General features: G+C 49.0%; 50 protein-coding genes and 1 tRNA gene (1 of these 51 cut by a window edge). 30 read left to right on the forward strand and 21 right to left on the reverse strand.

Annotation, left to right across the window (positions count from 1 at the left end):
• Positions 1–106: 106 nt before the first annotated feature.
• Both P3T48_RS05580 and P3T48_RS05585 read left to right on the forward strand, forming a co-directional pair.
• Positions 107–562, forward strand: a complete 456-nt coding sequence (locus P3T48_RS05580) for a cupin domain-containing protein (RefSeq protein WP_276505946.1) — start codon at positions 107–109, stop codon at positions 560–562.
• A gap of 298 nt (positions 563–860) precedes the next feature.
• Positions 861–1439, forward strand: coding sequence for a hypothetical protein (locus tag P3T48_RS05585; RefSeq protein WP_276505947.1), 579 nt, complete (start codon positions 861–863; stop codon positions 1437–1439).
• 120 nt (positions 1440–1559) lie between these two features.
• Here the strand turns inward: P3T48_RS05585 and P3T48_RS05590 are convergent, their stop codons facing one another.
• Positions 1560–3350 (reverse strand): 1-deoxy-D-xylulose-5-phosphate synthase, encoded by a 1791-nt coding sequence (locus P3T48_RS05590; protein ID WP_276505948.1) that lies wholly within the window; start codon positions 3348–3350, stop codon positions 1560–1562.
• A gap of 113 nt (positions 3351–3463) precedes the next feature.
• Here P3T48_RS05590 and P3T48_RS05595 point away from each other — a divergent pair, with 113 nt between their 5' ends.
• Entirely contained in the window at positions 3464–3820 is a 357-nt protein-coding gene (locus P3T48_RS05595) for a PD-(D/E)XK nuclease domain-containing protein (protein WP_276505949.1), read from the forward strand.
• Positions 3821–4063: 243 nt separating this feature from the next.
• Here the strand turns inward: P3T48_RS05595 and P3T48_RS05600 are convergent, their stop codons facing one another.
• The 6 genes from P3T48_RS05600 to P3T48_RS05625 form a co-directional block, all read right to left on the reverse strand.
• The gene (locus tag P3T48_RS05600; protein WP_217757940.1) at positions 4064–4432 is read right to left on the reverse strand and encodes an MmcQ/YjbR family DNA-binding protein; all 369 of its coding nucleotides are present in this window, start codon (positions 4430–4432) and stop codon (positions 4064–4066) included.
• A 323-nt stretch (positions 4433–4755) separates the two neighbouring features.
• A complete protein-coding gene (locus tag P3T48_RS05605; RefSeq protein ID WP_276505950.1) occupies positions 4756–5349 on the reverse strand; it encodes an AbgT family transporter in 594 nt (197 codons plus the stop codon).
• Entirely contained in the window at positions 5339–6064 is a 726-nt protein-coding gene (locus P3T48_RS05610; RefSeq protein ID WP_158462802.1) for a DUF5932 domain-containing protein, read from the reverse strand. The genes P3T48_RS05605 and P3T48_RS05610 overlap by 11 nt, the downstream gene beginning before the upstream one ends.
• 56 nt (positions 6065–6120) lie before the next feature.
• Entirely contained in the window at positions 6121–9606 is a 3486-nt protein-coding gene (locus P3T48_RS05615) for a sensor histidine kinase (protein ID WP_276505951.1), read from the reverse strand.
• A 72-nt stretch (positions 9607–9678) separates the two neighbouring features.
• Entirely contained in the window at positions 9679–10350 is a 672-nt protein-coding gene (locus P3T48_RS05620; protein ID WP_022253012.1) for a bifunctional 4-hydroxy-2-oxoglutarate aldolase/2-dehydro-3-deoxy-phosphogluconate aldolase, read from the reverse strand.
• A gap of 62 nt (positions 10351–10412) precedes the next feature.
• The gene (locus P3T48_RS05625; protein WP_022253011.1) at positions 10413–11435 is read right to left on the reverse strand and encodes a sugar kinase; all 1023 of its coding nucleotides are present in this window, start codon (positions 11433–11435) and stop codon (positions 10413–10415) included.
• A 354-nt stretch (positions 11436–11789) separates the two neighbouring features.
• Here P3T48_RS05625 and P3T48_RS05630 point away from each other — a divergent pair, with 354 nt between their 5' ends.
• The 6 genes from P3T48_RS05630 to P3T48_RS05655 all read left to right on the forward strand — a co-directional run bounded on the left by P3T48_RS05630 (position 11790) and on the right by P3T48_RS05655 (position 18676).
• Entirely contained in the window at positions 11790–12854 is a 1065-nt protein-coding gene (locus tag P3T48_RS05630; RefSeq protein WP_276505952.1) for a LacI family DNA-binding transcriptional regulator, read from the forward strand.
• A 52-nt stretch (positions 12855–12906) separates the two neighbouring features.
• Positions 12907–14403 (forward strand): UxaA family hydrolase, encoded by a 1497-nt coding sequence (locus P3T48_RS05635; RefSeq protein WP_276505953.1) that lies wholly within the window; start codon positions 12907–12909, stop codon positions 14401–14403.
• A gap of 25 nt (positions 14404–14428) precedes the next feature.
• Positions 14429–15739: a Na+/H+ antiporter NhaC family protein gene (locus tag P3T48_RS05640; protein WP_276505954.1), complete on the forward strand. Its 1311-nt coding sequence runs from the start codon at positions 14429–14431 to the stop codon at positions 15737–15739.
• A 90-nt stretch (positions 15740–15829) separates the two neighbouring features.
• Positions 15830–16525, forward strand: coding sequence for a hypothetical protein (locus P3T48_RS05645; protein ID WP_276505955.1), 696 nt, complete (start codon positions 15830–15832; stop codon positions 16523–16525).
• A gap of 63 nt (positions 16526–16588) precedes the next feature.
• A complete protein-coding gene (locus P3T48_RS05650; protein ID WP_276505956.1) occupies positions 16589–17287 on the forward strand; it encodes a glycoside hydrolase family 25 protein in 699 nt (232 codons plus the stop codon).
• 219 nt (positions 17288–17506) lie between these two features.
• A complete protein-coding gene (locus P3T48_RS05655; RefSeq protein ID WP_276505958.1) occupies positions 17507–18676 on the forward strand; it encodes a double zinc ribbon domain-containing protein in 1170 nt (389 codons plus the stop codon).
• 347 nt (positions 18677–19023) lie between these two features.
• Here P3T48_RS05655 and P3T48_RS05660 read toward each other — a convergent pair whose 3' ends face one another.
• The 7 genes from P3T48_RS05660 to P3T48_RS05690 form a co-directional block, all read right to left on the reverse strand.
• Positions 19024–20019 (reverse strand): rhamnogalacturonan acetylesterase, encoded by a 996-nt coding sequence (locus P3T48_RS05660; protein WP_276505959.1) that lies wholly within the window; start codon positions 20017–20019, stop codon positions 19024–19026.
• 153 nt (positions 20020–20172) lie between these two features.
• Complete coding sequence (gene hisS / locus P3T48_RS05665; protein WP_276505960.1) at positions 20173–21534, reverse strand: histidine--tRNA ligase; 1362 nt, start codon at positions 21532–21534, stop codon at positions 20173–20175.
• 109 nt (positions 21535–21643) lie between these two features.
• Complete coding sequence (locus tag P3T48_RS05670) at positions 21644–22918, reverse strand: adenylosuccinate synthase (RefSeq protein WP_276505961.1); 1275 nt, start codon at positions 22916–22918, stop codon at positions 21644–21646.
• Between the two features lie 38 nt (positions 22919–22956).
• The gene (locus P3T48_RS05675; RefSeq protein WP_158462790.1) at positions 22957–23421 is read right to left on the reverse strand and encodes a Fur family transcriptional regulator; all 465 of its coding nucleotides are present in this window, start codon (positions 23419–23421) and stop codon (positions 22957–22959) included.
• 132 nt (positions 23422–23553) lie between these two features.
• Positions 23554–24177: a Maf-like protein gene (locus tag P3T48_RS05680; protein WP_276505962.1), complete on the reverse strand. Its 624-nt coding sequence runs from the start codon at positions 24175–24177 to the stop codon at positions 23554–23556.
• Between the two features lie 65 nt (positions 24178–24242).
• Complete coding sequence (locus P3T48_RS05685) at positions 24243–24761, reverse strand: KdsC family phosphatase (protein WP_022251429.1); 519 nt, start codon at positions 24759–24761, stop codon at positions 24243–24245.
• A gap of 13 nt (positions 24762–24774) precedes the next feature.
• Positions 24775–25551 carry a Rossmann-like and DUF2520 domain-containing protein gene (locus P3T48_RS05690; protein ID WP_022251430.1) on the reverse strand — a complete coding sequence of 259 codons (777 nt, stop codon included), beginning with the start codon at positions 25549–25551 and terminating at the stop codon, positions 24775–24777.
• 123 nt (positions 25552–25674) lie between these two features.
• Here P3T48_RS05690 and P3T48_RS05695 point away from each other — a divergent pair, with 123 nt between their 5' ends.
• Positions 25675–26613, forward strand: coding sequence for a GNAT family N-acetyltransferase (locus P3T48_RS05695; RefSeq protein WP_276505963.1), 939 nt, complete (start codon positions 25675–25677; stop codon positions 26611–26613).
• 109 nt (positions 26614–26722) lie between these two features.
• Here P3T48_RS05695 and P3T48_RS05700 read toward each other — a convergent pair whose 3' ends face one another.
• Positions 26723–27343 (reverse strand): TetR/AcrR family transcriptional regulator, encoded by a 621-nt coding sequence (locus tag P3T48_RS05700; protein ID WP_276505964.1) that lies wholly within the window; start codon positions 27341–27343, stop codon positions 26723–26725.
• A gap of 180 nt (positions 27344–27523) precedes the next feature.
• Here P3T48_RS05700 and P3T48_RS05705 point away from each other — a divergent pair, with 180 nt between their 5' ends.
• The 4 genes from P3T48_RS05705 (at position 27524) to P3T48_RS05720 (ending at position 33481) form a co-directional block, all read left to right on the forward strand.
• On the forward strand, positions 27524–29815 hold the full coding sequence (locus tag P3T48_RS05705; protein ID WP_276505965.1) for an NADP-dependent malic enzyme: 2292 nt from the start codon (positions 27524–27526) through the stop codon (positions 29813–29815).
• 650 nt (positions 29816–30465) lie between these two features.
• A complete protein-coding gene (locus tag P3T48_RS05710) occupies positions 30466–31572 on the forward strand; it encodes an aminodeoxychorismate synthase component I (RefSeq protein WP_276505966.1) in 1107 nt (368 codons plus the stop codon).
• 55 nt (positions 31573–31627) lie between these two features.
• The gene (locus tag P3T48_RS05715; protein ID WP_276505967.1) at positions 31628–32242 is read left to right on the forward strand and encodes an aminotransferase class IV family protein; all 615 of its coding nucleotides are present in this window, start codon (positions 31628–31630) and stop codon (positions 32240–32242) included.
• Positions 32243–32365: 123 nt separating this feature from the next.
• Positions 32366–33481 carry a carbohydrate porin gene (locus P3T48_RS05720; protein ID WP_276505968.1) on the forward strand — a complete coding sequence of 372 codons (1116 nt, stop codon included), beginning with the start codon at positions 32366–32368 and terminating at the stop codon, positions 33479–33481.
• On the opposite strand, the gene P3T48_RS05725 is transcribed toward P3T48_RS05720, so the two are convergent.
• From P3T48_RS05725 to P3T48_RS05740, 4 genes are all read right to left on the reverse strand, one after another.
• On the reverse strand, positions 33466–34512 hold the full coding sequence (locus P3T48_RS05725) for a lysylphosphatidylglycerol synthase transmembrane domain-containing protein (protein WP_276505969.1): 1047 nt from the start codon (positions 34510–34512) through the stop codon (positions 33466–33468). The genes P3T48_RS05720 and P3T48_RS05725 overlap by 16 nt on opposite strands.
• A gap of 474 nt (positions 34513–34986) precedes the next feature.
• Positions 34987–35196, reverse strand: a complete 210-nt coding sequence (locus P3T48_RS05730) for a hypothetical protein (protein ID WP_276505970.1) — start codon at positions 35194–35196, stop codon at positions 34987–34989.
• Positions 35197–35204: 8 nt separating this feature from the next.
• Positions 35205–36203 (reverse strand): alkaline phosphatase family protein, encoded by a 999-nt coding sequence (locus P3T48_RS05735; protein WP_276505971.1) that lies wholly within the window; start codon positions 36201–36203, stop codon positions 35205–35207.
• A complete protein-coding gene (locus tag P3T48_RS05740; protein WP_276505972.1) occupies positions 36127–37308 on the reverse strand; it encodes a glycosyltransferase family protein in 1182 nt (393 codons plus the stop codon). The genes P3T48_RS05735 and P3T48_RS05740 overlap by 77 nt, the downstream gene beginning before the upstream one ends.
• Positions 37309–37572: 264 nt before the next feature.
• Here P3T48_RS05740 and pafA point away from each other — a divergent pair, with 264 nt between their 5' ends.
• From pafA to P3T48_RS05815, 15 genes are all read left to right on the forward strand, one after another.
• Complete coding sequence (gene pafA / locus P3T48_RS05745) at positions 37573–39219, forward strand: alkaline phosphatase PafA (RefSeq protein ID WP_346429596.1); 1647 nt, start codon at positions 37573–37575, stop codon at positions 39217–39219.
• Positions 39220–39659: 440 nt separating this feature from the next.
• A complete protein-coding gene (locus P3T48_RS05750; RefSeq protein ID WP_276505973.1) occupies positions 39660–39821 on the forward strand; it encodes a hypothetical protein in 162 nt (53 codons plus the stop codon).
• A 513-nt stretch (positions 39822–40334) separates the two neighbouring features.
• Positions 40335–40423: transfer RNA gene (locus P3T48_RS05755), tRNA-Ser, on the forward strand.
• Positions 40424–40444: 21 nt separating this feature from the next.
• Complete coding sequence (locus P3T48_RS05760) at positions 40445–41443, forward strand: DUF4468 domain-containing protein (RefSeq protein WP_276505974.1); 999 nt, start codon at positions 40445–40447, stop codon at positions 41441–41443.
• Positions 41444–41476: 33 nt separating this feature from the next.
• Positions 41477–41773 (forward strand): mechanosensitive ion channel protein MscS, encoded by a 297-nt coding sequence (locus P3T48_RS05765; RefSeq protein WP_276505975.1) that lies wholly within the window; start codon positions 41477–41479, stop codon positions 41771–41773.
• The gene (locus P3T48_RS05770) at positions 41773–44115 is read left to right on the forward strand and encodes a putative porin (protein WP_276505976.1); all 2343 of its coding nucleotides are present in this window, start codon (positions 41773–41775) and stop codon (positions 44113–44115) included. Before P3T48_RS05765 ends, P3T48_RS05770 begins: the two co-directional genes overlap by 1 nt.
• Positions 44115–45086: a 1,4-dihydroxy-2-naphthoate octaprenyltransferase gene (gene menA, locus P3T48_RS05775; protein ID WP_276505977.1), complete on the forward strand. Its 972-nt coding sequence runs from the start codon at positions 44115–44117 to the stop codon at positions 45084–45086. The genes P3T48_RS05770 and menA overlap by 1 nt, the downstream gene beginning before the upstream one ends.
• A gap of 15 nt (positions 45087–45101) precedes the next feature.
• Positions 45102–45731: an HD domain-containing protein gene (locus tag P3T48_RS05780; protein ID WP_158462782.1), complete on the forward strand. Its 630-nt coding sequence runs from the start codon at positions 45102–45104 to the stop codon at positions 45729–45731.
• 244 nt (positions 45732–45975) lie between these two features.
• On the forward strand, positions 45976–48051 hold the full coding sequence (locus P3T48_RS05785) for a protein-disulfide reductase DsbD family protein (protein WP_276505978.1): 2076 nt from the start codon (positions 45976–45978) through the stop codon (positions 48049–48051).
• Between the two features lie 24 nt (positions 48052–48075).
• Entirely contained in the window at positions 48076–49341 is a 1266-nt protein-coding gene (locus tag P3T48_RS05790; RefSeq protein WP_276505979.1) for a CobW family GTP-binding protein, read from the forward strand.
• 95 nt (positions 49342–49436) lie between these two features.
• The gene (locus P3T48_RS05795; protein WP_158462779.1) at positions 49437–49958 is read left to right on the forward strand and encodes a GNAT family N-acetyltransferase; all 522 of its coding nucleotides are present in this window, start codon (positions 49437–49439) and stop codon (positions 49956–49958) included.
• 42 nt (positions 49959–50000) lie between these two features.
• Positions 50001–50765, forward strand: a complete 765-nt coding sequence (locus P3T48_RS05800; RefSeq protein WP_158462778.1) for an RNA methyltransferase — start codon at positions 50001–50003, stop codon at positions 50763–50765.
• Between the two features lie 93 nt (positions 50766–50858).
• Positions 50859–51785, forward strand: coding sequence for a hypothetical protein (locus P3T48_RS05805; protein ID WP_276505980.1), 927 nt, complete (start codon positions 50859–50861; stop codon positions 51783–51785).
• Positions 51786–51814: 29 nt separating this feature from the next.
• The gene (hisB, locus tag P3T48_RS05810; RefSeq protein WP_276505981.1) at positions 51815–52891 is read left to right on the forward strand and encodes a bifunctional histidinol-phosphatase/imidazoleglycerol-phosphate dehydratase HisB; all 1077 of its coding nucleotides are present in this window, start codon (positions 51815–51817) and stop codon (positions 52889–52891) included.
• Between the two features lie 395 nt (positions 52892–53286).
• Positions 53287–53895 (forward strand): riboflavin synthase, encoded by a 609-nt coding sequence (locus P3T48_RS05815; RefSeq protein WP_158462775.1) that lies wholly within the window; start codon positions 53287–53289, stop codon positions 53893–53895.
• Positions 53896–54016: 121 nt separating this feature from the next.
• On the opposite strand, the gene queC is transcribed toward P3T48_RS05815, so the two are convergent.
• On the reverse strand, positions 54017–54670 hold the full coding sequence (gene queC / locus P3T48_RS05820; RefSeq protein WP_276505982.1) for a 7-cyano-7-deazaguanine synthase QueC: 654 nt from the start codon (positions 54668–54670) through the stop codon (positions 54017–54019).
• 85 nt (positions 54671–54755) lie between these two features.
• Entirely contained in the window at positions 54756–56207 is a 1452-nt protein-coding gene (radA, locus tag P3T48_RS05825; RefSeq protein WP_158462773.1) for a DNA repair protein RadA, read from the reverse strand.
• 401 nt (positions 56208–56608) lie between these two features.
• Between radA and P3T48_RS05830 the strand changes: the two genes are divergently transcribed.
• Positions 56609–57671 carry the 5' portion of a phosphoglycerate kinase gene (locus P3T48_RS05830; protein WP_022252952.1) on the forward strand. The gene runs 185 nt beyond the window's last position, so 1063 of the gene's 1248 nt are visible here — the first part of the coding sequence; the start codon lies at positions 56609–56611; the stop codon falls past the right edge of the window.

Genomic DNA, 57671 nt, shown 5'->3' on the forward strand with positions numbered 1-57671 from the left:
CTCCGGGTAACTATCCCACCCCAAAGTGCCTTCTTGCGGGAACGTTTTTTTTGTAGTACCTTTGCACCGCAATCCAAAAGTATGAACATTTAAATAATTGAACAAGATGAAAGAAACAAAGACTATTGCAAAGGCTGCCAACTTTACAGCCGTTGATTTTGGTAAAATGAGTGATATCAAGGATTACACCTTGCAGTTGGGTCCTGAGATTAAGATTCCCGGAAAGATATTCGGAGGTCAGAGCGTGAACGCTACTGGTGGCGAGTTCTCATTCCAAAGTTTTGCTCCTGGCACAGAGACTGGCTTCCTTCATACTCACAAGAACCACGAGGAACTGTATTTCTTCCTGAGTGGCAAGGGCGAGTTCCAGGTTGATGGCGAGGTATTCCCCATTCAGGAGGGAAGCGTGGTAAGAGTGGCTCCTGCCGGCAAGCGCTCTGTTCGCAACAATGACACAGAGCCGCTGCTGATGCTCTGCGTGCAGTATCGTGGCGAAACCTTTACTGCCGATGATACGATTGCTGCTGATGGCGTTATCCTGGACGAAAAGGTTGAGTGGTAATGAAGCGTCACGACAGATAACGCAATCTGTTAGTTCTTGAAAATCAATCGGTTAGGGAATCTCCCCGATGCTTTTAGGGAAAATCATACGATGGTTTATGGTTTTCCCCTTGCTTTTTTCTGCTATTCTATCTATCTTTGCACTACGTTAGAAGAAAGGCTGCACTCGACAATTTGAAAGCAAGTTTTCATTGTGCTCATTTGCACTTTCTTTGCATCATCAAAAAGTTGATAGCGGCTACAAGTAGCTTCTTCAATTAAAATAAATACAGTAATAACCCTTTAAAAAGAAGATAGTTATGAAACGAATCATGATGACAATCGTAGCGGCATGGATGATGATAACATCTATGAATGCTCAGAGACTGACGAACATTCAGGCAGAAGCTCGTTTTATCACAGACAAAATGGTGGTGGAACTGGGATTGAGCAAAGCCCAGCGCAACAATCTCCTGAACATCAACTTCACCTATCTGGACGGCATCCGAAGCTATCGCGACATCGATGCCTACGGCTGGCATTATCGCAACAAGCAGCTCAAGCGCATGATGACCGCCAGACAATGGAAGAGATTCAAGGACTCTTACTATTTCTATCGCCCTATCGGCTGGGAGAACCATGTGTATGTTCACCATATTTACACCAAGTATCCAAAGCATAACTGGGGACACGACAAGCGCCGCCATTGCCCTGAGTGCAACTACGGAAGACCGGGATGGCCAGGCGGAACCCATGAAACTTACGGACCAGGAAAGCCAGGCAAGCATCACAAGCATCACAAGCACGACAAGAAGAAGTGGAAGCACGACAAGAAGAAATGGAAGCACGACAGAGATTGGGATGATGATGATGACGATAATGACGATGATGATGATTGAGATAATGATTGAGATTTAGACAAACATTCGATGATAAAACAGAAGAAATCCAAGCTGGAGATGATTCTCCGGCTTGGATTTCTCGTTAAATAAAAACTAACTATGCCGACTAACTAATAACTAATCATTAATTACTGACAAAACGTCTTCCACAATCTGCTCATCGAGCAGGCGATTATCCGAAAGCAACTTCTTCACATCGTATCTGTCGTAGAGTCCCTTCCTGATGCCGCCCACCATCACCTTCATTTCTGAAGTGCCATAGTAAGAGGCGATGCGCTCTCCGAAGCCGCCATCCTTCGATCCATCCTCTAAGGTTACCACCAACTGATGGTTTGCCTTCAGGCTATCCAGCGTCTCGGCATCCACCTCATTTAGATAACGAGGATTGATGAGCGTTGCATCGATACCCTTATCAGCCAACAGGCGGACTACATTCTCGCCCTTCTGATAGAACGAACCGGCGGCGATGACTGCCACCTTCTCGCCCTGGTGCATCACCTTGTACTTTGCCTCGTAACCATACTCAGCATCAACGGTTTCAGAAGTATGAACCACGCCATTACTTGGCACGCGGATGGCGATAGGCTTCTTGTCCTGCAGAATGCTCCAGCGAAGCATGGCGAAATACTCCTCGCAGGTGGTTGGAGCCAGATAGATGAGCCCCGGAATGCTGCAGAGCATCGGAATATCGAAAAGGCAGATGTGGGTGATGTCGTTCATCGAGTTCACTCCGCCTCCTACCACGTTGATTACGGCAGGATTGGAATTGATGCAGAGGTCTTGCGCTATCTGGTCGTAGGTACGCTGGATAAAGGTGCTGTAAACGGTCCAAACCGGATGCAATCCGCCCTTCGCCATTCCCGAAATCATGGCTACTGCCTGCTCTTCGGCGATTCCCATATCGATGTGTTGCTTGCCAGCCAGTTGGCGCTTATCGGCAGTAAATCCGCCTGCGGCAGGAGTACCGGCGGTTACGGCGATGAGGGTCTTATCCTGCTTCATCTCGCCCAGCATCCAGTCAGAGAATAATGTACCGTAATCCTCTGTTGGAGCAACCTCCGGAAGAGTTCCATCGGCATTTCTTCTTGGTCGGCTGCCATCTTCCAGGTTGAAAGGCATTCCCCAATGCCAAGCCTCCTTGTTGGCTACGGCTGGCGCAAAACCATGCCCTTTCTCTGTATGAATGTGAACCACGGTAGGCTTATCCGTACCCTTCACGCTCTCGAAAACCTGGATGAGTTTTTCGATGTCGTTACCCTCTTCCAGGTACTTGTATTCAAAGCCCCACGCCTTGAACCAGTTGTGCTCGCAGGTGCCGTTACTCTGGCGCAAGGCACGCAGGTTCTTATAGATTCCGCCATGATTTTCGGCGATAGACATTTCGTTGTCGTTCACCACGATGATGATGCCCGTGCCGAGTTCCGAAGCCTCATCCAGTCCCTCAAAAGCCTCGCCGCCCGAAAGGGATCCGTCGCCGATAATGGCGATGATGTTCTCATCGGTTCCCTTGACGTCGCGCGCCTTCTGCAAACCGGTGGCAAGACTCACGGAAGTGGAAGTATGCCCCACCTCGAAATTGTCATACTCCGGACATTCGGCAGGAGAAGAATAGCCCGAAATGGCATTCATGTCATCCACATCGCCGAGGAATCCCGCAGCTCGTCCGGTGAGCACCTTATGCGGATAGCATTGGTGGCTTACGTCAAACACGAGCTTATCCTTTGGCGCATTAAAAACGTAGTGAAGCGCCACGGTAGCCTCCACGAATCCCAGGTTCGGCCCCACATGACCGCCATGCTTGCTCACACGGTTCAGCACAGCTTGTCTGGTTTCATCAGCCACCACCTGCAACTCCTTCAAATCCAGCTTCTTCAAGTCGGCTGGCGACTTTATTTTCTCAATATACATATTTTTTATACTTATTTTTTGTACTTATAGTTATGATTATATGATGATCATCATTTCCGAGTGCAAAGATACGAAGATTCCCGAAAACACGCATTACCCAAACTACAGAAAAAATGAATGATTTTCCCTATTATGAGGACAGGCTAGCAGAAATCAGAACCGTCATACAGGAATTTTATGCCCCAATCAAGGCAAATGATGAATACATCAGATTCGCCTTCATCACGGGTATCACCAAGTTCTCGCCCCACACCATCTTCGTCTTCGAGATAAAAATCAACAAGCCTGCCAAGGAAGTCCTCGCCCAGATAGACGAAAAAGGCTACATGGTTTCTTTCGAGGCTGACAACAGAAGACTCGTAAAGATAGGTATCAGTTTCAGTACCGAAACCAGAACGATTGAAGATTGGGAATACAGGGTTCTGGATAAAGTTCCTACACCCCAAACACCTAAAAAGCATATACATTAGAAGAAAAAAGAAAAGAACATGGAAACGCCTATCTCCCATGGGAAAAAGTAGCAGATGATATTCTGATAAACTTTTATAATGAAGGAAAAACTATAAAAGAAATAGCAGAAATCATGGAGCGTTCGAAAGGAGCGATTCAATCAAGACTAAAAAAATTAGGAATTATATATTAACAAGAAGACTCTGAATCAGCATTTCTTATTGCTAATTCAGAGTCTTCTTTTTCCTTTTTTCATCATTTGTTTATTCCTTCACTTCCATGATTTCCGGATGCTCCATCCGCACCTGTTTCTTGAGCTTCTTCACCACTTCGGAATAGCTGTGGCGAATCAATCCCAGGATGAAATCATCTTCCAGCGAACCATAGAGATTCACCTGGTTCCAATACTTCTTGTTCCAATGCCAGGCACCTTCTATCTCGGAATGCTCCTCCCGGAGTTCGACGGCGTAATCGGCATTACACTTCATCGTAACCCATTCCGGACGCTCCAAATCTACACAAGCAAAAATCTTATCGAAGATGCGAAACGCCAAGGTCCGCTCATCAAATGGGAAAGCCTCTGTTGCGAGGGGGAGTGAGAGGCAATACTCTCGAATTGATTCTATGTTCATACTACTTTTCTGATTTTTAACTGAAGTTTCGAATGTACGGAAGTTATAGAAGTAAAAAAAGTTATTACTCCATTCGGTCGTTAGAAGTTATTGCCAACAGCCTTTTTGGCTGTATACTGAGCCATAAAGCATTTGTCTTGACTCCTTTAAATTCTTAACTTCTTTAAATTCTTTAACTTCCCCATTTGCGAAAGAGTTTTTAATATTTATCAACATGCTGCCGCAAAGATAAACATTTTAGACAAGACTACTGCATACTGCACACAAAAAACAGCATGCGGCTCGCTAAAATTCCGTCATATTAAAATCACTCTCTTATCTTATCAGGCTGAGAAGAGGAAGATAATGCTGTGGTAGAGCTGGGCACCAATGACATAGATGAGCAGCAAACCGCCCATCTTGCCAACGCCCGAGACAAGAGCCTCGTAGACGGAGGCGACGCCCTTCATCCGGTCGCTCATCACACCGAAACTGACACTCATCACCATCAGGGAAAAACAACAGTAAGGCACGATACTGGCAGAGAAACTGCTGGGCAAGAGGCCCCCCATCACATTGAGCAGGATGGCGTGAGGAACCAGCACAAGCGCCAATATCAACAGCAAAAAGAAAATGCCCTCGAAGAGAGCCAAACGCATGGCGATGCGCTGGCGGTACTCGGAGGATCGGTAATGCAGAATGCCGCTGTGCTGCAGGGCTCCAAGCATGAAAGAGAAAAGCAGAAGCCACACCAGCAAGGGCGACTCCACATTGCCCACAAAGCGACCGAAAAACCAACGGATACCCTCGGCGCTAAGCAGGGAGCGCGGAAAACTCTCAGGCATCGCAGCTGTAAGAAGCCACGACGTCAGAATAAGCACCACCTGCCCCACTCCGAGCAGCAGCGCCACCCATGCCATCAACTTATTAATCCTCATCTGCCTTCAGATTGTCTACGTCCAGAATGTGAAGTTCCAAAGCCCTCACCACTAATCGGGTGGCATTAATGCCAATACCCTTGTTGCCGTCAGGGAAGAGTTTCTGAACCAACTCGTTCTGACGCTTCTCTAAGCTCTTCACGCCGAAAGGCATTCCGCGCAGACCCGTAATCTGCTCCTTGGTGTAGCCCAGCGCCAAATGGCGCAGGAAACGCTCGTCGTACTCGTCAATCTCGTAGTTGACCAAAGCCTCCTGGCGCATTAGCTGGCTGTTGACACTTCGCTTAAAGCGGTCTACTATCTTCTGAAGGATAGGCTGGTTGAACACCATTTTCTTGCCGCTCATGCAACTCGCCACATCGCCACGCGTCAGCAGCTCGCCACTCTTCAGGATAATACCGTCGCAACCTGCATCGAGCACATCGACCCACAGCTTCTCGTTCAGAATCTCGCCTGTGAAAATAAGCACCTTCAGGGCAGGATAAGTCTCCTTGGTCTGACGGCAGATCTCCACACCAATGGTGGTGGAACCGCCCAGTCCAAGATCGAGCAGCACAAGGTCGGGCACCTGCTGCTTGATGAGGCGCCAGTAACTGGTTTCGCTTTCAGCCGTTCCTATAATCTCAGCTTCAGGGATTTCGTTTTTGAAGATTCCCTCTGTGCCTTTCAGCTCCAAGGGTACATCTTCGACAATGATTACTTTAAATGGTTCCATATTATTATTGTTTTACTTTTTTATCTTTTTTGAGAAGTTTTCAATGGGGACAGGATTCAACTTCTAGGAAATAACTCCTGAAGATTCTCCTGAGCCATACTCTTGGGCAGCACGATTTCGATCATGAGCTTGCCTGCTGCACTCGACCTGGCTGAGATTCCGCAACCACGCAGATTGGTCACTTCGCCTATTTCGCGAACAATCTGCCGGCAAAGCAGGTACTTCATGTCGTGAGTCAGAGGAGTGAAGAGCCGATGGTGAAGCTGCTCATCGTAATCCACTTCCTGCATCTCTACCCGGCAGACAGCATAAGGCGAATCGGGCAAGTCCTCTACCCTGACTTCCACTTTTCCTGCTCCCGAGGTGAGAAGGTCGAAAAGATACTGGCGAAGGAACTTGTCGTTCTTCACATTCAGCTCCACCTGCTCCATCGCCTGGGCACTGAGCATGGTGTAGAGCGACTTATAATAGTCCACCAACTCATGAAGCGACTGCACATCGGAAGGATCGTTCTCTACGAGCTGACGGATGCGCGAAGGATAATACATCGTCTCATGCTTCAACGTGGAAAGGCAGTTGTCGAGCACAGAGCACGACACGTGCAGACGCCCATTCTCATACTCCGCTTTATGCAACTCGTCTTCTGTCATCTCCATGTCGTAGGTCTCGACTGCTGTACGCCGCATACTCTCCTGGAGCGCCTGCTCTATCTGGTCAACTACATCGCCCAACTGGGCATTCAGTCCATGAAGCCTCACTCCCCGCTTGTTCCACGTCTGCCTGATGCGCTGCAACTTCACCTCGTCGGTAGCGTCACTCAGCAGGATGCGGTTGATTTCATTCACCTTCTCCACGGCGAAACGGAAGGTCAGTACATGGCGATAATAGAGCAAATAGTAAGCCAAAGGCAACTGCAGCAGAAGGAGGATGAGCAGCACGATGGCCACCGTCTTCGAGTTCTCCGACAGCTGCATGGTGCGCACATAGGCTGGCAGCGTAGAGTCAGCTCCCATCTCGCGGTAGAGCTGGGTGTAGACCTTGTTATTGCTGCGATAGAGGTCCCACTTGTGTAGGGCAAGAGCAGCCACGGCGCTCTCATTACGCAGGTCGAGAATAACATAATAATTAGTGGGCAGACTGTCCTTGTACCACAACAATTCGGCTGGGAGAACGTCGCTCGGACTGGCTGTCATCAGCACCTTGCCGCCAGGATGAAGCGACAGGTAATGGCGGTTGAGGTAACTGCGGGCTGAGTCAGCATACTGGAGGGTGCGCTCGTACTCGCCGTTGATGTTGCAGAAATAAGCCGAATCGGCAAAGACGTCGGCACGCTGCAGATTGAGCGGGAGACGATGGTTGGCAGCATTGTCGCGCTGATGGCGGAGTGTATTTTGGGCAACAACCTGCTGCGGCAGGCACGTCATCGCCATCAAGCCCACCAGACCTACGAGTCCTACGGAAAGCGACTTCAACCGACCGCCTATTCCCCGGGGCAGGCGGAAGACAAAGCGGCTGCCCTTGCCCAACTCGCTCTCGGCAAAAATCGAACACACTGAGAAGATGCTGCTCACCTTCTTGTATTTCTCTATAATACCCTTGCAGTTGAGAAGTCCGAAACCATGACCACCTGTATAAGTGCGGTCGAAGACGTGCTCCAACTGCTTATCGTCCATGCCTACTCCCGTGTCTGTAATGCAGATTTCCACATAAGCATCAGCTATCGAGGCGCTCACCATCACACGGCCACCCTGAGGGGTGAACTTGCGGGCATTGTCGGCCATGGTGTTAATCATGAAAAGCGTCAGCGTACGGTCGGCCTTCACCACTGCCTCGGTGGGCTCTACAACCAGTTCCACGCCCTTCATGTCGAAATTCATCTTGCCCTTCAGCACAATGTCGAACAGGGGCTGCAACGCAAAACTCGTAATACGGAGATTAAGAGTTCCCTGCCGCATCTGGATCCACCGGGTAAGCACCTCGTTGTACTGGTTGATTTTGGCAGTCAGCTCTGAGATGTACTGGTACCTATCCTTCTTCACCGAGTCGGGTTCGTCGCGGTGTTTCAGGCAGTCCACCTCGTGAATCATGCGGTCGATGAAGGGCGTTATGCTGTTGACCAATGCCACCTTGGCACGTTGCTCCAAATGGCGTTTCTTGTTGTCCCTCACGTGGAAGAGCGTCATTTGCAGTTTCTCCTCTATATCCTCCTTCCTGTCGTTCAACTCACTGATGTGCTGAGCATTGCTATCCTTCCATTGCTGTAAGGGTTTAAGCAGTTTGGTGATAGAGCCACGGTGCACATTCCTGCGGCGCATCCTGTCGAAGAGATAGAGCAGGAACACCACAAGAACGATCATTCCTATCACGGATGCTATCATCCAGTTGAGCAGCACAGCATTGTTGTCGAGCACGGCTGCACGGGCTTCCAACTGCTTGTCCTGTCGGGTTCGCTCCTGCAGGTCGAGATACATGTTGCGGTAAAAATCGCTGTGTGGCTTGTCGTCGATGGCAGAATAGACCAGACAGAGGCGCTCAGCAATGGAGGCCACCAAGTCGGGTGCTGCCTTGATGCGCTTATTGTCGTTGAGCGCATGGTTGAGACAGTCTTCTGCCGAACGGTAGTCGTCTATGGCCCAGTAGCATTCTGCCAGTGTTCGGTAAGCTCCGGCTGTCTGATAAACATCGCCGTAAGACGAGAACAGATTGAGCGCCATCTGGGCCAGGTTGCCTGCCAATAAGCTGTCGGGCACCTGGTCAATATTAAGATACTTAATGGAAGGACTGTTGTTGCGAATCAGGTAACTGCGCAGACTGGGACTCTGCAGATGCTCGCTAAGGGCCTGCAAAGCATTAGCCTGCCAATAGGGATAAGGGGTTCCTGAACAGGCCAGCATAAAGCATCGCATCAGGTAGTCGAACTCGCCCTGTCCGATTTCCTCAGCTGTTCCGCTGACGATGGCTCCTCCAGCGCCAATATTGTATAAATAGTTGAGATACTGAGCCGTATCTGCCTCCAAGGCTTCAGCATCAATATCGTTTAGAGCCTGCAACATGGGTTCCTCCTGACCTACATAATAGAAATAGGTAGCGGCAACGATGTCTAACTCGGAATGGGCATAAAGGGCACGCTTACGTTCGCGCGGAGGCAGATTGTCGGCTTCCTCACCAATACGGCGGAGCAGGCGCATCGCTTTCTCACGATAAGCATAGAAATCCTTATTGCGCGACTCGCGCTGGCAAAGGCGCATGTTCTGTACGTGGGCAACAAGAATCTCTATCTGGTTGTCGCTGCGCTGTTCCACCTCTAGCAAATGTCGGCGAGCCTGCTCGTAATCCATCTTGGCTATGGCTACGAAAGCCAGGTTGTTGTGCGCCTCAGCGTAACCTGCAGGATAGTCATCGGCAAGCCTCAAAGCCCTATGTGCCAGAACCTTGGCAGAATCGAGATTACGGTAATGATAAGCATAAGAAAGAGAATTCAGCTCATCTACTTCGCCCTTATGCGACGGCGAACAAGCTGAAAAGAAAAACAGCGCTATCATCAGAAAGGTGATAGCGCTATTGTATAAACGATAATATGTGACTCTACGAATCTCCAATATTATACACGCATATTAAGCGCGAGCCTTTGCGATGTACCCCAAAGCCTCCTGGCACTTTGCTGTAATAGCAGCCCAGTCGCCAGCAGCTACGGTCTCCTTAGGGAAGAGCTTAGAACCCATACCTACACAGAGAACACCGGCCTTGATCCAGGGAGTAAGGTTCTCCTCGGTTGGCTCTACAGCACCTGTTACCATGATGTTGCTCCAGCGCAAAGGTGCCATCACGTTCTTAACGAATGAAGGACCACCTACGTTGCCTGCTGGGAATACCTTGGTTACGTCGCAACCTGCTGCCTGAGCATTGTTGATCTCGGTTACAGAACCACAACCAGGTGAATAAGGAACCAAGCGACGGTTGCAGACAGGAGCAATCTCTGGGTTGAAGTTAGGACCTACGATGAAGTTGGCACCCAACTGGAGGTACAAAGAAGCTGTACCTGCATCAACTACAGTACCAGCACCGAGAATCATCTCTGGGCACTCTTTGTCGGACCACTTCACCAATTCGCCAAAAATCTCGTGAGCGAAGTCACCACGGTTAGTAAACTCGAATACACGAACACCACCCTCGTAGCAAGCCTTGATGACGTTCTTACAAATCTCAATATCCTTGTTGAAGAATACAGGAACCATACCAGTCTCTTTCATGGCTGCCATGACCTGCATTTTGCTAAACTTTGCCATTATCTATATAATGTTTATTGTTTATTATTTAATGTTTAGTTGAACTTTAGCAAGTTCAGAAATTATCGCTGTACACGGCCATTGGCGTTACCACCAGCCAGACTCTCTACCTCGTCAGCAGAAACCAGGTTGAAATCGCCAGGGATAGTATGCTTCAAAGCAGAAGCTGCTACAGCAAACTCGAGAGCCTCAGCCTGATTTGGCTTGGTCAGCAAACCGTGAATCAAACCACCTGAGAATGAGTCACCACCACCTACACGGTCGATGATTGGGTTGATGTCGTAGTGCTTGCTCTGATAGAACTCCTTGCCGTTGTAGATAAGAGCCTTCCAGCCGTTGCGGGTAGCAGAGAGTGACTCACGCAATGTAGAAACTACATACTTGAAACCGAACTCCTTCATCATGCCCTGGAAAATACCATAGTAACCCTCGGCGTCGGTCTTACCGCCCTCTACGTCAGCATCTGGTTTAAAGCCAAGACAAAGCTGAGCATCCTCCTCGTTACCGATGCAAACGTCAACATACTGCATCAAAGGACGCATGACAGAGATGGCCTTCTCTGAAGTCCAGAGCTTCTTGCGGAAGTTGAGGTCTACAGATACTGTCACACCATGACGCTTGGCAGCCTCGCAAGCCAACTTGGTCAACTCGGCAGCCTTATCGCTGATGGCAGGAGTAATGCCGCTCCAGTGGAACCACTGAGCACCCTCCATGATTTTATCAAAATCGAAATCAGATGGATCAGCCTCGGCGATTGAACTGTGGGCACGGTCGTAGATAACCTTAGAAGGACGCATAGAAGCACCTGTCTCTGCATAGTAAAGACCAACACGCTCACCGCCACGGGCAATGAAGTCGGTATTTACGCCATAACGACGAAGAGCGTTCAGGGCGATCTGACCAATCTCGTGCTTTGGCAACTTAGATACGAAGTAAGCATCATGACCATAGTTGGCTACGCTGACAGCCACATTAGCCTCACCACCGCCAGGGATGATGCGGAATGACTCACTCTGAATGAAGCGATCGTTGCCTTCGGGTGACAAACGAAGCATAATCTCACCTAATGTTACAATTTTTGCCATTGTTGTTTGATAGTTTTTAATTTATTGTTTGTTATTACTTGAATTTATTTCGCCTATAAGGAATTTCTTGATTTCATTTCTTCTATGATGAAGTTTCTTGGGGCAAAAATAAGCCTTTTTTCTTGAATAAAGAAATAAAAACGACTTTTTTTTTGTTTTTATAGCAAAAAACACGCTGTGCATTCGCACAATTCGATTTTTTATTGTAAATTTGCCCCAAAAATAACTTGTTGTGGTCGCACACAACACAATATACGAATAAGAAGAACTATCCACATTGTGGCTTCGCACAATCCTACATAAATATATTAAGGTACGCGCGAGCCGCTAACAAAACAAACAAGAAGAAAGAGAATGGCCGAAAAAATCAGAATCAAAGACATTGCTGAAAAAGCTGGCGTTTCTGTAGGTACCGTAGACCGGGTCTTACATGATCGCCCCAATGTTTCGGAACCAGCCCGCAAGAAGGTAGAACAGGCTCTCAAGGAGATGAACTACCAGCCCAATATGTACGCCAGCGCACTGGCTTACAACAAGCAGTACACCTTCTACATGCTGCTGCCAAAGCACGAGTCGGAGGCTTACTGGGAGGAGATAGAAGAAGGGGCACGAAAATGCGAGGACACCAGGCGAGACTTCCACATCGACGTGGAAATCAGTTTCTTCGAACGCTCCAGCGATGAGTCGTTCCGTGAGAAAGCCAACGAGATCATACAGGCTAAGCCCGAAGGTGTCGTTGTCGTTCCATCTTCACTCGATGTCACACGAGAGTTCACCGACCAATTGCACGAGCAGAACATTCCCTTCATTCTTCTCGACTCCTACATGCCCGACCTCAAGCCCCTGTCGTTCTACGGACAGGACTCTTTCTGCAGCGGATATTTTGCAGCCAAGATGCTGATGATGATTGCCTGCAGGGAGACGGAAATCATGCTCATGCGACAGACGAAGGACGGACGCGTGATGAGTAAGCAGCAGGACAACCGAGAAGTGGGATTTCTGCACTACATGCACGACCACTACCCTAACGTGAAGGTTACCGACCTCGACCTGCCACTCAACGGAACTCGTGCCGAATACAATAAAATGCTGGAGAAGTTCTTCTCTTCCAACCCACAGGTACACCATTGCATCACCCTGACATCCAAGGCACACATCGTGGGCGACTTTCTGCTGAAGACCAACCGACGCAACATCCAGATCATGGGTTACGATATGGTAGAGAAGAACGCCCGCTGCCTGCGCGAGGGAAGCATATCTTTCCTCATCGCCCAGCATGCCTACATGCAAGGCTATGCGTGCATCGATACTCTCTTCCAGGCCATCGTGCTGAAAAAGAAAGTTACTCCGGTAAACTACATGCCCATCGAGCTTCTAATGAAGGAAAACGTGGACTTCTACCGCAGAACTCAACTCTAAGAACTCCCTCACATACGAAATAAAAAACAATATAAAAACAACCTACAAAAAAATGAAACAATCAAGCTTTATCAAGATCAACCCTGCCGACTCGGTAGTGGTTTGTCTCCGCCCATTCAAGCAGGGCGAGATCATCGAGGTTGACGGCAAGACCATCACCTTGTTACAAGACACCCCAGCAGGACACAAAGTCCTCATCGACAATGCTGCTGAAGGAACCAATATTCTGAAATACGGCTACCCTATCGGTCATGCAAAGAAAGACCTGAAGCAGGGAGAATGGGTCAACGAGAACAACCTCAAGACCAACCTTGCCGGAACTTTGGAATACACCTACAATCCTGTAGAGGAGATCCTGAACATCGAGAACGAGAACCGTACTTTCAAGGGCTATGTACGCAAGAATGGCGAGGTAGGTGTGCGCAATGAGATTTGGGTCGTTCCTACAGTAGGCTGTGTGAACGGTATTGCCGAGAAGCTCGTCGACCTGCTCAAGCAGGAAACCAAGTGCGAGGGCATCGACGCTATTCACGCATGGCACCACAACTTCGGCTGCTCTCAGCTTTCGGGCGACCACGAGAACACACGCAAAGTGCTTCGCGACATCTGTCTTCACCCTAACGCAGGCGCCGTACTCGTACTCTCCCTGGGTTGCGAGAACAACCAGCCAGACGAGTTCATGAAGATGCTGGGCGACTACGACAAAGACCGCATCAAGCTCTTGGTAACTCAGAAAGTGGAAGGCGACGAGCTCGAGGAAGGCATGAAACTGCTCCGCGAACTCTATGCTCAGGTCAAGGAAGACAAGCGACAGGAGGTTTCGGTCAGCAAACTGCGCGTAGGTTTGAAGTGCGGTGGATCAGATGGATTCAGCGGAATTACTGCCAACCCATTGGTAGGCGAGTTCTCCGACTGGCTCGTGGCACAGGGCGGAACTTCTATCCTCACCGAGGTGCCTGAGATGTTTGGCGCTGAGACCATCCTGATGAACCGTTGCGAGAACAAGGAACTCTTCGACAAGACAGTTCACCTCATCAACGACTTCAAGGAGTACTTCCTCTCTCATGGTGAGCCTGTAGGCGAGAATCCTTCTCCAGGCAACAAGGCGGGTGGTATTTCTACACTCGAGGACAAGGCTCTCGGTTGCACACAGAAGTGCGGTCGCGCTCCAGTCAGCGGTGTACTCCAGTATGGTGACCGTTTGGAGACAACGGGTCTGAACCTTCTCTCTGCACCAGGCAACGACCTCGTAGCTTCCACAGCCCTTGCTTCTGCCGGCTGTCAGCTGGTTCTCTTCACCACTGGTCGCGGTACGCCATTCGGCACCTTCGTACCAACCATGAAGATTTCCACCAACAGCAACCTCTACCGCAACAAGCCAAACTGGATTGACTTCAACGCAGGCGAACTGGTGGAAGGTACTGAAATGAAGGACTTGGTACGCAAGTTCATCGACAAGATTATCGCAGTAGCCAATGGCGAAGAAGCTCGCAACGAGTACAACGGCTATCGCGAAATCTCAATCTTCAAGAACGGCGTAACGCTGTAAATAAAGTGAATAAACAGACTAAAAAATGAGCAATAAGAAAGGATTACTGGCACTCTCGCCATTGTTTCTGTTAATACTGCTGATAGCTGTCTTTACCATCCATTCGGTAAGGAGCAACGGCTCGGGCGACAATCTGTCGCTTACGGTGGCTTTCATGATTTCCAGCATCTATGCTGTGGCAATATCAGGAGGACTGCCCATCAAGAAGCGCATCGACACCTACAGCCGTGGAGCCGGAGCCAGTAATCTGATGCTTATGCTCTGGATTTATGTGCTGGCAGGAGCATTTGCTGCATCTGCCAAGGCCATGGGAGCTGTCGATGCTACCGTCAACCTGGCTCTCAGCATCCTTCCTGCCAGCATGATTCTGCCAGGACTCTTCCTGGCGGCTTGTTTTATCTCTCTTTCCATCGGAACAAGTGTGGGCACAGTAGTAGCACTCGTTCCTATTGCTGCAGGACTGGCACTTTCGGTAGACGCCAACATAGGGCTTACCGTAGCTGTCATTGTGGGTGGAGCCTACTTTGGAGACAACCTCTCCTTCATCTCCGACACCACTGTGGTGGCCACGCAGACGCAGGAATGCCGCATGAGCGACAAGTTCCGCATCAACTCGCTCATTGTCGTTCCCGCTGCCATCATCATACTCATCGTCTACGCCATCATGGGAGCAGAAACCAAGGCTCCTACGCAGGTGGCAGAGGTAGAATACATCAAGGTGATTCCTTATCTCCTGGTTCTCGTCACAGCCATTGCCGGCATGAACGTGATGGCTGTTCTCACTAAGGGAACTCTTCTTTGCGGAGCCATAGGCATCATCGAAAACCTCATGGGAATCCCGAACTCATACGATTTCTTCGGTTGGTTCTCGGCCATGGGAAACGGAGTCATCAGCATGGGCGAACTCGTCATCATTGCCATGATGGCTGGTGGAATGCTCGAAACCATCAGGGAGAACGGAGGCATCAACTTTATCATCAGCAAGATAACTGCTCACGTCAAAAACAAGCGGGGAGCCGAGCTCTCGATTGCTGCCCTAGTGTCGTTCGTCAACCTCTGTACGGCCAACAATACCGTAGCGATTCTTACCGTGGGAAATATCTCCAAGAAGATAGGCGACAAGTTCGGAGTCGACAACCGAAAGGCCGCAAGCATCCTCGACACTTTCTCGTGCTGCGTGCAGGGACTCATCCCGTACGGCGTACAGATGCTCCTGGCAGCAGGACTGGCACACATCAGCCCCATCGACATTCTTCCCTATCTCTACTACCCCATGGCCATAGGCGTTGCGGCACTAATGGCCATTCTGTTCAGATATCCACGGCGTTACAGCTGATAAAGAAAAGAGGTTAGCTTAACTCTTTGATAACTTCTGAACTTGCAAAATTAAATAATTACCTACACCCCCTAAAAATATAGTAAAAGAATGGACTTTTTGCAGCGCAACCTTTTCGCCCAGTTACGTTCCGACAACTTCGGAGCCAAAGAAGAACTGGAGCCTATGACTGTCTTCAAAAAAAAGAAGATAGCCCAGATGATGAAGAATCTCAATGCCGTTCCTGCCGGAGCTGTATTGATGAACAATAGTTTCCTGAACAGACGACTCATCAAGATTCAAAAAGAGGAGCGCCACTCCATCGACACCTCCATTGAGACGCTCTATCTGTTGCGCTTACTGGTAAGCAACATCAACGGAATTCTCGCCAATGGAATCAGTATTAGAGGCATTATCCAGTTGGGACAATACCTCAGAACAAGAGGCGACAAGGTTGACTTCATCAAGTTAGAATCCTGGCTACGCAAACTCCACATCCAGCGCATGGCTCAACTGGAGGGCAGCGTGCTCATCACCTTCTTCGACTTCGAAAAAGACGAGATTCCCTTTGTAAGCAGAGTGGAAAAAGGCGCCTACAAACTCACCCTACGCTCCCTCTATTACAACACGCAGGAGGCAAAAGACATCGAGTTCGAACAGACTGCCACTGGCTTTGTACGTACAACAGGAGGCACCATGCGCAAGAGCCTCAGACGAAGCATACGCTACATAACTTATGCCCCCATTGAGACCATCAGCAACTTTACCCACAAGGTATTCCACTCGCTTTCTGAAATCGAAGAGTAAAATATATCTAAAAAATCACACTCTTCGGTGGCAGATAGCATGTTTTTTAGTAACTTTGCAGTTATGAAGAAAATCATCATAACTATTATCACCACCCTACTCACCCTCAGCACCCACGCACAGCTCGTACAGCTCGTACAGTGTGAGGATACTTGCCAGCATGTGCATGGCATCGACCTCAGCCACTATCAGGGAAATGTGTTCTGGGAAACCGTAGGCGACAACACCAAAATGGCGTATGTTTATCTCAAGGCTACAGAGGGAGGGACCAATGTAGACAGCAAATACAAACAGAATATAGACCTTGCCCACAGATACGGACTCAAGGTTGGTTCTTACCATTTTTACCGTGCTCGCATTCCACAGCAGACACAGCTCGAGAACTTCATGGCTCAATGCCGTCCAGGCGATCAGGACTTGCTGCCCATGATAGACGTCGAGACAAAGAGCGGAATGGACACAGAGCAATTCTGCGACTCCCTTTTCAAGTTTCTGTTGCTTGTAGAGAAAGCCTACAAGCAGAAGCCGCTCATTTATACCGGAGCCAACTTCTACGATCATTACCTTCTGGGCAAGCTCGACAGCTATAAACTCATGATTGCGCAGTACACCAAGCGCACACCTGTTCTTAAGGACGGACGCGACTTCGAGATGTGGCAGTACACGGGTAAAGGCAGACTCAATGGAGTCAACGGATATGTGGACAAGAGCCGGTTCATGGGCAACCACAGGCTCAGGGAAATCAGATTCCGGCACCGATAAACATTCACCTATCAATACAAGGACTCAACTTTCCAAGTATGTAAAATAAAAAAAGTAGTTAGAAAAGTTAAAACCAAATACATCTCAATACAGGATGTGTAAAGGTCTATGTTAAGTGCGGAGACAAATGCCTGGCATCCCCAGCAAAAAAGACAGTTGTCTTAACTCCCGGAAAATCTCATTTTAAGAATATACACTCAACTAAAAAACATAATAAAAATGGCGATTATAAAATGTCCAGAATGCGGACACCCCGTTAGCGACAAAGCACCCACATGTCCTACTTGTGGCGTAGAGATAGCTGGCAAGATTACCACTTGTACCAACTGCGGCACTGCATATTTCAGCAATCTGAATATGTGTCCCAACTGTCATTGTCCTAACCCAAGAAGCGTTGCCACTCCTTCTGTACCAACGACGCAGAAAGGAGCAACAACACCTCCAGTTCCTACAATTCAACCAGACACAATCATTCCTCCTATTCCGGAATCACCAGCTGCCAACGAGGACAAACAGGAGAAGAAGTCCAACCGCACCATCTTGATTTGCTCGTTCATCTTTGCACTCATTGTTTGTGGCACACTCTTTTATTTCTATCACAACGCCAACGAGCAACAGGAAGAGGAAGCCTACGAATACGCCATGCAGAGCAACGATCCGGACGTTCTTCAGAGCTATCTCGACACCTACAAGGATGCCGACCAGGCTCACATCGACTCCATCATGTCGCACCTCAACGCCCTCAAGACCATAGACAACGACTGGACCAACGCCATGGTGAGCGGTTCAAAAGAGGCAATAGAAGCCTACTTGCAGAAATACCCCAACTCGCCCCACAGACAGGAGGCGTGGAACAAAATCGACTCCATCGACTGGCAGGTAGCCAAGAAAGCAGACACGGCTGAAGCCTATCAGATTTACCTCGACCAGCACACCGACGGATCACATATCGAAGAGGCAGAGAACGCCATGAAGAAAGCCTTGAGCCGCGACCTGCAACCCGAAGAGAGCCAAATGGTCAGCAGTCTATTCCGCAAGTTCTTCCAGAGCATCAACTCGCGCAACGAGGACGGACTCACCTCTACCTGCGAAGATGTCCTATCTTCACTTTTAGGCAAGACTGCCGCCACCAAGAACGACGTGCTCACCTTTATGCACAAGTTGTATAAAGAAGACGTCACCAATCTGAACTGGCGCCTTAACAACGATTATCAAATCAAGAAACGAGAGATTGGCGACGAGGAATACGAGTATCAGGTAGTGTTCACTGCCCGTGAGGATGTAAGCCGCACAGACGGCAGCACCCAGGAAGGCACATTCAAAATTACAGCCACCGTCTCACCCGACGGCAAAATCTCATCTTTCAACATGGCTAAGATTGACCTATAGTCATACTTTCTTCTGGGAGTAACAACGTGCATCTTTAAGGAGTAAGGAAGCTTATTCTTATCGGATGACAATGGCGTTCTAACCGGTGTTGACACCAAATAAAGTTAACTTCATGACCAGATTAAGTTAACTTCATGAATAGATTAAGTTAACTTCTTGTGCTCGTTGAACTAAGTTCTTGCGCCCGTTAAGATAGATGCGCCCTGAAGAACTAAGACACAATCTAAATCTTGTGCTTTAGCTCATCAGGGCGCAGCTTTTATTGAAGTAAAAAGAATGCAAAAGAAAGGGAAATGCTGGACAGAGAAAACTCTGCCATCATTTCCCTGCAGTAAAGGATGAAGCGCTTACTTCACCTTAGCACCCCAGTACTTCACGTACTTTATCTTTTTGCCCTGAGTGCCCGTGGGTTTATTCCACTTGCCACCCAGAATGAGGATAGTTGTCTTCTTACCAGCAGGCACAGCGTTAACAGCATCCTGAAGGGTCATGAAGTTGCCACGGCCTTCTGCTGACACCACATAATCGTAGTGACGGACATGCTTTCCGAGAGCAGGAACAGCCTTACCAATAGCATCTGCCAAGGCTCCAGCTATGATGCGCGCGCCATAAACATTATAGTGGGTATTGTCCATACGGCCCTTAGGAATACTGGGAACCTCGCCTGGCTTATACCACATATGCAGGCTGCGGCTCCCCTTAATACCGAGAGAAGTCTCTATGTCGTGCGTGATTTTTGTAGCATCAACAAAAGGAACATTCAACTCCTGAGCAACACGGCGTGGGGCTACGACATAGGCTCCGTGAGTGTCGATAAGGGTGTCGCTGTTGATTTTCTCTTCTCCATCGAACACAGTCTTGCGAAGCTTCTCATCGTCGTCATTCTTCAGGTTCTCAGCATACCAGCAACGACGAACCACAGAGTTGAACAATACAGGAATGCCGCCTTTCTGACGGGTTTCCTCAACGAAACGACGCAAATTGGCATCGAAAGTTGACCCCGGATCTGTATGACGATCGGGCTTAGGCTTTTCGTCGTTATGACCAAACTGGATGAACACATAGTCACCTGGCTTCAGTCTGTCGAGAACCTTCTGCCATCGTCCCTCATTGATGAAACTCTTGGAACTGCGACCATTCACAGCATGATTGTCAACCAATATCTTGTCATCGAAAAATCCCTGCAACACCATTCCCCAGCCTCGCTCGGGATTGTCCTTGAAGTTAGATTTCTCGGCTGCAGTAGAGTCGCCAATAACAAAGATAGTTGTAATCTTTGTGCTCGACGTCATGACAAACAGCGTCATTGCAAGACATAATAAAAGTGATAGTTTTTTCTTCATATTTTTTTGTTCTGTTATTAGTTTTATTAGAGTAAAAATCCATGACCTACTCACGCAGCCCATGGACATGAAATAGTTATGCCCTCACACCAGAGGGCTATGTAAAAAGTAATTTACTTATTGTTTTCAATGTAAAGGGCAATCGCCTCTCTCCTACTTCACGGTAGCAATCAGTTCCTCAGCTGTTACGAGGGTCTGCTCGCCACTTTCCATGTTCTTGAGAGTCACTTTGCCTGCAGCCATTTCATTCTCACCCGCAAGTACAACAAACGGAATGTTCTTGGCATTAGCGTAGCTCATCTGTTTCTTCATCTTTGCCTTGTCGGGGAAGATTTCTGAACGGATTCCTGCCTGGCGAAGCTTGCCCACGATGGGCAGACAGTATGCTGTCTCGGTCTCGCCAAAATTGATGAACAACACCTGAGTAGAATTGACAGCCTCCTTGGGATAGAGGTCGAGTGCATTCAGCACATCGTAGATACGGTCGGCACCAAAGCTGATACCTACACCACTGAGACCTGGGAGTCCGAAGATTCCTGTAAGGTTGTCGTAACGACCACCACCCGTGATGCTTCCCATAGGTGTGTCGAGCGCCTTCACCTCGAAGATAGCACCTGTATAATAGTTTAATCCTCGAGCCAAGGTAAGATCGAGCTCTATCTCGTTGTTCAAACCTACGGCCTTCAACGTATCAAGGATAAAGCGGGTCTCCTCTACGCCCTTCAGTCCTGTCTCTGAACCCGCGAGTACCTGCGAGATGACCTCCAGTTTTTCCTCATTAGAGCCAGAAAGTGAGATGATGGGCTGCAACTTCTCGATGGCTTCCTCTGAGATTCCGTCATTACGCAGTTCCTCGTTCACCTTCTCGAGTCCTATCTTGTCGAGCTTGTCTATGGCGACTGTGATGTCTACGATCTTCTCTGCCTCGCCTATCACCTCAGCAATGCCAGTAAGGATCTTGCGGTTGTTGATCTTGATGCACACACGTACACCGAACTTAGTGAATACGGTGTCAACAATCTGCATCAGTTCAACCTCGTTGAGCAAAGAGACGGAACCAACAACGTCGGCATCGCACTGATAGAACTCACGATAACGACCCTTCTGTGGACGGTCTGCTCGCCATACAGGCTGAATCTGATAGCGCTTGAAAGGCAACTGCAACTCCTCGCGATGCTGTACCACATAGCGTGCGAAAGGAACTGTAAGGTCGTAGCGTAACCCCTTCTCGCAGAGTTTGGCTGCCAACTTCAGTGAGTTGAGAGAATGAAGATCCTCGTCGCTCACCTTGTTCATATAGTCGCCAGAATTGAGAATCTTGAAGAGCAGCTTGTCCCCCTCTTCACCGTATTTACCCATCAGCGTCTGAAGTGTTTCCATCGCTGGGGTTTCTATTTGTTGAAATCCGTAAAGGGCATAGACTTCTTTGATGGTGTCGAAGATGTAGTTGCGCTTAGCCATCTCAACAGGTCCGAAGTCGCGTGTTCCCTTTGGAATACTTGGTTTCTGAGCCATTTAATTCTGTATGTTGTTTAAAGTTTAATGTTTAATGCCTAACGCAATGATTTACTCAGAAAGTAAACCATCAACACTAAACATTAAACACTATCAAATTATTTACGTATTATTTACGTACGATGGTCTGAGCACGGTCAGGACCGATAGAGATGATGCCGATACGTGTCTCGAGGAATTCCTCTACGAAGGCTATATAGTCCTTGAACTCCTGTGGGAACTCGTCCTCGGATGTAAACTGGGTCATGTCAGTGTTCCAGCCCTTGAACTCCTTATAAACAGGCTCTACATCATCAATTTCGTAAGGGAAATCGGTTGTCACAGTGCCATCCTTCAACTTATAAGCCACACAAGCCTTGATAGTCTCGAAGCTGTCGAGTACATCGCTCTTCATCATGATCAGTTCGGTAACACCATTCACCATGACAGAGTATTTCAGCTGTACCAAGTCGCACCAGCCACAACGGCGCTCACGACCTGTCACCGCACCATACTCATGCCCCAGGTCACGAATCTTGGCACCAGTCTCATCAAAGAGCTCTGTTGGGAAAGGACCAGCACCCACACGTGTGCAGTAAGCCTTCATGATACCATATACATTACCTATCTTGTTAGGACCGACGCCCAATCCGATGCAAGCTCCTGCGCAAATAGTGTTGGAAGAAGTGACAAAAGGATAAGAACCGAAGTCTACATCAAGCATGGTTCCCTGAGCACCTTCGCAAAGAATATCCTTGCCAGAACGCAACACCTTGTTGATTTCCACCTCGCTGTCTACCATACGGAACTGCTTCAGATATTCGATGCCTTCCATCCAGGTCTTCTCTACTTCTGTGATATCGAAATCAGTATAACCGAGCGAAGCTATCTGCTTGAGGTGCTTTGCCTTATGAGCCTCATACTTAGCCTCGAAGTTATCCAAAATATCGCCAACACGCAGACCAGTACGGCTCACCTTGTCGGTATAAGTAGGACCAATGCCCTTGCCTGTAGTTCCCACCTTGTTCTTACCCTTAGAGGCTTCGATGGCAGCATCGAGCACACGATGAGTAGGCATGATGAGATGTGCTTTCTTAGAGATATAGAGACGGCTCTTCAGGTCGTGACCGCTCTTCTCAAGATCCTTGGCCTCCTGCATGAAAAGGTCGGGAGCCAATACCACACCATTACCAATGATGTTTACCTTGCCACCCTGAAAAATACCTGATGGGATGGAGCGAAGCACATACTTCTGGCCTTCAAACTCCAAGGTATGACCGGCATTAGGACCACCCTGGAAACGTGCAATGACATCATACTTAGGGGTCAATACGTCAACCACCTTTCCCTTACCTTCGTCGCCCCACTGCAATCCGAGCAGGACATCAACTTTACCTGTGTTCATTTTTATATATTGTTATTATTCAAGTTTCTTTACCATGTTCACAGACCGGCAGCCTTGCCTTTCTGCTTGTTCTGGCAGGCAGCACAGAGTCCGTAGATATAGAGTGCAAACTCATCACACCTGAAATCGTGCAACTGCGTCTGTCCAATGGCCTGAGTCACTAAAGGTGCGTCAATATCGGTCACACCTCCGCAAACCGTACACACTTGGTGCACATGATTCTCGCGCCCTAAAGACGCTTCGTACTTAGTGCCTTGCGCCAATCCATGCCTTACGACAAGCTTCAACTCTACCAGGAGATGAATCGTATTGTAAAGCGTAGCACGGCTTACACGAAAGCCACTCTTTGATAAATACTCCCCCAATTCTTCCAGCGTGAAATGCTTGTCAATGCTGTACACAGCATCCAAAATAGCATAACGCTCAGGGGTTTTGCGGTGTTGACAGGCCTCAAGATAATCGTCCAAGACCTTCTTCACCCGAACCTTTACGTCGTCTGTCATAATACTCGTTAGTTACATAAAACGCACAAAGATACTTATTATTTACGACATAGAGGAAAATCTTATTTTAAAAAATCTAAATTACTCCAGTTAGGCTGCAAGAACATCCTGTTGCAACCACGAGATTCCGCTTCATTTCTTCAGTTCCTCCATCTTTCGGAGTTCCTCATAAATGCGCTGCACAGGCAGTCCCATCACATTGAAATAACTGCCCTTGAGACCCACACATCCCACGTAACCTATCCATTCCTGGATGCCGTAGGCACCAGCCTTGTCGAAGGGTTTGTAATGATTTACATAATAGTTGATCTCCTGCTCGTCAAGTTTTTTGAAACTCACCTCGGTCACTACGGAGAACTGACGTTGCAGCTCACGTGTAGTGAGACAAACGCCCGTCACCACATGATGGGTCTTTCCACTCAACATACGCAACATGCTGTAAGCCTCCTCTGCATCGTGAGGCTTACCTAAGATAACACCCTTGCATTCCTGGTCGTTCAGAAAACCATCAGATGGTGCTATCACCACCGTATCTGCAGTGAGAACCAACAAGTTATCATCACCTTCTTCAAGAAGTGATTGATAGGCATCAGCCTTCTTGCAAGCTATATACAGAGCCGTATCGTACGCATTCAGCGTATCGGGAAAACTCTCGTCTATACCCTGCATCACCCTTACCTCGAAAGGAAAGTCGAGTCCTGCTAAAAGTTCCTTACGGCGAGGCGAATTGCTCGCTAATATGATTTTATATTTCATTTATCTTATCTTCTTTAACCCAGAATTATGAACGTCCAAACATACTTATCAAACACCTTATCCCTCTACCATCCAAACGCCTTAGCATCGGCTAGCCATTTGTTCTGTGCCCGCAACACCTGTTCTATAATGTCGCGTCCCACACCTTCGCCTCCTTTGCGCGATGACACATAGGCGGAAATGCCCTTAATGTCGGGACAGGCATCGGCAGGACAGCAAGGACATCCGCAAAGGCGCATGATTTCGTAATCAGGAATATCGTCACCCACATAGATAACTTCCTCATCCTGCAGACCATAACGGGTCAGGAAATCCTTATAGGTAGTAACCTTGACAGCACACCCCATGTAAATATCCTCCACTCCGAGTCCGGCATAACGCTTACGTACGGCCTCGGTGGTGCCACCTGTTATGATGGCGATTCGGAGCCCCAATTTTTGAGCCAACTGGATGGAATAACCATCCTGTATGTTGACTGTACGCAGGGGTTCTCCCGCGGCAGAGAGGGTAATGGTCTGTCGTGAAAGTACGCCGTCGACATCAAATATCACGGTCTTTATCTTTGTCAAATCGTAATTGATCATAATCGTATTCTGTTTACTTCTCCTCACTCATTCTGTGGATGTTCATACTCATACGCTCGTAGATGTCCTTGAGCAAGGGATTGTCGCGCAAGAGCGAAGACTGTGCACGAATAACATTCTGGTCGTACCTGACAGCAGGTCCTGTCTGAGCCTCCTGAGGCGTAAGCACATGCACCTTACGGGCTGTCTCATCGATAAGCGGAAGCATCACATCAAAAGGAATACCATGCTTCTTTAGAATGTCATAACTAACTGCATAACAATGATTTACAAAGTTACAAGCGAAGACAGCCGAGAGATGCAGATACTTTCTATCCTCACTTGATAGCTGATAGATTTTAGTTGTCAACCCCTGAGCCAACTGCATCAGCACATCGCGGGCATAGTCGTCATTGGCCTCTACGAAACAGGGAATATCATGGAAAGAAACCGTCTTCTCTTTCGAGAACGACTGCATAGGATAGAAAACACCATAATGAAGCGCCATGCCTGCAAACACGTCCATGTTGACCGAACCTGCTGTATGAAGAAAGACCTTCGTACTCCTGCCCGAACAGAGCGCCTGCACAAGATCGGGCAACACACTGTCCTTCACTGAGATAATATACACATCAGCATCCTTGCGCACCTTTTCTATTTCGGTAACAGGAGCTCCACCAGCAAGCGTTGCCAAGGCGCTGGCCGACTCCATCGTGCGACTATAAACCTGCAGGATATCGTGTCCTGCCTCCAAGAGAGCCTTGCCCAAATTAGTGGCTAACCGGCCCGCTCCAATCAATATTACTTTCATAATAGTGCAAAAATACTAAAAAGATTGGATATGAGAGGCATCATACTTGCTTTTTTAGAAATAATTTATTATTTTTGCCATGTGAACGAATGTTGTATTGATATTTATACAAAATCGAAAGACTTGCCAACTCTTCTTGAAGGCAACTACTTTCACAGCCGTGAGTTGTTTATTATCTACGAACAGACTCCCGGCTGTACTCCCTATATGGTTGTAGTTTCCAACAAAGAGGGACAGACTTTGGCGCAGCTTCTTGTGGCAGTGAACAGAAAGGGAAATTGGTTTCCTCCTTTTATATATACACACGCGCACGCGCACGAGGAAGGAATCTATGCCAACGAAGCCTACAAGGAGGAGCTCTTCTGCAAAATGCTGCAGGCCATCACTCTGCGGCTCGACCGCCGACTGTGTCTGTACATTGAGTTCTCGGGCATCAGAAAGAAAATGTTTGGCTACCGCGCTTTCAGGCAGCATGGCTACTTCCCCGTTGTCTGGCAGGAGGTTCACAACTCGCTCCACAGCAAGGCGCCCGAGGAAAGGCTCTCAGAGAAAATACAGCAGCGCATCAAAAAGCTGAAAGACAAGGGTATCATTACCCAGACAGCAACCAATAGGGAAGACATCCACTCGTTCCATCAACTGCTGAAACGATACTACCGTTTCAAGCCTCGCCGACATATTCCCAACGAGCAATATTTCCAAGAAATGGCAAAGAGCCACAATGCCAAGATTTTCCTTACCACCTATGGAGGGAAAAACATAGGCGGCTGCGCCTGTGTCTACTCCGGAGGCAATGCCTACCTGTGCTTCTTAGCCGCCAAAAGAAAGACCTATTCCATGCTCCATCCTGACACCATGGTCGTATGGAACGCCATACAATATGCCTACGAGCACGATTATAACCACATCTACTTTATGGATGTAGGACTTCCCTGGCACAGGAATCCTTTCCGTGAATTCATTCTCAGCTTTGGCGGAAAACCTGTCTCCAAGTACAGATGGTTCCGTTTCTACAGCCACACCATCAACAAAATCCTGTCATGGCTGTACAAGGACAAATAATTCGATATTATTTCTACGACTTTCAAACTTGCTAAAAAACGAACAAAGTTTTTTAAGACAAAAACGTAAAAAAACAGCAGTAAGAAAAGGACACGAAAAAAGGGCTCCGCTATGCGTGCCCCATTCCTCTGTTAAGCAATTCGAGTCCCCGCTCCGTGCAGATTCCCCGAACGATGACCATAAAGAAATTGTCGAAGATGGTCTGCATGGAATACATGCGGTAAAGCTGAAGGTGCATAATCTCATTCATGGTGATGTACCCCACATTCGAGATAAAAGGATAGTCAATATCACTACGGAACAAGCCCTCCTTCACCCCACACTCATAGAAGCGCATTCTGTCCTCCACCTCATGTTCGTGAACAGACTTCATGTAAGCCACCACACGAGGCATGTGCTGTATCTCCTCATAAAACTTGACGCCCACCTGCTCACATAACTCCATCTGCACGCGATAGAAATAACAAATGATATCAATCACATTGTGATTATTCTCAGAAGCAAATTGATCAAGCATTCTTCTAAGTTCCTCATCCTGAGCTCTTATACCAGCCAACAGCAGTTCCTCCTTGTCGCCAAAAATCTCGTACACAGTACGCTTAGACACATGAAGCCCCCGAGAAATCTCATCCATTTTCACAGCTTTAATTCCCCTCTGACGAAACTCATTCATGGCGTATTCAATAATTTTGCTTTTCAGTTCACGCCTATAGTCATTTGTTATGTTCATTGCAGTATTCGAATGTTTTCTTTCTTGTTTCGACTTTTTTTCTTCGCAAAGTTACAAAAAAAATCAAAGAAACCTACCATTATTCATTAGTTTTTTATTACCTTTGCACAAAAAATATGAGATTGTGCACAAAAAGCATAATTTTTGTAAGAATATAAAACTTTAAACCGCTATATAATTATGGTAAAAATTTCTAAAGAGGCAGCTCTCGCCTATCACGAGAACAATCGACCTGGCAAAATCGAGGTAAAGCCAACCAAACCTTACCACACCCAAACCGACTTGAGTTTGGCTTACTCTCCTGGTGTAGCCTATCCATGTTTGGAAATCCAGCAAAACCCAGACTCAGTCTATAAGTACACAGACAAAGGCAACTTAGTGGCAGTTATCAGTAACGGAACAGCCGTACTGGGACTTGGCGACATTGGTGCCATGAGTGGCAAGCCTGTAATGGAAGGAAAGGGTCTGCTGTTTAAAATTTATGGTGGAATCGACGTGTTCGACATCGAGGTGGCAGAGAAAGACCCCGAGAAATTCTGCGAAGCTGTAGAGAAAATTGCTCCTACCTTCGGTGGAATCAATCTTGAGGACATCAAGGCTCCACAATGCTTCTATATAGAGGACAGACTCAAGCGCACCCTTGACATTCCTGTGATGCACGACGATCAGCATGGCACAGCCATCATCTCGGCTGCAGGTCTCAAGAATGCCCTTGAGGTAGCAGGCAAAAATATTGCTGACGTAAAGATCGTAGTCAACGGAGCCGGAGCTGCAGCCATCAGCTGTACCAAGCTCTATGTGGCTTTGGGTGCACAGGTAAAGAATATTGTGATGCTCGACTCCAAGGGCGTCATCACCAGCGACCGTGAGAACCTGACCGAGCAGAAGAAGCTCTTCGCTACCGACCGTCGTGATGTTCATACTCTCGAGGAAGCTGTGAAGGGTGCCGACGTATTCGTAGGACTCAGCAAGGGCAACGTCCTCTCTCAGGACATGATTCGCTCGATGGCGGACTCTCCTATCGTCTTCGCCCTCGCCAACCCCGTACCTGAAATTAGCTACGAGGATGCTATGGCAAGCCGTCCAGACGTATTGATGTCAACAGGCCGCAGCGATTATCCAAACCAGATCAACAACGTGATCGGATTCCCATACATCTTCCGTGGTGCGCTCGATGTTCACGCACGTGCCATCAACGAGGAGATGAAGATGGCTGCCGTACATGCCATCGCCGATTTGGCCAAGCAGCCTGTTCCAGATGTGGTGAACGATGTTTACCACGTCAACGACCTGACCTTCGGTCCTAAATACTTCATTCCAAAACCTGTAGACCCACGCCTTATCACAGAGGTGAGTGCAGCCGTAGCCAAGGCTGCTATGGAAAGCGGTGTAGCCCGCACACCTATCACCGACTGGGAAGGCTACAAGCAGCACCTGCGTGAGCTCTTAGGTCAGGAGACAAAACTCACCCGCAAGTTGCACGACACAGCCCGCCTGCATCCTCAGCGCGTGGTATTCGCCGAAGGCGGCAACCCCACCATGCTGAAAGCAGCCGTACAGGCCAAGGCCGAAGGTATTTGCCAGCCTATCTTGCTGGGCAACCCCGATCGTCTGAACCGTGTGGCTTCTCGTCTGAAGCTCGACTTGAGCGACATCGAGATTATCGATATGCGTGCAGACAATGAGCAGGGTCGTCGTGCCACATTTGCCAAGCACCTGGCAGAGAAGCGTGCCCGCGAGGGTTACACCTTCGAGGAGGCTTACGACAAGATGTATGAGCGCAACTACTTCGGTATGTCACTCGTAGAGCAAGGCGACGCTGATGCCTTCATCACCGGTCTTTACACCAAGTACTCCAACACGATCAAGGTGGCAAAGGAAGTCATCGGCATTCGTCCTGAGTTCAAGACTTTCGGCACCATGCACATTCTCAACACCCAGAAGGGAGTATTCTATATAGCTGATACATTGATCAACCGTCACCCCGACGAGGACGTGCTTACCGATATCGCCAAGTTGTCGGCTCACACCGTGAAGTTCTTCAATGAGGAACCTGTCATCGCCATGCTGAGCTACTCCAACTTCGGTACCGATGCTGCAGGTTCACCTGTCAAGGTTCACAAGGCTGTGGCAGAGATGCAGAAGGTTTACCCCGACCTTGCCATCGACGGCGAGATGCAGGTCAACTACGCACTCAACAAGCAATTGCGCGATGAAAAATATCCATTCTCTCGCCTCAAGGGCAAAGATGTCAACACATTGGTATTCCCTAACCTGAGCAGCGCCAACGCTTCTTACAAGCTCCTGCAGGCTCTCAACCCAGAAGCCGAGATCATTGGTCCTATCCAGATGGGTCTTAACAAGCCTATCCACTTCACCGACTCTGAGGGAAGCGTGCAAGACATCGTCAACATCACAGCCGTGGCTGTCATCGACGCCTACGTGGAGAAGATCAAGAACAACAAGCAGTAAGAGGCTTTTCAGGAGATTTTCTCTGGAGTTGAAGAAGTTAAGGAGTTAAGACAAATGCTTTAGTGGAATAGAAATTAAACATTTCCTCCAAAGTTGTTGGCTTTAACTTCTAACAATCGAAGGGAGTGGTAACTTCTCACAAAAGACAACTTCTCTTAACTTGCGTACACCTGCAAAAAGTTGAGGAAGTAAAAATAAAGTGCAAGAGTCGTGAACAACGGCTTTTGCACTTTTTTTATTTTCTTTTTCATAACACTTATCAACTTAAAACTCGCTAACTTAAAATTATCAAAAAGGAGCCTAATGTAAACGATTGCACAATTTTTCAAGTTAAATTCTGTTAATAAAGCGAATTGTGCGCCCACACAGCAAAAACATCAAAAAATAAACAAGAAAAAGTTTGGCTGTATCAAAAAAAGGTCGTATCTTTGCCATCGTTATCCTGAAAACAATCTTTTTACCTTAAAAGGAACTAATACCTATTGAAGATTTGGAGCGGTAGCCTGTGAAGGTCATCGCTTTTTTTTGTCTTTCGCAATTGTTTTTTAGCATCAACCATATTCTTTGACGCTGTTTTTTTTCCATTTCGCAAAAATATCGTATCTTTGCATTCTGATTATTCTAATAATCCCATTGTAGAATCGCATCATATGAGAAAAGAAATCATCCATCGCATCAATCAATTAGGCAAGGAAGGCAAGCCCTTTCTCTTTGTCATCGACTATCTGGGCAACCAAGCTTTCATAGAGCCACTGGCTGACATCAATCCAGAAATATGCCTTTATGATTTCGAAGGAATGAACAATCTCACAGATAATCCATCTCAAGAGATAGCTTCTCCACTATCCAGTCCCATTACCTGGCGGATGACGCCGCCCCGCTTCGAGGATTACAAGCACAGCTTCGATATCGTAAAGCGCAACATCATGCAGGGAAACAGCTATCTCACCAATCTCACCTGTAAGGTACCCGTGAGCTGCAATCTCTCGCTCCACGACATTTTCCTCCACGCCCGGGGAAAATACAAACTGCTATGGAGAGGAATGACTTCAACAAAAAGGGAACCGTCGGGAACTGAAAGAATGAAAACAGCGAGCACTTCCATCCCGTGCCGAGAAGATCAGTTTGTCTGTTTCTCTCCAGAGACGTTTGTCAAAATCAGGAACGGAAGGATTTACTCTTATCCCATGAAGGGAACACTCGAAGCCTCCACACCCAATGCAGCAGAGATACTGATGGCAGACAAGAAAGAGGCAGCAGAACATGCCACAATCGTTGACTTGATACGCAACGACCTGAGCCGAGTGGCAGATGACGTCAAAGTGGACCGCTACCGCTACATCGACATACTGCACACCAATAAGGGTGACATACTGCAGACAAGTTCAGAAATAAGCGGTCGACTTCCCGCCAACTACATGAAGCATCTTGGTGACATTTTGGAATCCCAGTTGCCCGCAGGCTCTATCACGGGTGCTCCTAAGGACAAGACCATGCAGATTATCCATGAGGCTGAGGGTTACGAACGAGGATTCTACACAGGTATCATGGGCATCTGTCAGAATGGCGAGCTCAACTCGGCTGTGATGATCAGATTCTTAGAACAAGGTACTGATGGAATGTACTTCAAGGCTGGTGGAGGAATCACTTCAAAGAGCGACTGCCGAAAAGAGTTCCTGGAGGTGTTACAGAAAATATATATTCCGATAGGAGAGTTCTCTGGAGTTAAGGAGTTAAGCAACAGCCTTATTGGATAAAAGGTAGGACTATTAAACATTGAGCATTAAACATTGAAAATTGAACATTAAACATATGAACCAATTCGTAGAAACCATTAAGATAAAGAAAGGCGAAGTCATGGCCCTTCCCTATCACCAGGCAAGAATGGAGCGAACCATCCGTCACTTTTTTCCTTCCCTAAGTGCCATGCCCAGCCTCGCCCAACTCATCGCACCACGGGCCGACATGCAGCTTTCCAAGTGTCGGGTAGTCTACAGCGAACAGGGTGTAGAAGCAGTAGAGTACGCTCCCTATGCCATGCGCACGATACAGACATTAATGGTTATCGAGGCTGACAACATCGACTATAGCTACAAAAGTACAGACCGTTCTGAGATCAATCGACTGACAACCCTGAAAGGTGATTGCGATGACATCGTCATCGTAAAGAACGGACTCATCACAGATACCTCGTTCACGAATCTCGCCATCTTCGACGGACATCAATGGCTCACACCCTCCCACCCCTTGCTTGCTGGCACCAAGCGTGAATTTCTCTTAGCCCAAGGCGCCATCACCGAGAAAGACCTTACTCCCGAAGACCTGAAAAATTCAGAAAAGACAAGACTCTTCAATGCTATGATCGACTTCGGAGAAATAGAAATCATAAACACGAAACTCGACTTCCGACGATTTTTAGAGTTATAGAAGTTTAAAAAACACACTCTTGGGGCAAGCCCCAACACCCTAACCAAGAGACACAAAAAAAAGAGACTGATACAAGTTTCTAAGCCAGAAGAATAAATACAATAAAATACAAAAACATTAAGAATGAAGAGAATTTATTTGATTATTTTAGGATGTATAGCCACCAGTATGCTGCAGGCACAGGAACTGAGCGGACAATATACTACAGAATGGCAATGGGACATGAACAAGAACACCAACTGGGTCAACCAGTTGCGCCTTGACCTGAGTGTTCCTTTAGGAAGCGACAGAAACACCATAGAGGCAGCCACGCTCCACCTCGCCAAGACCGGCGAAAGCGTCATTGGTGACTGGCAGGGATTCTCCAACATCGATGCCGACAACATGCTGGCGGCCATTGCCGTCTTAGGCTTCATGCACCAGTGGAACTCGGGCCATCTGTTTATAGGTGTGAGGAATGTGAACGAAGACTTCTTCACATCCCCCATCACGGCGCTCTTTACCAACAGCTCCTGTGGCATCTTTCCCACGGTGGCTGCCAGCTATCCCATAGCCAACTATCCCTTTTCAGGACTCACCCTTTACTTCGACATCACCAAAAAGGGATGGACGTTCCGCAACAGCCTTTACAACGGCACAGGCTACAATGGCTGGACAGCCCACGACAATCCGTTCCTGATAAAACCCAAGACGGACGGCATCTTCAATATTTCGCAGATAGAGTACACCCATCGCCGCGGAGAATATTATGCCGGCATAGCTGTTCACACCCGACAGCAGCCCTTCGTCACGGAAGACGAAACAGCCTCGACAATGACTCAAACAAATGGAACTTCAGTAAATGGAACTACGACAGATGAGAATACGCCGAACAAAACCTCGACGGATGAGAATTCATTGGCGCGAACCACCTTTGCCTGGTGGCTCTATGGAGAGCAGAAGTTGTGGACATCGGGCGAAAAGAATATCTTGTGCATGGTGCAATATTCAGAGAATTCAAGCCGCAAGAACGCCTGCTACCGCTATGCAGAGATAGGCGGCGCCTATCTGGACACGAAGAACGAGTGCGGCGTGTCGGGACAATACGCCCAATTCCAGCAAGGCGATGAATACTCGCTGGAACTCACCTGGAAACGACAACTCACCAAGGCCATAGCCGTGCAGCCTTCCTTCCAGTTCATTCACAACGACGACGGCAACTTCACCGCGCTCAGCGCCCGCCTCTATCTCAATTTCTGACGGGTTCCATTCCTGCCTATCCACTTGGGCAACACCAGTGTGCCCATCACCAAGAAGGGATAATAAAAGACAGCCCTCCAGAGCATGGCGGCAAGGATGGCAACCGATGCTTCGGGCAGATAGTCGGAGTAATACAGGCGGAACATCAGCTCAGCCACACCACTTCCTCCCGGCGTAGGACTCAGGATGGAAATCATCCACATCACCCACTGTCGGCACCAGGCCAGGAGCATGTTTCCATGGCATTGAAAAGCCAGCAGGATAGCCACGACGATGGCAAATCGTGCCAACCAAGCCAATGAAGTATACCCCATCAGCAGCAGCCAGAATCGCCATCCTTCCTGTCGGGCTTCTTCCGAAGCCAGAGTCATGTCGACAGAGAATTTCTCCACCTTGGGCAGGAATCGGCGCAGCACAGAAATCTTGCAACAAGCCTTCAGCACCCATCCCAAACTCTGTGGACGATGCAGGAGCAGCACATACAGAATGACTGTCCATACGGCTACAATAAGCGTGCTCACGATGAAGACCACCTGCACGCCGCCCTTGATCCATTCGTTGACAACATCGGCCGATACGCCCACGCCGTCAACCATACTGAAGAGCAGATGCGAGGGCACGAGGAAATACAGCAGACTGCAGCTCACGGCCAGAAAAGCCTCGTCGGCCAGTAGAGCAGCAAACATGGTGAAGATGCTTCTTCCCATCGTCACGCCCTCGCGGTTCAGATACACGAAAGCCAGTCCGCTACCGCCTACAGCCGAGGGAGTGACAGCCGAGGTGAACTCGCAAAGCACGTTGACCCGAAAGCTCTGCATGAGCGACAGCCTGCGATGGCAGAGATGCTGAAACCGCAGACTGAGCATCAGGTTCTGCAAGGCGAAAAGTCCCACAGCCATTCCTACTCCGAGAAAGAATTCCGGAGACAAGTCGATACTGCTCAATGCATCCACATCGAACTCTCTGATCATCATTCCAGCGATAACCACCAGTCCTATGGATGCCGCCAACCACAAATGCCATTTCTTCATATCTGTTCCTTCTTTTTTCACCGTCACTAAGGAGTTAAGAAAAACATTTTTGTCAAGAATTAGAGAATTTGAGAATCTCTTGCTGATATGGAATTAATGAGATATTAGAGAATTGGGCGACTAAAGCCACCATTTAGCTGCTGAAAACTTGCTTGATATTCGAATCATAAGCAGCACGTTGTCGGTTGATTATCAAACGCAATGCTTCCTGTAATTGCTTTACCCTTCAGCCAGCGACCGTTGGTTCTCATTAAATCAAATGCGCAGATATGAATTCTCTAATTCTTGAAAAAAGACATTTGTCTTAACTCCTTAACAAAACATTGTCCTCAAAAGCTTTCGTCTTAACTCCTTAACTTCTGGAAAAACTCCTAAATTCCTAAGAAATCTCCTGAGATGAATCTTTTGAATAACTCCTCTATTCTATAATAACGCTTAAATGACCCATCTATTTTGTTGTCGGTCAATTAAATGTTAATATCGGTAAGGCCGGCGTCCCGGCACAGAAACCGAATGGTACTGTAAGACCTGATAAGGCAACTGAGCCTCGTCGATACCAGGCATTTCCGGTGTAATTACAGTCACGTCTTTCCCCTGCTGATACAGGCAGCGTGCCAGGTTGCTTACTGTGAGCGACACTCCGTCCATGACGGGTGGAAAACATTCATTGAATAATTCAATCATATTATTTTTTACTTCAGAATCTTGAGAATAGGCTCAGGCTTTTTTTTCTGCCTGTCTGCCATGAACGGAACATTCAGAATTTTGGCGACTGTAGGCGCTACTTGGCTGGTGTAGACAATGCGTCCGCCCTCCATTTCGCCCAGATGCTGTATGCTCTTTCCGAAAGCCACCAACCAGGTCTGGTTGCTTCCCTCTATCTTCTTGCCATGCTCTGTCCACGACGCCTGTGGGTCCACCTCGCCACAGTTGACATGAGTGCCCAGACTCGTTCCCCTGCCGTGGTCGCAGGTAATGATAAAGGTGGTGTTGCCTCGATAGAACTCGTCTCCCTGGCAGTATTGCCACAGTTCTCTGATATACTGGTCGTTCCTGTGGGCTGCTTCGAGATACTCTTTCCACTTGCCATGATGCGCATAGTAGTCGGTCTCGCAGAACTCCACAAAGAGTAGTTTTGGATGCTTGTCGCCCAGTGTCTTCTGAGCGCGGTGCAGGGTTACGATGTCTCGCCTCACCTGTGCACTCACCCTATGTTTCGAGCGGAAGTCAACGGACAATTCACTTCGGCGTATGTTCAGGATGTAAGGCATTACGTCCCAGCTTGCCACGGCACTCACCCTGTTCCTGTAGTCGGGCGATGCGGCAGCCATTTCCAGCACCGACCGATGGGGGTTGTATTGTTTTCTGTTGTCGAAGATGTGCTCGTCGTCGGTCACACCACATAGCATCTCGCTGTATCCGGCATACGATTTCCAGATACCGTTTTCCACCTCCATCCTCGACTTTCTGTTGCGGTTGCCCATCATGCAGCCCTTTTCCTCCCCCATCTTCCACAGGAAAGGCATCAGACTGTCGCGGCGTGCACCCTCAAAAACTTCCTGCCATCTCAGTCCGTCAATGGCTATCAACACCACCCTTGGCTCCTCTTTTCTGCTATCCTGCCCATGCACTGCGAGAAGGAAAAGCAGCGGCAGAAGCAGCAACAAGAGAATCATCCTTTTCCTCTTCATAAGCTCTGTTCTCCTTTCTATGATAATATGCTTCGTAAGTGTTTTCTATGGCTGCCATGATACGGCTGTCGGCGTGGTTTTCCCACATTCTGAACTCCACATCCTCCTCATAGTCGTGGGCGAAGGCCTTCAGCTTGTCGATGTCGAAATCGTTGCTCATCACTCCCGCCATCTCCCTCTCGGCGTCTACGGCGTTGCATTTCTGCTCCACATGAGCCGGAATCAGCATGCAGGGTTTGCCCATATAGAGCGCCTCACAGACACTCTCAAATCCTGCCGTGGTGGCGTAAGCTCTGCAGCCAGCCATCATTTTCAGAAACTTCACGTCGTCGAGCCGATGCAAAGTCAGTGTGTCGTCCACCTTCAGCTCCTCGGGAGCGTCGGTCTTGTCCCAGAAGAAGTGCAGATGAGTGTGGGGGTGTTTCGCGTGCCACGCCCTCACATCCTCTGCGAATCCCGTGTTGAGCATATAGCCCATGATATAGTCGCCATGATGGCGGATCGTGGTTTTCACCTCCTTGCGGAGCAATGGCGGCACCACTTTGATGGCCTGCTTCTCGTCGTCATCATACTGACGTATGGACAGGGCCAACTTGGCAGTAGCACCTACGCAGGTGATGCGGGTGGAGAGCTTCAACATGCTCTCGGGCAGGAGCGCCCTGCCAGGCATCTCGAAGTCGGGATGCAGAAAGAGATACTGGTGAGCCACGCAGACCATGGGAATGCCCATACGAAAGAGCTTGCAGGTAATGCCGCAGAGCACTTCATAAAAGTTGATGATAAGGTCGGCTCCGCTCTCCTTGATGACCCTGTGCATCATGCTGATGCTCGCCACATACGAAGGCACCAGGGCGACATTATAGGCTATGGAGCGCAGCAGATTGAACCTGCGGTTGTCCTTCGACGGACGGAAGTTGGGACTGTAGAACTGCTCAATCCCGCAACCTATCTGATTCTGAAAAAACGCAGGAATCACCCTGTTCTTGCTCTTTCCTACCAAAACCTTCACTACCTCGTGACCTTCGTGTCGAAGCATCTGTCCGAGTGCCAGCGCCTGGGTGAGATGTCCTCTTCCCTCGCCTTGTATCACAAAAATTACCTTCATTTTATCTTTCTTACATCATTTTTTAAAAACATCTTGTGGAACCACGACAGCTTTTCTTCCTGTCATTTTCCGAGTGCAAAGTTATAAGCTTTATATTTCAAAGATATGATAGAAAAGTGAAGATAGAGTTAAAAAGATTTTTCAGGAGAGTTCATAGAAGATTTCTCTCCGAGATCCTCAAATTATCACATTCGTCACACCACCGAAACACCATTGCAACACATTTTAAGTACCTTTGCATCGAGAAATCAAACACATAGAAAGATGAAAAGAATCAAAATTATGAGCATCATCGCCATGATGCTCCTCACAGGCAGCAGGATGGCTGCACAAACCCACACGCCGGTCACAACCCTACAGCGTCCCAAGCTCGTGGTGGGCATCGTCGTCGACCAGATGAGGTGGGACTATCTCTACCGCTATCAGAAACGCTACACAGAGGGTGGATTCAGGCGAATGCTCAGCGAGGGCTACACCTGCGAGAACATCGCCCTGCCCTACGTCCCATCCGTCACCGCCATCGGCCACACCTGCATCTATACCGGCAGCGTGCCCTCCATACACGGCATTGCCGGCAACAACTTTGTGAAAGACGGGCAGAAAGTCTATTGTACTGACGACAAGACCGTTAAGCCCGTCGGTTCGACCAGCGATGCAGGCCTCATGTCACCCCAAAACCTCTGGACAACCACCATTGGCGACGAGATGCGAATAGCTTCCAATGGCAGAGCCAAGGTGGTGGGCGTGTCGCTCAAGGACCGCGCCTCTATCCTCCCGGCAGGCCACAACCCCAACGGCGCCTACTGGTTTGACGATGCCACAGGCCGCTTCATCACCAGCACCTACTATATGGACAAGCTGCCGCAATGGGTACGGGCGTTCAACGACAAGCACTTGCCCGAACGGTACCTCTCAGCCGACTGGAACACCCTCTACCCCAAGGCTACATACGCCGAGAGCACAGCCGACGACACCCCATACGAAAACGGCATCCGTGAAGGTGTGAAACCCATGCTGCCCCTCCCCCTGCCGGCACTCTACCGCAAATACGGTTACGGCATCATCCGCAACACCCCCTTCGGCAACACCCTGACACTCGACCTTGCACGTGCAGCCATAGAGGGCGAACAGCTGGGCAGCGACGAAGAGACCGATCTCCTGGCCATCAGCTGCTCATGCACCGACTACATAGGCCATCAGACAGGCACCCACGCCATCGAGACCGAAGACACCTATCTCAGACTCGACCAGGCACTTGCCGACTTCCTCGCCTACCTCGACCAGAAAGTAGGCAGGGGCAACTATCTCGTGTTCCTAACAGCCGATCACGGCGCCATGAACAACGCCCGTTTCCTGCAAGACCGCCGCATCCCTGCCGACAGCTGGGATTCCAAGGCTGCAGCCCGTAAACTGCGCGAGGCATTGGCGAAGGACTATCCACAGACAGCCGACCTCATCAAGACCGTGATGAACTATCAGGTGTTCCTCAACGTTGACGCCATCCGCTCAGCCCGTCTCAACGCATCCAAGGTCAAGGAGCGAGTAGTAAGCCTCCTGCAGCAGGATCCCGACGTGCTGTATGCCTGCGACATGGAGAAGGTTGCCACAGCGAGCATCCCCGACGAAGTGAAATACCGCATTATCAACGGCTACAACCGTGAGCGAAGCGGAAGCGTAGCCATCGTGCTGAAGCCAAACCACTACGACCACGGCATGAAAGGAACCGACCATGGCACCTGGAATCCCTACGACACCCACATACCCTTGGTCTTCATGGGATGGGGCATCCAGCATGGTTCCACCACCCGTCCCACCTACATGACCGACATCGCCCCCACTATTGCAGCCCTGCTTCATGTTCAGGCACCCAACGGCAACATCGGTCGCCCGATATTCGGCGCAGAACAATAAGGACTCAACTTTCACAAATGTGGAAGTTTAATAACTTTGATCAAAATAACACAGAAACAGAGGGTGTCAAAAGTCAAATCCCTTTTTAGAAGTCATCCACACCCAACAAACGCTCGTGGAATGGTAGCTGAAGAGATAAACTGGCCTCGGAGAGAAAAGGGACACGGGGGCTGAAAAGTTGTTTCAGTTTCAGTTGTTTCAGTTATTTTTAAGAGGGGTTCTACTTCTGTTTTTGTTCTTTTTTCTATACTTTATTATTATATAACTATTTAATATATATATAGTTATAATATATATATAATATAATAAAAATTGAAAAAATGGAAAATCGCAACCATCAAAAAATTAATTGAAACAACTGAAACAGAAACAGCAGACCACTTGACTCCCTCTCTAAAAGGCTAATAATCAATCATTTAACAAGAAACAAATAGATCAATATGAAGTATAATATCTCAAAAAAGACCGCTCCGAAGATGCCAAAACTGGGAAAAGGAACGGAAATTGTGTCGCTTTTGCTCTCACAGGCATCAAATGACATGCACGAACCTATCGTTCCGATGATTTTCCCTGTTCTCGGAGCACACGTCAGTGGAGCCTAATTCATGTATCCCGACCTCATTTGGAAGGAATTATTCGGTATGATGAAAAACCTCGTGGCTGATTCATGCCGTAATAAAGGACAGTTTACGAATATTTGATTATGATCCCAAAAGACATCTTCAATCACTTCCCTAACTGGAGAAAAAAAATTCCCCAGTTGGGAAAATAAAAAAAAACTATTTGCTTCGTCATCTTCAAAATCAAACACTAACCTTTTTAAGTTCAGAAGTTATAGAAGTTAAAGAAGTTATCACTCCCTTCGGTCGTTCGGGAAGTTAAGAGACAACAGCCCTTTTGGAAAGGGAGTTTGGGGCATGTCCACAAAGGCATTAGTCCCTTAACTTCTCATAACTTCCCTCTAACTTCCCTTAACTCCTTGGGGAAAATATTCCTTCAAGACATATGGCTTTCACTTCGCGTTTTCGTTTTTCAAGTTATTAGTGTTAAAAATGTTCATTTTCTTTGTGGAATAAGAAAAAAGTATTACTTTTGCAATTGTTTTTTAAAGAAAAGGAAGATTGGCAGAGTGACCGAATGCGCTGGACTCGAAATCCGGTATACCCTTTTCCGGGTATCGGGGGTTTGAATCCCTCATCTTCCGCAAACCTAAGGTGAAACCATCATGAAAAAATTAATCATTTCCATACTCTTATTTTTGCCCTTGATGTCTGTTCAAGCGCAAAGTGTCCTCACACCCCAACAGCAGTTGGAGGAGGCTCAGAAAAAGCTTGAGGAAGCCAAAAAGGCGGTAGAGGAAGCCAAGCAGAAGGCGGAAGCGGAAGCTGCCAAACAAAAGGCTGCTGCCGAAGCTGCCAAGAAAAAAGCAGAGGAAGAGGCTAAGAGAAAGGCGGCTGAGGAGGCAAAAGCCAAGGCCGAAAAGATACAGCAACAGATAAAGGAAGCTGAGGCTGAGACTGCAAGACTGAAGGCAGAGGCGGCAAGACTGAACGCAGAAGCCAATGGTGCTGCGGCAACAACAGCTGCTCCTGAGGCAACCACTGCGACTCCAGCTCCTGCCACCACAGCATCGCAGGGATCGGGATGGGTAATCCCTACGGCAACAAAGAAGGAGACACCTAAACCTGCAGCTCAGGTTAACGGCGCGAAACTGAAGGAAGACCCCAAATACCTGGAAGGCGCCATCACCTTCGACGAACAGGGCAAAATCGTGTTTGACACAGAGATAGAAGCCCCCGGCAAGAGCGCAGCCCAGCTTTACGACCTGGTGTTCGACTACATGAGCGGCCTGACTCAGGACAAAGAGAGCAAGGCAAGCCGAATGGCGCTGGTGAACAAAGACGAAGACATCATCGTAAACACGATGGACGAATGGCTCGTGTTCAGTAACTCCTTCATCTCGCTCGACAGAACAGAATGCAAATATAACCTCATCGCCAAGATAACAGATGGAAAGGTGAGCCTGTCGATCAACCACATTAATTATATTTATGAGGAGGGAAGACAGACCGGATTCAAACTGCCAGCCGAAGAGGTGATCATCGACAAGGTGGCGCTGACCAAGAAAAAGAACGACCTGGCACGCATCTTCGGTAAGTTCCGCAAGAAGACCATCGACAGAAAGGACCAGATTTTCAACGAAATAGCAGCTCTTGTGAAATAAATTTCGAGGGAATAGAACAGTAACAAACGCAATATGACAACAGAACAAAATAACAACAATGCTGCCGAAAACAATGAGCAGCGACAGCAAGAGGCTCAGGAGAAGACAACCTACGCCGTGAGACCTCACCACCACTATAAACGACTGGACTACAGCGACCCGACCAACCTGAAAGTGCGCAACAAGCTGAACACGGCTTTCATCCTATTGGTCATCGTGGGTATCACGCTGTGGTACACAATGGACACACACACACCTGCCTACGTAGTTCTGCTCGTAGGAGTAGTGGTGAAAATCGCCGAAGTATGTATTCGACTATTCAGAAAATGATGAAGAAAAGTAAAGTAATCCTTACGATAACTCTGTTTTGTGCTGCGACATCGCCTGTCGTGGCACAAACCGATTTTAGCAACAACGAGGACTCGATGTTTGCACCCGTCAACAACAGGAACGTCAGAACCGACTCATTAGGGTCGGACAAGGAAATACCCAAGGGACTGAAGGTGTGGACCATAGACGAGCGATTCGGCGACCGACAGGAGGCACAGGTGGACACCCTGCAGCACATGTACATGAACACCCCATTCACCTCGGGACTGAGGGGAGAATACAACTCGCTGGGCAATCTGGGTTCGCCCCGCATCAACCGTATCTTTATCGATCGACGGCTGGACCAGGGGCAGTTTATCTTCGCACAGCCCTTCGACTGCATCAGCACGCCCGTCAGCGAATTCCACTTCACCAACACCTACTCGCCCATCACCAACGTGACGCTCAACAGCTGTGGAAACCGTACCAACGGCGAGGACGACTTCAAGGCGATGTTTGCCGTCAACGCGGGAAAACGACTGGGCATGGGATTCAGATTCGACTATAAGTACGGACGTGGCTACTACGACAGCCAGAGCACCTCGCACTTCAAGTACACCATGTGGGGATCGTACATAGGCGACAGATACCAGGCGCACCTGCTCTTCTCTACCCTGCACCAGAAGGCGACAGAGAACGGCGGAATCACCAACGACGACTACATCAAGCACCCAGAACTCTTCGAAGACACCTATGCCGAGAACGAGATTCCTACCGTGCTGCAGCAGAACTGGAACAGAAACAACAGCATACACGTGTTCTTCAACCACAGGTACAATGTGGGATTCAACAGAAAGGTGCGCATGACCGACGAGGAGATCAAGGCGAAGAAGTTTGCCATGGCCTCGAAGAAGGAGAATGCCGCCGAGGACGCCAAGGAGGAGGCAAGGAAAAAGGCTCGCCAGGAGGGCAAGAAGTTCGACGAGGATGCCTTCGGCAAGACACCTAAGTTTTCCGGACGACCCGACGACGCAAAGATAGCGGGCGACGAGCCTGCTGCCGACAAGAAGGATGCCAAGCCGACAGAGCGCATCGCCGTGAACGGTAAGAGCGCCGCCGACAGCATCATGGCACAGGAGAAGAAGGCGGCTCAGGACACGGCCTGGATGAAAAACGAATACGTGCCGGTGACAAGCTTTATACACACCTTGAAGTTCGACAACTACAGCCGTACTTATATCGCCTATCAGACACCTGCCGACTACTATCTGAACGAATACTACACGGCGGGAAAATACGAGGGCGACTCCATCTACGACAACACCAAGCACTGGGAGATGAAGAACACCCTGGCGCTGGCTACGCTGGAGGGATTCAGCAAGTGGGCTAAAGCGGGACTGAAGGCTTTCGTGAGCTACGACCTGCGCCACTTCGAGTTGCCTGACACCGAGGGCGGCGTGATGAAATACAACGAGCACTCGGTGAGTGTGGGCGGACAGTTGAGCAAGCGACAGGGCAAGCTGCTGCATTATAATGCCGTGGCCGAAATCGGTGTGGCCGGCGAGGATGCAGGAACACTGGCGGTCGACGGCGACGTGGACGTGAACATCCCCTTCCTCGGCGACACATTGTCGGTCATCGGTAGTGGTTTCTTCCACAGAATCACTCCTTCGTTCTACTTCCGCAACTATCACGGTCGTCACTTCTGGTGGGAGAACGACCTCGACAAGATTATCCACACACGCATCATGGGAACGCTGAAGTTTGCCAAGACAAAGACGATGCTCAGAGTGGCTGTGGACGAGATAAAGAACTATGCCTACCTGAGCCAGAGCTACAACGTGACGGACAACAACCAGGCGGCACGTACGGGAGTAACGGTGCAGGCCAAGCAGAGCGGAAGCCCCGTCAACCTGCTGACAGCCCAGCTGTTCCAGGACGTGAGATGGGGAATACTGAACTGGGAGAACGTCATTACCTATCAGCACTCGAGCAAGACGGACGTCATTCCCGTGCCTGCGCTCAACGTGTACAGCAACCTGTATCTGAAATTCCCTGTGGTGAAGGTGCTCAACATCGACCTGGGTGCCGACGTGAGATACTTCACAAGCTATGAGGCACCCGACTATTCGCCTGCGCTGAGTCAGTACACAGTACAGGACAATGGCGACAAGAATGTGAAAGTGGGCAACTACCCCATCGTCAACGTCTATGCCAACGTGCACATCAAGCATACACGTTTCTTCGTAATGATGACACACGTCAACAAGGGTTCGGGCGACAAGAACTATTTCTTCGTGCCCCACTATCCGCTCAATGGCAGCGTGTTCCGATTCGGTGTTAGCTGGAACTTCTTCAATTGATGATTGCAACAAATTCGATAAAGGCCTGGTTTTTGGCAGCGCGCCCCAAAACGCTGTCGGCTGCGGCTGTACCCGTACTGATAGCCATCGCACTCGCTATGCGCGACTGCTATCTGATGGAAACAGTTGGCGATGCTGCACAGCCTCACATCCTGCACATACCAGCCCTACTGTGTCTGCTCTTCGCATGGGTGATGCAGATAGACTCCAACTTCGTGAACGACTACTTCGACTTTAAACGGGGAAATGACGACGAGACACGATTAGGCCCCAAGAGGGCCTGCGCCGAAGGATGGATCACCGAACGCGCCATGAAGACGGGCATCATCGTGACCACACTCCTTGGATGCGCCATCGGTCTGCCACTCGTCATCTACGGAGGAATGGCCATGATTTGGGTGGGAGTGGCCTGCGTAGCGTTCTGCTTCCTCTACACCACAACCTTCAGCTACCACGGCATGGGCGACATACTGGTGCTGCTGTTCTTTGGCATCGTACCGGTGTGCTGCACCTATTATGTCATCATGCCCGAGGGCTACAAGACAGTAAGTACTGAGGTGGTGATGGCCGCTATCGCCTGCGGACTGGTGGTGGACACACTCTTGGTGGTGAACAACTTCCGCGACAGAGACAACGACCGCGAGGCTGGCAAACGCACACTCATCGTCAAGTTAATCGACAGATGGGACGAGAAGAGTGCACTCTGGCTCTATCTGCTCTTGGGGTATGTGCCCCTCGCCATCATGATGGGCATGGGAATCCACGATGCCGTAGTGCGCGACACCTCTACCTTCGCCCTCCCCCTCTACGCCGTCTACGCCGGCATGCACCATACTACCTACCGGCAGCTGAAAGCCATCAACCACGGCAGGGAACTCAACAGGGTGTTGGGAAGTACGGCACGCAATATTTTCATCTATGGACAAATCGTTTTCCTGACCATCGTCCTGGGATTCGCATTGGAAATATAATGAGGAGAAAAAGCAATGATACAACAAGTAAGTATGGAAATCATGGAGTTTGTGGAAACACAGATTCTGCCAAAATATACAGAGTTCGGTGAAAGCCACGGACTCAGACACGTCAACAGGGTGATCAAGAATTCTCTGGAGTTGGCACGCATCACGGGTGCCGACATCAACATGGTGTATGTCGTGGCTGCCTACCACGACCTGGGAATGAGCGGACCGAGAGCTATCCACCACATCACGAGCGGAAAGATTCTCATGGCAGATGCCCGGCTGAAGCGATGGTTCTCCCAAGACCAGATAAAGATCATGAAAGAGGCGGTGGAAGACCACAGGGCCTCGTCAAGCCGTCAGCCCAGAAGCATCTACGGCAAAATCGTGGCTGAAGCCGACCGCGACATCGACACCCACGAGATCTTCCTCCGTGCCATCCTCTATGCCAAGGAAAACAATCCCGGTAAAGACAAGGAACAAATATGGGAACTCTTCGCCCACCACATGGACGAGAAGTACTCAGTACATGGATACATCAAACTCTGGATTCCCAACTCGCCCAACGAGAAGGAACTGAAAATGCTGCGCGACATCATCGAGGACAAAGCGCTGCTAAGACAGGAATTCGACAAGATTTACGAGAGCATTCTCTGAAGTCAAGGAGAATTCAATGGAGTTAAAATAAAGGCTATCCTAACTCAAGAATTATTCTGAATGAGATATTTGATTCGAGCCAATAATTTTTAAGTCAAGAATTTGAGAAGCATTCCTGACAAAAATAAAATATTCCAGCCTCTTCTTCCCCTTTATCTTCATAACAAAAAATCGCCCTAAATGGTTACTATTTCAATTAAAATTAGTAACTTTGCACTCAAATATAAAAAAGATAAAGATTAGGATGAAAAAAATGTTATTTACGCTGCAATTACTGCTGTTCGCAGTTATTGCACAGGCACAACTGCTTAGCCCTGTAAAATTCACCAGTCAGTTGAAAACTAACGGGACAGCAGTTGCAGAGATTGTATTCAGCGGAAAGATTCAACCAGGATGGCACGTCTACTCTACAGGTTTGGGAAGCGACGGACCTATCTCGGCAACCTTCAACGTCAACAAAATGGAAGGCGTAGAACTCGTCGGCAAACTGCAGGCACGAGGCAACGAGGTGTCGAAATACGACAATATGTTCGGCATGAAGCTGCGTTTCTTCGAAGGAAGCGCCACTTTCGTGCAGAAGGTAAAATTCACTGCTGCTCAGTATGTTATCGACGCATACCTGGAATACGGAGCCTGCAACGACCAGAGTTGTCTGCCTCCTTCAGAGGTCAACTTCAAGCACACAGGCAAGGCGCCTGCCATAGACAGCAAGGCTGCTCTGGAAGCCAAGACCGACAACAAGCAGGACGCTGCAATGGCAGCCAAGGCCAAAGCCGACTCTATCGCCATGATGCAGGCTGCCTTGACCGACACCGCACAGCAGAACACCTTGGACAGCGCAGCCCTGGCTCAAGCTGCCGAACAGCTCGACACCAAGACGCTGTGGCAGCCCGTAGTGAAAGAGCTGCAGGCGTTCGGAGGCACCAACGACATAGCCAACCACTCACTCATCTATATCTTCCTGATGGGACTGGTGGGCGGACTCCTCGCGCTGGTGATGCCTTGCATCTGGCCTATCATTCCCATGACGGTGAGTTTCTTCCTGAAACGTGCCAAGAACGACAAGAAGAAGGGCGTTCGCGATGCCTGCACTTACGGACTCAGCATCGTGGTTATCTATCTAACTCTGGGTCTCGCCGTCACAGCCATCGCAGGTCCAAGCACACTCAACGCCCTGTCTACAAGTGCCGTATTCAACATCATTCTCTTCGTACTCTTGGCTGTGTTCGCCTTCTCATTCTTCGGATGGTTTGAAATCAAACTGCCCGACCGCTGGGGCAACGCCGTAGACAACAAGGCATCGAGCACCACTGGACTGATATCCATCTTCCTCATGGCCTTCACGCTCGTACTGGTGTCTTTCTCGTGCACTGCACCTATCATCGGACTGCTGTTGGTTCAGACGGTGACATCGGGCGACTGGCTGGCTCCTACCGTGGGCATGCTGGGATTCGCCCTGGCACTCGCCCTGCCCTTCACCCTCTTCGCACTCTTCCCATCATGGCTTAAGTCGGCTCCAAAGTCTGGCTCATGGATGGAAACCATCAAGATCGTACTGGGATTCGTCGAACTGGCGTTCTCGCTGAAGTTCCTCTCTGTAGCCGACCTGGCTTACGGCTGGCACATCTTGGACCGCGAGGTGTTCCTGTCGCTCTGGATAGTCATCTTCGGAGCCCTGGGTCTCTACCTCATCGGTAAGTTGAAGTTCCAGGTGGACGCCATCGGAGGCGAGATAGACAAGCCTATGCCTGTGCCCTGCATCATGCTGGGTCTGTGCTCGCTGGCCTTCGCCGTGTATATGGTTCCAGGACTCTGGGGCGCTCCCTGCAAGGCGGTAAGTGCCTTCGCTCCTCCTATCAACACACAGGACTTCAATCTGAACACTAAGACCGTAGAGCCTGCCTACAAGGACTACGAGATGGGAATGGCTGCTGCCAAGGCTCAGGGCAAACCCGTGCTGATAGACTTCACAGGATTCGGCTGCGTGAACTGCCGCAAGATGGAAGCTTCGGTATGGACCGATGCCAACGTGGCTGACAAACTGACCAAAGACTACGTGCTCATCTCGCTCTATGTGGACGACAAGACACCTTTGCCACAGCCTATGGAAGTGACTTTCAACGGCAAGAAACGCACCTTGCGAACCATCGGCGACAAGTGGAGCTATCTGCAGGCAAGCAAGTTTGGTGCCAACGCTCAGCCCTTCTACGTGGCTGTCGACAACGACGGCAATCCGCTCACCGCAGCTTTCAGCTTCAAGGAAGACGTAAACGCATATCTTGAGTTCCTGAATAAGGGACTCGACAACTACAGAAAGTAAAACTCGAGTAAAATAAATAAAACTATGAACAGTAGAAAAGAAATTCCAGTCCTGTTGCTTACAGGTTATTTAGGCAGTGGAAAGACAACACTACTCAACAAGATTTTGGCTAACCAGAAAGGCATCAAGTTTGCAGTCATCGTCAACGATATCGGCGAGGTGAACATCGATGCTGCCCTCATAGAACAAGGAGGCGTGGTAGGAAAGAAAGACGACTCGCTCGTGGCTCTGCAAAACGGATGCATCTGCTGTACGCTGAAGATGGACCTCGTGGAACAGCTCAAGGAAATCGTCGACATGCAGAAGTTCGACTACATCGTCATTGAGGCAAGCGGCATCTGCGAGCCTGCGCCTATTGCACAGACCATCTGCTCGATTCCTACACTCGGACCACAATACGTCAAGAACGGAGTGCTGAGACTCGACAGCATCGTTACCGTTGTGGATGCTCTGAGAATGAAAGACGAGTTTGCAGGCGGCGACGACCTGATGAAGGACAACATCGACGAGGAAGATCTGGCGTCGCTCGTCATCCAGCAGATAGAGTTCTGCAACATCATCCTGCTCAACAAGGCTGCTGAGGTGGAACCCAAAGACCTCGACAAACTGAAGCACATCATCAAAGCCATACAGCCAAAGGCTGAAATCTTCGAGTGCAACTACGGCGACGTAGACCTCGACAAGATTGTCAACACACGTAAGTTTGACTGGGAAACCGTGGCCACATCGGCTGGATGGATCCAGGAGATTGAGGCAGAACGCAACGAAGATCATCACGATCACGACGATCACGATGATGACGATGAGCACGAGCATCATCATCACGACCACGACGATGAGCACGAGCATGAAGAACACGAGCATCATCATCACGACCACGACCATCACCATCATCACCACGACGATGAGGGAGAGGCTGAGGAATACGGCATCGGCACCTTCGTGTACTACAGCCGCAAGCCTTTCGACCTGGGACTCTTCGACGACTTCGTGGCACGCAAATGGCCACGCGACGTGGTAAGAGCCAAGGGAATCTGCTACTTTGCCGACGAGAGAGACATGTGCTACGTGTTCGAACAGGCCGGAAGACAGAAGACCGTGAAGCAGGCTGGACAATGGATAGCCACCATGCCTAAAGACCAACTCGACGAGCTGCTGGCACGTGAGGAACAGCTCAGAAAGGAATGGGACGACAAGGTGGGCGACAGAATGATCAAGATTGTATTCATCGGTCAGCATCTGCAGAAAGAGGCCATCTGCAAGGAATTGGACAAATGCCTCGTGGATTAAGTCGACACACAGCAGAAAAATTACATAAATACGCAACTGAACTTCAGCAAGTTCGGAAGTTAAACACAACATAATACGCAACAAAAAGAAACAGCATGAAGATTGATTTTAGACCAGCTTTCATGAAAGACTTTGACGGTTGCTGGACGGTCATCAACGAAGCCAGAGAACAGATGATCAAGTCGGGACGTCACCAGTGGACAGAGCAATATCCTGCCTACAAGGACATCCTGGCAGACATCAACAACGGCAATGCCTATGTGCTCACCGTGAACGACCAGATAGCCGTTTACGGAGCGGTGGTGCTGAACGGAGAACCTGCCTACGAGTTTCTCGAAGGAAAATGGCTCACCAACAGCAACTATTACGTCATACACCGGTTCGCAACCCTGCCCAAACTGCAGAGAGAGGGATACGCACGCATTTTCATCAACAAGGTGTGTAGCCTGTGCGAAGTGGAGCACGTGCCCAGCATCAAGGTGGACACCAACTACGACAACCTGCCCATGGTGAGCCTGCTCTCGTCTATGGGATTCTGCCTTTGTGGAAAGGTGAGCTATGGTGAGAGAGGGCTGAGATTCGCCTTTGAAAAAATCACCATGCGGCCCAAAGGATAAAAAGAAGAAACTCCCAAAAATTCAGGAGAAAGAAATACAACGATGATCAGCAAGAACAAGATAAAATATATCAAGTCGCTCGAACTGAAGAAAAACCGCAACAAGGAAGGTAAGTTCGTGGCTGAAGGACACAAGGTGGTGGACGACCTCTTAGTACTGCAGCCTGCATCGCTTATTGTGGCTACCGAAGAATGGCTCAAAGACAAAAGCATTGACCCAAGGACGGAAGTGGTCACGGTAAGCGAGGAGGAACTCAGAAAGGTGAGCTTCCTGCAGCATCCGCAACAGGTGCTCGCCGTCTTTGACCAAAGGGACAACAGAGACTTCGCTTCTGCCAACGTCGACTTCAACTGTCTGAACCTCGCCCTCGACGGAGTGCAGGACCCGGGCAACCTGGGAACCATCATCCGCATCGCCGACTGGTTTGGCATAGAGAACATTTACTGTTCGCCCGAAACTGCCGATGTGTATAATCCCAAGGTGGTGCAAGCCACGATGGGAAGCATCGCCAGAGTGAAGGTCCTGTATGGCGACCTGATGGCGCTGTTCGCCTCGCTGCCTGCCGACGTGCCTGTCTACGGTACCCTGCTCGACGGTGAGGACATCTATGCACAACAGCTCGACAACCGTGGATTCATCGTCATGGGAAACGAGGGAAAAGGCATCTCGCCCGAACTCACCCAGAGGGTGAACCGCAGGCTGCTCATCCCCAACTTCCCTCCAGAAAGACCTACTGCCGACAGTCTGAACGTAGCAATAGCCACGGCCATCACCTGCTCGGAATTCAGAAGACAAGGAAGGAGATGAAACTAATGTTTAGTGTTTAATGTGCAGAAAGGTTGTTATCCCACAATTAAACACTAAACATTAAACATTAAACACTAAGCATTCAATGAAACTATGAAGATAAATGATTTGATAAAGCATCGCAGTGTAACTGCCTGCATGAAAGAAGCTTACAGTCTGATGACTGGCAATGTGAAGAACCTGCTGAAAAGTACATGGTGGGCTTTTATGATCTATGCATTCATGGTGGCATTCATGGTTTACCTGCGCACACCCAACAAGATGCTTCACGACTGGGGCGAGGAAAACATGATGCTGTCGTTCTGCCTGCAGACGGTCGTTTACTTGGGTGTCATCGTGGCGGCTTTCCTCATGGGAGCAGCAGCATGGCGCTGGCTGACCGACAAGCCTTTTGGCAGAATGATGAAGCGGTTTACTACGATTTATCTCGTTTCGGCTGTCGTCAGTTTCGTCGTCACATTCGCCGCAACGTTTGCCCTAACTTGCTTTTACCTTACGGCATTTCTCACAGCCTCAGGCTCGGCTGCTACGGCAGATTCGGCAGCAGGCTCGCCCTCGCTCCTCATCATCGTGCTCTTTGCACTCGCCATCGTCGCTGCCACCGCCCTCTGCATGGCGGTGAGTCTGCCTTTCGCCTATCTCACTCCCAAATACATGTTGCAGGAAAAGGGTGAAAAATTACGCCCCTGGAAATCATTCAAGTGCGGATTCCGCCACATGGGTTCCATCTTCAAGATGGGTTTCCTGGGCAGTCTTGTCATCCTGGTGGCAGGTATCCTGATCTACATTCCTCTCGCCATCCTGATAGGCGCACAGGTATCGGCACAGATGGGCACTCTCGAAGGCGACCCGGTAGGAACGCCCTCCTACTTCACCTTCCTCTTCATCATCGTGACAGCTCTCCTGCTGTTCATCTTCGCATACATCCTGCACTGGTTGTTTATCTCGTACGTCTTTCTCTATGGCAGTATAGAGAACGACGAAATGAAGAAAACTGAAATGCTAAATGCTAAATGCTAAAAATCATTCAACATAAAAAAGACATAGACATGAAACAAACCAGACTGCTATTCATCGACCGCGACGGAACCTTGATTCAGGAGCCGGAAGATGAACAGATTGACAGCTTCGAGAAGCTTGTCTTCACCAAGGGCGTGATGAGAAACCTCAGTTTCATTGCCCAACACACAGACTATCAGCTCGTCATGGTGAGCAACCAGGACGGATTAGGCACCGACTCCTTCCCGGAAAACACTTTCTGGCCTGTGCACAACTTCATCATCCAGACACTGGAAAGTGAGGGAATCCACTTCGAGGAGCAGCTGATAGACCGCCATTTCCCCGAGGACAACTCGCCCATGAGAAAGCCTGGAACCGGCATGCTGACCCACTATATTGACAATCCAGAATACGACTTGGCCAACAGCTATGTCATCGGCGACCGTGAAACCGACGCTCAACTGGCCGAGAACCTGGGATGCAAGAGTCTGATACTGGGCAAAGACGGCATGGACTGGGACAAGATAGCCGAAATTCTCTTTGCCGGCGACCGCGTCGCCGAGGTAAAACGCACCACCAAGGAGACTGACATATATATAAAGGTGAACCTCGACGGTTCGGGCCACTGCGACATCTCCACAGGACTGGGCTTCTTCGACCACATGTTGGAGCAGATAGGAAAGCACGGAATGATGGACCTCACCATCCACACCAAGGGTGACCTCTACGTGGATGAGCACCACACAATCGAAGATACAGGCATCGCACTGGGCGAATGTCTGCTTCAGGCATTGGGCAACAAGAGAGGCATCGAGAGATATGGCTACAGCCTGCCTATGGACGACTGCCTGTGCCAGGTGGCTCTCGACTTTGGTGGACGCCCCTGGCTCGTTTGGGACGCTGAGTTCCATCGCGAGAAAGTAGGCGAAATGCCCACCGAGATGTTCAAGCACTTCTTCAAGAGTCTGAGCGATGCTGCCAAGATGAACCTCAACATCAAGGCAGAAGGCGAGAACGAACACCACAAGATAGAAGGTATCTTCAAGGCACTCGCACGATCACTCAAGATGGCAGTGAAGCGAGATATCTATCACTTCGAACTGCCTTCATCGAAGGGAATGCTGTAAAAAAAAGAAGAACAAGCAGAAAGAATGCTGTAAAAAAATGCCAAAAAATTTGGCTGCATCAGAAGAAAGCAGTATCTTTGCAAATACATAAGGGTCGTTTCGGTTAGATTGGGATACTCATCACATTACAAATTATGAAACCGAGAAGACTTCTCTTGCCTATGGCGGGCCACAATAAGCCGGACTTCGTTCGGTGAAGCTGCAAAGCCGGTGGATTACAAAAGCGGGGGGCTCTCAAACTTATTGCTAAGTTCGGAGTTTCATCACATCATCGGGCGACCCTTTTCTTTTTATTCTTAGAACTTTGTCATTGAATACTCTCATCATTCTTTGAACAATATTCTACATCATAGAAAACATTCATCAACATTTTAAATTCATACGAATATCACATCATGTTTAGCGGAATCATAGAAAACATGGCTACTGTCGTGGCTGTGAAAAGGGACAAGGAGAATATCGACCTTACACTGGAATGCCCGTTTGCTGGCGAGTTGAGTATCGACCAGAGTGTGGCGCACAATGGAGTATGCCTCACGGTCGTGGCTTTAGAAGGCAACACCTATACAGTTACTGCCATGAAGGAAACACTCGACCGTTCCAACCTCGGACTGCTGAAAGAGGGAGACAAGGTGAATGTGGAACGTTCTATGATGCTCAACGGCAGGCTCGACGGACACATCGTACAGGGACACGTAGACCAGACTGCCACCTGTATTGACAAACGTGATGCTGATGGTTCCACCTACTATACTTTCGAATACAGACTCGACCGCGAGATGGCTCGCAAGGGCTACTTCACTGTCGACAAGGGTTCGGTCACTGTCAATGGTGTGTCGCTCACAGTCTGTGAGCCTACCGACAACACCTTCACCGTGGCTATCATTCCCTATACTCACGACCACACCAACTTCTGCAACATAGAAGTGGGAACCATTGTCAACATCGAGTTCGACATCCTGGGCAAATACATCGCACGCCTGCAGGCTGTATCGAAAGACTGATAAATCTCTCTATCCTCACTCTGCTTAAAAGGCAAGACAAACAAAAAGGGATATAAAAACAAAAGGATATAAAAACAAAATGAAGTTAGCTTCACTCGTCATGGAAGCTAACTTCATTTTTTTATTCCAGATACTCGGTCTTATCCTCGATGCCGGCTTCGGCAAGAGCCTCCTTGCGCTCTACACACGTACCGCACTTTCCGCAATGCTTCTCGCCACCCTTATAGCAACTCCAGGTCTCAGTGTAGTCTATTCCCAATCGCTTGCCTATACGGGCAATGTCCGACTTGGTGATGTTGGTATAAGGAGCTGACACGTGCACATCGACAAAGGTTCCTGCCTGGGCAGCCCGGTCAATAGCAGAGATAAACTCCGGACGGCAGTCGGGATAAATAGTGTGGTCGCCTCCATGATTGGCTATCAACACCTTCTTCAGGTTGTTGCTCTCAGCTATGCCGATGGCAATGCTCAGCATGATGCCGTTGCGGAAAGGCACCACCGTCGACTTCATGTTCTCGTCGGCATAATGTCCTTCTGGAATAGCATCGGCGCCTTCTAAGAGCGAGCTCTTGAAATACTGATGCATGAACCCCAAGTCGATGGTGATGTGCTTGATGCCCAAACGCTCACAGTGCATCTTGGCATAAGGAATCTCACGCTCGTTATGGTTGCTGCCATAGTTGAAACTGATACCCAAGGCAATCTCGTCTTTTTTATCGTAGAGCAGCGTGATACTGTCCATACCGCCGCTCACAATGATTACAGAATCCTTCATTTTGTATTTGAATTATTATTTATAAAATCATATTGCAATCCAATATTAGCAAAATCTGCGTACTCCACGAAATCTGCGTGCACACTTATCCGAACAGACAGCGGAGCGCCTCTTCCACCTTCCTCACAGGATGGATGGTGATGCTGTACTTCGACCTGTCGAGCGAATGATAGTTGTAACGGGGAATGATGATGTCATGAAAGCCCAACTTCTCGGCTTCGGCGATGCGCTGCTCGATGCGGCTCACCGGACGAACCTCACCACTCAAACCTACTTCGCCAGCCATACACCAGCCAGCCTCGATAGGCGTGTCCACATTACTGCTCAATACGGCGGCTATCACACTGAGATCCATCGCCAGGTCTGTGACACGCAGTCCGCCTGCTATGTTCAGGAACACGTCCTTCTGCATCAGTTTGAAGCCTACCCTCTTCTCGAGCACAGCCAAGAGCATGTTGAGCCGACGCTGGTCGAAGCCCGTAGCCGAGCGCTGTGGTGTGCCATAGGCTGCGGTAGATACAAGCGCCTGTGTCTCGACCAGGAAAGGACGGACGCCCTCGATGGCACTGCTGATTGCCACTCCCGACAAACCGTCATGATCGTCGGTAAGCAAGAGCTCCGAAGGATTGCTCACCTGTCGGAGTCCACCCTGCTGCATCTCGTAGATACCTAACTCTGAGGTACTTCCGAATCGGTTTTTGATACTTCGCAGGATGCGATACATATAATGCTGGTCGCCCTCAAACTGAACCACCGTGTCGACAATATGTTCCAGTATCTTCGGTCCGGCCAAGGTTCCCTCCTTATTTATATGTCCGATAAGGATGACAGGAATGCCGCTGGTCTTGGCAAACCTCAACAAGGCAGCTGCGCACTCACGCACCTGTGAGATACTGCCTGGCGAGCTCTCCACCTCGTCGGTGGCAATCGTCTGTATGGAGTCTATTACCACCAGTCCGGGAGCCTGTTCCTGTATATGCGTGAAGATTTTCTCCAACGATGTCTCGCAAAGAATAGACACATTGTCGAGCGAGGCCCTGCCATCAGCACTCTCATCGCCCACCGATGCAGAAGCCAGTCGGTCAGCACGCAGTTTAATCTGATGGGCACTCTCCTCGCCGCTCACATACATCACTTTCATGTCGGGCAGATGAAGAATGGTCTGAAGTGTGAGTGTACTCTTTCCGATGCCCGGCTCACCGCCCAGGAGCGTGATACTGCCAGGAACCAGTCCTCCACCCAGCACACGGTTCAGCTCACCATCGTGCATATCAATGCGCGGCTCATCATGAGCAGAAATATCGCGCAGACGTACAGGCCTTGCTCCCCCATCGCTGTGATTGCCGCCAAACATCGTGGCAGCACCTCCATGCCGCATGCTCATGCCAGCGTTGCGGGCAGCCTGGGAGCCCGTATCATTGGCTATACGAATCTCCTTGAACGTATTCCATTGTCCACAACTCGGGCACTTTCCTATCCATTTCGACGACTCCTGACCACAGTTGCTGCAAACATAAGCTATCTTGTCTTTTGCCATATTCTGATGAGTATTAAAATCAAGGACAAAGGTACATTATTTTTTCACTTTCGCCAAATATTCGCCACACTTTCACATCAAAAGGTTACATTTTGCAAAGCCGATATTACATTACCAGCCTCTTTGATAAAAAAAATCCTTAAAAGAACACCAAAATTTGCAACATTCAGTTATTTTTCATACCTTTGCCTACAGTTTCAGCAGAGCCGACTGCAAATGAGTAAAACGCCTAAAAGGCAACACCCACGACAGTTGGCACAAAGTCTAAAACACAAGTCCTGTTCATCATTGTCATGGAGAACAATAAACAGACAGAACGAACGAGACAGATTACAACAAAGAACATTCTATTCATAATATAGAGAGAAATTAAATAACTAATAATAAAAACGTTAGGTAAAATGAAAATCGAAGATTTTAACTTTGCCGGTCACAAGGCAATCGTACGCGTTGATTTCAACGTGCCATTGGATGAAAATGGTAATGTAACAGACGACACTCGTATCCGCGGTGCCCTTCCTACATTGAAGAAGGTGCTGGCCGATGGTGGTGCTCTTATCATGATGAGCCATATGGGTAAGCCAAAGGGCAAAGTTAAGCCAGAGCTTTCTCTTTCACAGATTGTAAAGAACGTATCCGACGCTCTCGGCGTTGAGGTGAAGTTTGCTAAAGATTGCGGCAATGCTGATGCAGAGGCTGCTGCGCTGAAGCCAGGTGAGGCTCTCCTGCTCGAGAACCTTCGCTTCTATCCTGAAGAGGAAGGCAAGCCAGTAGGCGTTGAGAAGGGTACTCCTGAGTACGATGCTGCCAAGGCTGAGATGAAGGAACGTCAGAAGAAGTTCGCTGCCAAGTTGGCTTCTTATGCTGATGTATATGTAATGGATGCCTTCGGTACTGCTCACCGCAAGCACGCTTCTACTGCTGTCATCGCCGACAGCTTCGACAAGGACCACAAGATGCTCGGTTTCTTGATGGAGAAAGAGGTAAAGGCTGTTGACGCTGTACTCGGCAACATTAAGCGCCCATTCACTGCTATCATGGGTGGTTCTAAGGTTTCTACCAAGATCGGTATCATCGAGAACCTCTTGACAAAGGTTGACAACCTGATCCTCTGTGGTGGTATGACATACACATTCTCTAAGGCTCTCGGCGGCAAGATTGGTTTGTCAATCTGCGAGGACGATAAGCTCGATGTAGCTCTCGACGTAATCAAGAAGGCTAAGGAGAACGGTGTAAACCTCGTACTCGGCACTGACTCTATCTGCGGTGATGCTTTCAAGAACGACTGCAACACACAGGTTTGCCCATCTAACAATATCCCTGACGGCTGGGAGGGTATGGACGCTGGTCCTGACACTCGCAAGGCTTTCGCTGCTGCCATCAAGGGTGCTAAGACTATCCTCTGGAACGGTCCTGCCGGTGTATTCGAGTTCGACAACTTCGCTGGTGGTTCTAAGGCAATCG

The organism is Segatella intestinalis, assembly GCF_029348455.1.
GTDB lineage: Bacteria > Bacteroidota > Bacteroidia > Bacteroidales > Bacteroidaceae > Prevotella.

What these genes read in the sequence shown, in the direction of transcription:
- P3T48_RS05580 (WP_276505946.1), top strand. Translation starts at nt 107, where the DNA reads ATGAAAGAAACAAAGACTATTGCAAAGGCTGCCAACTTTACAGCCGTT.
- P3T48_RS05585 (WP_276505947.1), top strand. Translation starts at nt 861, where the DNA reads ATGAAACGAATCATGATGACAATCGTAGCGGCATGGATGATGATAACA.
- P3T48_RS05590 (WP_276505948.1), bottom strand. Translation starts at nt 3,350, where the DNA reads ATGTATATTGAGAAAATAAAGTCGCCAGCCGACTTGAAGAAGCTGGAT.
- P3T48_RS05595 (WP_276505949.1), top strand. Translation starts at nt 3,464, where the DNA reads ATGAATGATTTTCCCTATTATGAGGACAGGCTAGCAGAAATCAGAACC.
- P3T48_RS05600 (WP_217757940.1), bottom strand. Translation starts at nt 4,432, where the DNA reads ATGAACATAGAATCAATTCGAGAGTATTGCCTCTCACTCCCCCTCGCA.
- P3T48_RS05605 (WP_276505950.1), bottom strand. Translation starts at nt 5,349, where the DNA reads ATGAGGATTAATAAGTTGATGGCATGGGTGGCGCTGCTGCTCGGAGTG.
- P3T48_RS05610 (WP_158462802.1), bottom strand. Translation starts at nt 6,064, where the DNA reads ATGGAACCATTTAAAGTAATCATTGTCGAAGATGTACCCTTGGAGCTG.
- P3T48_RS05615 (WP_276505951.1), bottom strand. Translation starts at nt 9,606, where the DNA reads ATGATAGCGCTGTTTTTCTTTTCAGCTTGTTCGCCGTCGCATAAGGGC.
- P3T48_RS05620 (WP_022253012.1), bottom strand. Translation starts at nt 10,350, where the DNA reads ATGGCAAAGTTTAGCAAAATGCAGGTCATGGCAGCCATGAAAGAGACT.
- P3T48_RS05625 (WP_022253011.1), bottom strand. Translation starts at nt 11,435, where the DNA reads ATGGCAAAAATTGTAACATTAGGTGAGATTATGCTTCGTTTGTCACCC.
- P3T48_RS05630 (WP_276505952.1), top strand. Translation starts at nt 11,790, where the DNA reads ATGGCCGAAAAAATCAGAATCAAAGACATTGCTGAAAAAGCTGGCGTT.
- P3T48_RS05635 (WP_276505953.1), top strand. Translation starts at nt 12,907, where the DNA reads ATGAAACAATCAAGCTTTATCAAGATCAACCCTGCCGACTCGGTAGTG.
- P3T48_RS05640 (WP_276505954.1), top strand. Translation starts at nt 14,429, where the DNA reads ATGAGCAATAAGAAAGGATTACTGGCACTCTCGCCATTGTTTCTGTTA.
- P3T48_RS05645 (WP_276505955.1), top strand. Translation starts at nt 15,830, where the DNA reads ATGGACTTTTTGCAGCGCAACCTTTTCGCCCAGTTACGTTCCGACAAC.
- P3T48_RS05650 (WP_276505956.1), top strand. Translation starts at nt 16,589, where the DNA reads ATGAAGAAAATCATCATAACTATTATCACCACCCTACTCACCCTCAGC.
- P3T48_RS05655 (WP_276505958.1), top strand. Translation starts at nt 17,507, where the DNA reads ATGGCGATTATAAAATGTCCAGAATGCGGACACCCCGTTAGCGACAAA.
- P3T48_RS05660 (WP_276505959.1), bottom strand. Translation starts at nt 20,019, where the DNA reads ATGAAGAAAAAACTATCACTTTTATTATGTCTTGCAATGACGCTGTTT.
- hisS (WP_276505960.1), bottom strand. Translation starts at nt 21,534, where the DNA reads ATGGCTCAGAAACCAAGTATTCCAAAGGGAACACGCGACTTCGGACCT.
- P3T48_RS05670 (WP_276505961.1), bottom strand. Translation starts at nt 22,918, where the DNA reads ATGAACACAGGTAAAGTTGATGTCCTGCTCGGATTGCAGTGGGGCGAC.
- P3T48_RS05675 (WP_158462790.1), bottom strand. Translation starts at nt 23,421, where the DNA reads ATGACAGACGACGTAAAGGTTCGGGTGAAGAAGGTCTTGGACGATTAT.
- P3T48_RS05680 (WP_276505962.1), bottom strand. Translation starts at nt 24,177, where the DNA reads ATGAAATATAAAATCATATTAGCGAGCAATTCGCCTCGCCGTAAGGAA.
- P3T48_RS05685 (WP_022251429.1), bottom strand. Translation starts at nt 24,761, where the DNA reads ATGATCAATTACGATTTGACAAAGATAAAGACCGTGATATTTGATGTC.
- P3T48_RS05690 (WP_022251430.1), bottom strand. Translation starts at nt 25,551, where the DNA reads ATGAAAGTAATATTGATTGGAGCGGGCCGGTTAGCCACTAATTTGGGC.
- P3T48_RS05700 (WP_276505964.1), bottom strand. Translation starts at nt 27,343, where the DNA reads ATGAACATAACAAATGACTATAGGCGTGAACTGAAAAGCAAAATTATT.
- P3T48_RS05705 (WP_276505965.1), top strand. Translation starts at nt 27,524, where the DNA reads ATGGTAAAAATTTCTAAAGAGGCAGCTCTCGCCTATCACGAGAACAAT.
- P3T48_RS05710 (WP_276505966.1), top strand. Translation starts at nt 30,466, where the DNA reads ATGAGAAAAGAAATCATCCATCGCATCAATCAATTAGGCAAGGAAGGC.
- P3T48_RS05715 (WP_276505967.1), top strand. Translation starts at nt 31,628, where the DNA reads ATGAACCAATTCGTAGAAACCATTAAGATAAAGAAAGGCGAAGTCATG.
- P3T48_RS05720 (WP_276505968.1), top strand. Translation starts at nt 32,366, where the DNA reads ATGAAGAGAATTTATTTGATTATTTTAGGATGTATAGCCACCAGTATG.
- P3T48_RS05725 (WP_276505969.1), bottom strand. Translation starts at nt 34,512, where the DNA reads ATGAAGAAATGGCATTTGTGGTTGGCGGCATCCATAGGACTGGTGGTT.
- P3T48_RS05730 (WP_276505970.1), bottom strand. Translation starts at nt 35,196, where the DNA reads ATGATTGAATTATTCAATGAATGTTTTCCACCCGTCATGGACGGAGTG.
- P3T48_RS05735 (WP_276505971.1), bottom strand. Translation starts at nt 36,203, where the DNA reads ATGAAGAGGAAAAGGATGATTCTCTTGTTGCTGCTTCTGCCGCTGCTT.
- P3T48_RS05740 (WP_276505972.1), bottom strand. Translation starts at nt 37,308, where the DNA reads ATGAAGGTAATTTTTGTGATACAAGGCGAGGGAAGAGGACATCTCACC.
- pafA (WP_346429596.1), top strand. Translation starts at nt 37,573, where the DNA reads ATGAAAAGAATCAAAATTATGAGCATCATCGCCATGATGCTCCTCACA.
- P3T48_RS05750 (WP_276505973.1), top strand. Translation starts at nt 39,660, where the DNA reads ATGAAGTATAATATCTCAAAAAAGACCGCTCCGAAGATGCCAAAACTG.
- P3T48_RS05760 (WP_276505974.1), top strand. Translation starts at nt 40,445, where the DNA reads ATGAAAAAATTAATCATTTCCATACTCTTATTTTTGCCCTTGATGTCT.
- P3T48_RS05765 (WP_276505975.1), top strand. Translation starts at nt 41,477, where the DNA reads ATGACAACAGAACAAAATAACAACAATGCTGCCGAAAACAATGAGCAG.
- P3T48_RS05770 (WP_276505976.1), top strand. Translation starts at nt 41,773, where the DNA reads ATGAAGAAAAGTAAAGTAATCCTTACGATAACTCTGTTTTGTGCTGCG.
- menA (WP_276505977.1), top strand. Translation starts at nt 44,115, where the DNA reads ATGATTGCAACAAATTCGATAAAGGCCTGGTTTTTGGCAGCGCGCCCC.
- P3T48_RS05780 (WP_158462782.1), top strand. Translation starts at nt 45,102, where the DNA reads ATGATACAACAAGTAAGTATGGAAATCATGGAGTTTGTGGAAACACAG.
- P3T48_RS05785 (WP_276505978.1), top strand. Translation starts at nt 45,976, where the DNA reads ATGAAAAAAATGTTATTTACGCTGCAATTACTGCTGTTCGCAGTTATT.
- P3T48_RS05790 (WP_276505979.1), top strand. Translation starts at nt 48,076, where the DNA reads ATGAACAGTAGAAAAGAAATTCCAGTCCTGTTGCTTACAGGTTATTTA.
- P3T48_RS05795 (WP_158462779.1), top strand. Translation starts at nt 49,437, where the DNA reads ATGAAGATTGATTTTAGACCAGCTTTCATGAAAGACTTTGACGGTTGC.
- P3T48_RS05800 (WP_158462778.1), top strand. Translation starts at nt 50,001, where the DNA reads ATGATCAGCAAGAACAAGATAAAATATATCAAGTCGCTCGAACTGAAG.
- P3T48_RS05805 (WP_276505980.1), top strand. Translation starts at nt 50,859, where the DNA reads ATGAAGATAAATGATTTGATAAAGCATCGCAGTGTAACTGCCTGCATG.
- hisB (WP_276505981.1), top strand. Translation starts at nt 51,815, where the DNA reads ATGAAACAAACCAGACTGCTATTCATCGACCGCGACGGAACCTTGATT.
- P3T48_RS05815 (WP_158462775.1), top strand. Translation starts at nt 53,287, where the DNA reads ATGTTTAGCGGAATCATAGAAAACATGGCTACTGTCGTGGCTGTGAAA.
- queC (WP_276505982.1), bottom strand. Translation starts at nt 54,670, where the DNA reads ATGAAGGATTCTGTAATCATTGTGAGCGGCGGTATGGACAGTATCACG.
- radA (WP_158462773.1), bottom strand. Translation starts at nt 56,207, where the DNA reads ATGGCAAAAGACAAGATAGCTTATGTTTGCAGCAACTGTGGTCAGGAG.